64 protein-coding genes and 3 pseudogenes (2 of these 67 running past the window's edge) are annotated in these 57671 nt (G+C 42.5%); 55 read left to right on the top strand and 12 right to left on the bottom strand.

From position 1 onward, the window contains the following. The 16 genes and pseudogenes from NYR53_RS18105 to NYR53_RS18030 form a co-directional block, all read left to right on the top strand. Positions 1-487 carry the end of an acetaldehyde dehydrogenase (acetylating) gene (locus NYR53_RS18105; RefSeq protein ID WP_261300647.1) on the top strand. Its footprint begins 1052 nt before the window's first position, so only the last 487 of its 1539 coding nucleotides appear in the window; the start codon falls outside the window, past its left edge; it ends in the stop codon at positions 485-487. A 28-nt stretch (positions 488-515) separates the two neighbouring features. Then, entirely contained in the window at positions 516-809 is a 294-nt protein-coding gene (locus NYR53_RS18100; RefSeq protein WP_056837355.1) for a BMC domain-containing protein, read from the top strand. 36 nt (positions 810-845) lie between these two features. Then, on the top strand, positions 846-1508 hold the full coding sequence (gene pduL, locus NYR53_RS18095; RefSeq protein ID WP_261300646.1) for a phosphate propanoyltransferase: 663 nt from the start codon (positions 846-848) through the stop codon (positions 1506-1508). Continuing rightward, positions 1505-2221, top strand: a complete 717-nt coding sequence (locus tag NYR53_RS18090) for a hypothetical protein (RefSeq protein ID WP_261300645.1) — start codon at positions 1505-1507, stop codon at positions 2219-2221. Before pduL ends, NYR53_RS18090 begins: the two co-directional genes overlap by 4 nt. A gap of 12 nt (positions 2222-2233) precedes the next feature. Continuing rightward, positions 2234-2506, top strand: coding sequence for a EutN/CcmL family microcompartment protein (locus NYR53_RS18085; protein WP_261300644.1), 273 nt, complete (start codon positions 2234-2236; stop codon positions 2504-2506). A gap of 5 nt (positions 2507-2511) precedes the next feature. Next, a complete protein-coding gene (locus NYR53_RS18080; RefSeq protein ID WP_261300643.1) occupies positions 2512-2790 on the top strand; it encodes a BMC domain-containing protein in 279 nt (92 codons plus the stop codon). Further along, positions 2787-3005, top strand: a complete 219-nt coding sequence (locus NYR53_RS18075) for a hypothetical protein (protein ID WP_261300642.1) — start codon at positions 2787-2789, stop codon at positions 3003-3005. Before NYR53_RS18080 ends, NYR53_RS18075 begins: the two co-directional genes overlap by 4 nt. Before the next feature lie 27 nt (positions 3006-3032). Next, positions 3033-4646: an amino acid permease gene (locus NYR53_RS18070; RefSeq protein WP_261300641.1), complete on the top strand. Its 1614-nt coding sequence runs from the start codon at positions 3033-3035 to the stop codon at positions 4644-4646. Positions 4647-4651: 5 nt separating this feature from the next. Beyond that, positions 4652-5590 (top strand): malate dehydrogenase, encoded by a 939-nt coding sequence (gene mdh, locus NYR53_RS18065; RefSeq protein WP_261300640.1) that lies wholly within the window; start codon positions 4652-4654, stop codon positions 5588-5590. Between the two features lie 125 nt (positions 5591-5715). Next, on the top strand, positions 5716-5850 hold the full coding sequence (locus tag NYR53_RS18060; protein ID WP_261300639.1) for a cupin domain-containing protein: 135 nt from the start codon (positions 5716-5718) through the stop codon (positions 5848-5850). Positions 5851-5950: 100 nt separating this feature from the next. Continuing rightward, positions 5951-6019: pseudogene (locus tag NYR53_RS18055) on the top strand (SRPBCC family protein); the annotation flags it as partial. Positions 6020-6171: 152 nt separating this feature from the next. Continuing rightward, positions 6172-8427 (top strand): ATP-binding cassette domain-containing protein, encoded by a 2256-nt coding sequence (locus NYR53_RS18050; protein ID WP_261300638.1) that lies wholly within the window; start codon positions 6172-6174, stop codon positions 8425-8427. Positions 8428-8756: 329 nt separating this feature from the next. After that, the gene (locus tag NYR53_RS18045; protein WP_261300637.1) at positions 8757-8966 is read left to right on the top strand and encodes a hypothetical protein; all 210 of its coding nucleotides are present in this window, start codon (positions 8757-8759) and stop codon (positions 8964-8966) included. Between the two features lie 113 nt (positions 8967-9079). Then, complete coding sequence (locus NYR53_RS18040; protein ID WP_261300636.1) at positions 9080-9304, top strand: hypothetical protein; 225 nt, start codon at positions 9080-9082, stop codon at positions 9302-9304. Between the two features lie 333 nt (positions 9305-9637). Continuing rightward, positions 9638-10690 carry an LLM class flavin-dependent oxidoreductase gene (locus NYR53_RS18035; RefSeq protein ID WP_261300635.1) on the top strand — a complete coding sequence of 351 codons (1053 nt, stop codon included), beginning with the start codon at positions 9638-9640 and terminating at the stop codon, positions 10688-10690. A 160-nt stretch (positions 10691-10850) separates the two neighbouring features. After that, positions 10851-11078 (top strand): annotated as a pseudogene (locus NYR53_RS18030) (ArsR/SmtB family transcription factor); the annotation flags it as partial. A gap of 151 nt (positions 11079-11229) precedes the next feature. Here NYR53_RS18030 and NYR53_RS18025 read toward each other — a convergent pair. From NYR53_RS18025 to NYR53_RS18015, 3 genes are all read right to left on the bottom strand, one after another. Beyond that, entirely contained in the window at positions 11230-12348 is a 1119-nt protein-coding gene (locus NYR53_RS18025) for a mandelate racemase/muconate lactonizing enzyme family protein (RefSeq protein WP_261300634.1), read from the bottom strand. A 61-nt stretch (positions 12349-12409) separates the two neighbouring features. Further along, on the bottom strand, positions 12410-13270 hold the full coding sequence (locus NYR53_RS18020) for an SDR family oxidoreductase (RefSeq protein WP_261306419.1): 861 nt from the start codon (positions 13268-13270) through the stop codon (positions 12410-12412). 63 nt (positions 13271-13333) lie between these two features. After that, the gene (locus NYR53_RS18015; RefSeq protein WP_261300633.1) at positions 13334-14992 is read right to left on the bottom strand and encodes a thiamine pyrophosphate-binding protein; all 1659 of its coding nucleotides are present in this window, start codon (positions 14990-14992) and stop codon (positions 13334-13336) included. Between the two features lie 149 nt (positions 14993-15141). Between NYR53_RS18015 and NYR53_RS18010 the strand changes: the two genes are divergently transcribed. From NYR53_RS18010 to NYR53_RS18000, 3 genes and pseudogenes are all read left to right on the top strand, one after another. After that, positions 15142-15540 (top strand): hypothetical protein, encoded by a 399-nt coding sequence (locus NYR53_RS18010; RefSeq protein ID WP_261300632.1) that lies wholly within the window; start codon positions 15142-15144, stop codon positions 15538-15540. Positions 15541-15668: 128 nt separating this feature from the next. After that, positions 15669-15779, top strand: a pseudogene (locus NYR53_RS34655) (gluconate 2-dehydrogenase subunit 3 family protein); the annotation flags it as partial. Beyond that, positions 15776-17362, top strand: coding sequence for a GMC family oxidoreductase (locus NYR53_RS18000; protein WP_261300630.1), 1587 nt, complete (start codon positions 15776-15778; stop codon positions 17360-17362). The pseudogene NYR53_RS34655 and the gene NYR53_RS18000, both read left to right, overlap by 4 nt. Here NYR53_RS18000 and NYR53_RS17995 read toward each other — a convergent pair. Further along, a complete protein-coding gene (locus NYR53_RS17995; protein ID WP_261300629.1) occupies positions 17359-17847 on the bottom strand; it encodes a hypothetical protein in 489 nt (162 codons plus the stop codon). The two genes, NYR53_RS18000 and NYR53_RS17995, sit on opposite strands and share 4 nt — an antisense overlap. Before the next feature lie 217 nt (positions 17848-18064). Here NYR53_RS17995 and NYR53_RS17990 point away from each other — a divergent pair, with 217 nt between their 5' ends. Both NYR53_RS17990 and NYR53_RS17985 read left to right on the top strand, forming a co-directional pair. Then, a complete protein-coding gene (locus tag NYR53_RS17990; protein ID WP_261300628.1) occupies positions 18065-18454 on the top strand; it encodes a YmaF family protein in 390 nt (129 codons plus the stop codon). A gap of 169 nt (positions 18455-18623) precedes the next feature. Further along, on the top strand, positions 18624-19031 hold the full coding sequence (locus NYR53_RS17985; RefSeq protein ID WP_261300627.1) for a GNAT family N-acetyltransferase: 408 nt from the start codon (positions 18624-18626) through the stop codon (positions 19029-19031). A gap of 34 nt (positions 19032-19065) precedes the next feature. Here NYR53_RS17985 and NYR53_RS17980 read toward each other — a convergent pair whose 3' ends face one another. Genes NYR53_RS17980 through NYR53_RS17970 form a run of 3 tightly spaced genes read right to left on the bottom strand, consistent with a single transcriptional unit; the run spans position 19066 to position 22560 of the window. After that, positions 19066-20133, bottom strand: coding sequence for a Ger(x)C family spore germination protein (locus NYR53_RS17980; RefSeq protein ID WP_261300626.1), 1068 nt, complete (start codon positions 20131-20133; stop codon positions 19066-19068). Further along, a complete protein-coding gene (locus NYR53_RS17975; protein ID WP_261300625.1) occupies positions 20130-21200 on the bottom strand; it encodes a GerAB/ArcD/ProY family transporter in 1071 nt (356 codons plus the stop codon). The genes NYR53_RS17980 and NYR53_RS17975 overlap by 4 nt, the downstream gene beginning before the upstream one ends. 46 nt (positions 21201-21246) lie before the next feature. Beyond that, complete coding sequence (locus NYR53_RS17970) at positions 21247-22560, bottom strand: spore germination protein (protein ID WP_261300624.1); 1314 nt, start codon at positions 22558-22560, stop codon at positions 21247-21249. 371 nt (positions 22561-22931) lie between these two features. Here NYR53_RS17970 and NYR53_RS17965 point away from each other — a divergent pair, with 371 nt between their 5' ends. Next, on the top strand, positions 22932-23246 hold the full coding sequence (locus tag NYR53_RS17965) for a hypothetical protein (RefSeq protein ID WP_261300623.1): 315 nt from the start codon (positions 22932-22934) through the stop codon (positions 23244-23246). A 370-nt stretch (positions 23247-23616) separates the two neighbouring features. Here NYR53_RS17965 and NYR53_RS17960 read toward each other — a convergent pair whose 3' ends face one another. Further along, positions 23617-23772, bottom strand: a complete 156-nt coding sequence (locus NYR53_RS17960; protein ID WP_261306418.1) for a PLDc N-terminal domain-containing protein — start codon at positions 23770-23772, stop codon at positions 23617-23619. Positions 23773-24352: 580 nt separating this feature from the next. Between NYR53_RS17960 and NYR53_RS17955 the strand changes: the two genes are divergently transcribed. The 14 genes from NYR53_RS17955 to NYR53_RS17890 all read left to right on the top strand — a co-directional run bounded on the left by NYR53_RS17955 (position 24353) and on the right by NYR53_RS17890 (position 37009). Continuing rightward, the gene (locus NYR53_RS17955; RefSeq protein WP_261300622.1) at positions 24353-25837 is read left to right on the top strand and encodes an Lsa family ABC-F type ribosomal protection protein; all 1485 of its coding nucleotides are present in this window, start codon (positions 24353-24355) and stop codon (positions 25835-25837) included. 346 nt (positions 25838-26183) lie between these two features. Next, on the top strand, positions 26184-27080 hold the full coding sequence (locus NYR53_RS17950) for an RCC1 domain-containing protein (protein ID WP_261306417.1): 897 nt from the start codon (positions 26184-26186) through the stop codon (positions 27078-27080). 787 nt (positions 27081-27867) lie between these two features. Beyond that, positions 27868-28173: a PadR family transcriptional regulator gene (locus tag NYR53_RS17945; RefSeq protein WP_290429011.1), complete on the top strand. Its 306-nt coding sequence runs from the start codon at positions 27868-27870 to the stop codon at positions 28171-28173. Then, positions 28173-28520, top strand: coding sequence for a DUF1048 domain-containing protein (locus NYR53_RS17940; RefSeq protein WP_261300621.1), 348 nt, complete (start codon positions 28173-28175; stop codon positions 28518-28520). Before NYR53_RS17945 ends, NYR53_RS17940 begins: the two co-directional genes overlap by 1 nt. Positions 28521-28529: 9 nt before the next feature. Continuing rightward, positions 28530-28880 (top strand): DUF1048 domain-containing protein, encoded by a 351-nt coding sequence (locus NYR53_RS17935; protein WP_261300620.1) that lies wholly within the window; start codon positions 28530-28532, stop codon positions 28878-28880. A 299-nt stretch (positions 28881-29179) separates the two neighbouring features. After that, on the top strand, positions 29180-31777 hold the full coding sequence (ppsA, locus tag NYR53_RS17930; protein ID WP_261300619.1) for a phosphoenolpyruvate synthase: 2598 nt from the start codon (positions 29180-29182) through the stop codon (positions 31775-31777). A 352-nt stretch (positions 31778-32129) separates the two neighbouring features. Next, complete coding sequence (locus NYR53_RS17925; RefSeq protein WP_261300618.1) at positions 32130-32858, top strand: NAD(P)-dependent oxidoreductase; 729 nt, start codon at positions 32130-32132, stop codon at positions 32856-32858. A gap of 20 nt (positions 32859-32878) precedes the next feature. After that, complete coding sequence (locus tag NYR53_RS17920) at positions 32879-33031, top strand: hypothetical protein (RefSeq protein WP_261306619.1); 153 nt, start codon at positions 32879-32881, stop codon at positions 33029-33031. Positions 33032-33724: 693 nt separating this feature from the next. After that, positions 33725-34294 (top strand): TetR/AcrR family transcriptional regulator, encoded by a 570-nt coding sequence (locus NYR53_RS17915; protein WP_261300617.1) that lies wholly within the window; start codon positions 33725-33727, stop codon positions 34292-34294. 96 nt (positions 34295-34390) lie between these two features. Next, complete coding sequence (locus NYR53_RS17910; RefSeq protein ID WP_261300616.1) at positions 34391-34714, top strand: NIPSNAP family protein; 324 nt, start codon at positions 34391-34393, stop codon at positions 34712-34714. A gap of 27 nt (positions 34715-34741) precedes the next feature. Further along, positions 34742-35287: an NAD(P)H-dependent oxidoreductase gene (locus NYR53_RS17905; protein ID WP_261300615.1), complete on the top strand. Its 546-nt coding sequence runs from the start codon at positions 34742-34744 to the stop codon at positions 35285-35287. After that, positions 35284-35913 (top strand): DsbA family oxidoreductase, encoded by a 630-nt coding sequence (locus NYR53_RS17900; RefSeq protein WP_261300614.1) that lies wholly within the window; start codon positions 35284-35286, stop codon positions 35911-35913. The genes NYR53_RS17905 and NYR53_RS17900 overlap by 4 nt, the downstream gene beginning before the upstream one ends. A gap of 49 nt (positions 35914-35962) precedes the next feature. Beyond that, positions 35963-36703: an SDR family NAD(P)-dependent oxidoreductase gene (locus NYR53_RS17895; RefSeq protein ID WP_261300613.1), complete on the top strand. Its 741-nt coding sequence runs from the start codon at positions 35963-35965 to the stop codon at positions 36701-36703. Positions 36704-36772: 69 nt separating this feature from the next. Continuing rightward, entirely contained in the window at positions 36773-37009 is a 237-nt protein-coding gene (locus NYR53_RS17890) for a tautomerase family protein (RefSeq protein WP_261300612.1), read from the top strand. A gap of 139 nt (positions 37010-37148) precedes the next feature. Here NYR53_RS17890 and NYR53_RS17885 read toward each other — a convergent pair whose 3' ends face one another. Continuing rightward, entirely contained in the window at positions 37149-38054 is a 906-nt protein-coding gene (locus NYR53_RS17885) for a LysR family transcriptional regulator (RefSeq protein WP_261300611.1), read from the bottom strand. A 190-nt stretch (positions 38055-38244) separates the two neighbouring features. Between NYR53_RS17885 and ilvB the strand changes: the two genes are divergently transcribed. From ilvB to NYR53_RS17820, 13 genes are all read left to right on the top strand, one after another. Continuing rightward, a complete protein-coding gene (gene ilvB / locus NYR53_RS17880; protein WP_261300610.1) occupies positions 38245-39990 on the top strand; it encodes a biosynthetic-type acetolactate synthase large subunit in 1746 nt (581 codons plus the stop codon). Next, positions 39987-40502: an acetolactate synthase small subunit gene (ilvN, locus tag NYR53_RS17875; protein ID WP_261300609.1), complete on the top strand. Its 516-nt coding sequence runs from the start codon at positions 39987-39989 to the stop codon at positions 40500-40502. The genes ilvB and ilvN overlap by 4 nt, the downstream gene beginning before the upstream one ends. 36 nt (positions 40503-40538) lie before the next feature. Then, positions 40539-41234: a DUF7002 family protein gene (locus tag NYR53_RS17870; protein WP_261300608.1), complete on the top strand. Its 696-nt coding sequence runs from the start codon at positions 40539-40541 to the stop codon at positions 41232-41234. A gap of 197 nt (positions 41235-41431) precedes the next feature. After that, on the top strand, positions 41432-42322 hold the full coding sequence (locus tag NYR53_RS17865; protein WP_261300607.1) for a hypothetical protein: 891 nt from the start codon (positions 41432-41434) through the stop codon (positions 42320-42322). 29 nt (positions 42323-42351) lie between these two features. Beyond that, positions 42352-42558, top strand: coding sequence for a hypothetical protein (locus tag NYR53_RS17860; RefSeq protein ID WP_261300606.1), 207 nt, complete (start codon positions 42352-42354; stop codon positions 42556-42558). 67 nt (positions 42559-42625) lie between these two features. Then, the gene (locus NYR53_RS17855) at positions 42626-43591 is read left to right on the top strand and encodes an SLAC1 anion channel family protein (RefSeq protein ID WP_261300605.1); all 966 of its coding nucleotides are present in this window, start codon (positions 42626-42628) and stop codon (positions 43589-43591) included. 187 nt (positions 43592-43778) lie between these two features. Then, a complete protein-coding gene (locus tag NYR53_RS17850; RefSeq protein ID WP_261300604.1) occupies positions 43779-44321 on the top strand; it encodes an NAD(P)H-dependent oxidoreductase in 543 nt (180 codons plus the stop codon). Between the two features lie 258 nt (positions 44322-44579). Next, complete coding sequence (locus tag NYR53_RS17845) at positions 44580-45323, top strand: SDR family NAD(P)-dependent oxidoreductase (protein ID WP_261300603.1); 744 nt, start codon at positions 44580-44582, stop codon at positions 45321-45323. A gap of 57 nt (positions 45324-45380) precedes the next feature. Continuing rightward, positions 45381-45704, top strand: a complete 324-nt coding sequence (locus tag NYR53_RS17840) for an NIPSNAP family protein (RefSeq protein WP_261300602.1) — start codon at positions 45381-45383, stop codon at positions 45702-45704. Positions 45705-45910: 206 nt separating this feature from the next. Then, on the top strand, positions 45911-46162 hold the full coding sequence (locus NYR53_RS17835; RefSeq protein WP_367618541.1) for a hypothetical protein: 252 nt from the start codon (positions 45911-45913) through the stop codon (positions 46160-46162). Between the two features lie 57 nt (positions 46163-46219). Next, entirely contained in the window at positions 46220-46675 is a 456-nt protein-coding gene (locus NYR53_RS17830; RefSeq protein ID WP_261300601.1) for a DinB family protein, read from the top strand. Between the two features lie 152 nt (positions 46676-46827). Continuing rightward, positions 46828-48345, top strand: coding sequence for a spore germination protein (locus tag NYR53_RS17825; protein ID WP_261300600.1), 1518 nt, complete (start codon positions 46828-46830; stop codon positions 48343-48345). Continuing rightward, positions 48342-49505, top strand: a complete 1164-nt coding sequence (locus tag NYR53_RS17820) for a Ger(x)C family spore germination protein (RefSeq protein ID WP_261300599.1) — start codon at positions 48342-48344, stop codon at positions 49503-49505. Before NYR53_RS17825 ends, NYR53_RS17820 begins: the two co-directional genes overlap by 4 nt. A gap of 233 nt (positions 49506-49738) precedes the next feature. On the opposite strand, the gene NYR53_RS17815 is transcribed toward NYR53_RS17820, so the two are convergent. Next, positions 49739-50839 (bottom strand): GerAB/ArcD/ProY family transporter, encoded by a 1101-nt coding sequence (locus NYR53_RS17815; RefSeq protein WP_261300598.1) that lies wholly within the window; start codon positions 50837-50839, stop codon positions 49739-49741. Between the two features lie 161 nt (positions 50840-51000). Beyond that, a complete protein-coding gene (locus NYR53_RS17810) occupies positions 51001-51870 on the bottom strand; it encodes a LysR family transcriptional regulator (protein WP_261300597.1) in 870 nt (289 codons plus the stop codon). Between the two features lie 134 nt (positions 51871-52004). On the opposite strand from NYR53_RS17810, the gene NYR53_RS17805 reads away from it, so the two are divergent. From NYR53_RS17805 to NYR53_RS17790, 4 genes are all read left to right on the top strand, one after another. Further along, the gene (locus NYR53_RS17805; protein ID WP_261300596.1) at positions 52005-53180 is read left to right on the top strand and encodes a YbfB/YjiJ family MFS transporter; all 1176 of its coding nucleotides are present in this window, start codon (positions 52005-52007) and stop codon (positions 53178-53180) included. A gap of 108 nt (positions 53181-53288) precedes the next feature. Then, positions 53289-53858, top strand: coding sequence for a TetR/AcrR family transcriptional regulator (locus NYR53_RS17800; protein ID WP_261300595.1), 570 nt, complete (start codon positions 53289-53291; stop codon positions 53856-53858). A gap of 401 nt (positions 53859-54259) precedes the next feature. Then, positions 54260-54589: a zinc-binding dehydrogenase gene (locus NYR53_RS17795; RefSeq protein ID WP_261300594.1), complete on the top strand. Its 330-nt coding sequence runs from the start codon at positions 54260-54262 to the stop codon at positions 54587-54589. A 231-nt stretch (positions 54590-54820) separates the two neighbouring features. Next, positions 54821-55276, top strand: coding sequence for a DinB family protein (locus tag NYR53_RS17790; protein ID WP_261300593.1), 456 nt, complete (start codon positions 54821-54823; stop codon positions 55274-55276). A 437-nt stretch (positions 55277-55713) separates the two neighbouring features. On the opposite strand, the gene NYR53_RS17785 is transcribed toward NYR53_RS17790, so the two are convergent. Next, positions 55714-56202: a CBO0543 family protein gene (locus tag NYR53_RS17785; protein WP_261300592.1), complete on the bottom strand. Its 489-nt coding sequence runs from the start codon at positions 56200-56202 to the stop codon at positions 55714-55716. Positions 56203-56468: 266 nt separating this feature from the next. Here NYR53_RS17785 and NYR53_RS17780 point away from each other — a divergent pair, with 266 nt between their 5' ends. After that, positions 56469-56876, top strand: coding sequence for a hypothetical protein (locus tag NYR53_RS17780; RefSeq protein ID WP_261300591.1), 408 nt, complete (start codon positions 56469-56471; stop codon positions 56874-56876). Between the two features lie 224 nt (positions 56877-57100). Continuing rightward, positions 57101-57671: the 5' portion of a YjgB family protein gene (locus NYR53_RS17775; protein ID WP_261300590.1), read on the top strand. 119 nt of this gene lie beyond the right edge of the window; the window shows 571 of its 690 coding nt (coding positions 1-571); its start codon is at positions 57101-57103; the stop codon falls past the right edge of the window.

Genomic DNA, 57671 nt, shown 5'->3' with positions numbered 1-57671 from the left:
TGACGGTTGGCAGGAAGCTGCAGTCATCTGTGAACGCCTGCTGGATTTAGGCGGAAGAGGTCATACGTTAGCTATTCATACGACAGATGATGAGATTGCCCGAACCTTTGCTTTTCGTATGCCGGTATCAAGAATTGTTGTAAATACGCCATCCGCGCTTGGTGCAGTTGGTGGAACGACCGGACTTAAACCTTCGTTTACGCTAGGTTGCGGTTCCTTTGGAGGCAATATCACCTCTGATAATTTGACAGCACATCATTTGATGAACGTTAAACGTCTTGCTTACGGCATTAAACATGTGGATGTCCCTAAACCAGGCAGTACGAAAGCGCAGGTAAGTTCAAAACCTGCGGTTGCGGTACAAAGCGCCAAAGAAGAGCAGATTGAAGAAGTGGTAGGCAAAGTTTTGGCCAAGGTTGGCGCGGCAGGGAATATAGACAAGGAAACCATCGTTAAATTAGTTAACCAAGTGATTTCACAAATTTAATCCATTTAAACTCTAGGAGGAATTTAAAATGACAAGAGAACTTACAGCATTGGGAATGATTGAAACTAAAGGGTTGGTAGCTTCTATTGAAGCGGCGGATGCTATGGTCAAAGCGGCGAATGTTCATTTGGTCGGTAAGGTTCATGCAGGCGGAGGACTTGTAACCGTGCTTGTTCGTGGAGATGTTGGCGCTGTGAAGGCGGCTACGGATGCAGGGGCAGCTGCAGCGCAGCGCGTAGGCGAACTATTATCCGTTCATGTCATCGCTCGTCCTCATAATGAGCTGGAAAGCATTTTGCCTAAATTTGATTCGGAAAAATAATAGATTGTTGAGGTCGGAAAGTGAGGTGTACGTATCATGGACCCACAGATGATAAAGTCGATTGTCGATGAAGTGGTGCTTCATCTTAATCAGGAAGAAAAGAGTAAACCATCTGTACCGATTGGCGTCTCCGCGCGGCATGCGCATTTATCAAAGGAACATCTTGCGGCATTATTCGGTAACGGATACGAGTTGACGAAGAAGGCGGATTTATCCCAGCCCGGTCAGTTTGCCGCGAATGAAACGGTACTGATCGTCGGACCAAGAGGAAGTATTGAAAGGGTTAGAATACTCGGGCCGGTAAGGGGAGCTACGCAAGTAGAAGTGAGCATAACTGACTCTGTTAAGCTTGGAGTTCAGGCTCCTCTCCGAGAATCGGGCGATACTCAAGGTTCCGCACCTGTCACGATCGTGGGCCCTAAAGGCAGCATTCATGTTAGCGAAGGGTTAATCATCGCACATGCGCATATTCATATGACACCGGAAGACGCGGCTCAATTTGGTGTTGAGAATGGCGAAGTGGTTCAAGTCAAAACTAAGGGTAAGAGAGCGGTCACTTTCGAAAATGTGCTCATTCGCGTTTCTGAGCGCTACAAGCTTGAAATGCACATCGATACCGATGAAGCGAATGCTGCGCTATTGAAAACTGGGGATAACGGGAATTTAATTAAATTAACGGATACAAAGGGTTTAAGATGACGGCAAACCTTGATAAGTCGGTCGTTGAGCTAATCGTCCGGGAAGTTATTAAAAGTTTACAAGCCGTGAAACAGGAAAAAGTTTACGAGAAACCAAGTTTGCTTCTTGTTCATGAGGAAAACCATGATAAAGAGGAAGTAAATAAGATTGCTGCAGGCTTACAAGCGAAATGGCATGTGATTCCGATGTCATTTCGCTCCCCTGAGCTTTTATCTGTGATGATCGATATCAGGCATGTTGTGTTAATGGACATCAACCAAGATATATTAATCCGTGGAGCCTTAGGGTTCACGGGCTCAGCTCCATGCGAGCTTTTGGCAAGCATTTTACTTAATGGAATACCGGTGACGTTAGTACCTACACGATCCTTAGAGTGGATCCTTCATTCTGAAGACTCGGAAGATCAACTGCCGGAGCCTGCCAGACACTACAGGCAGCACATTCGCAAGCATAAAGATATGCTCGTTTCTTTTGGTGCCACATTTGCCGGGCTGACCGGGTTGCAATTTGCACCAGCTGCGAACGGTAGATCGGATTATGATAACGACATGAACAACAAGACATTGTATTTTGATAATAAAGTACTGACTCAGAGAGATGTGCAGGTTGCCGATGTTTCCACTATTCTTGTTTCTCGGCTGACCCTTGTTACCCCGCTGGCACGTGACACTGCAAAGGATAAAGGGATTACGATCCTTGTTAAAGAATCATGAGGTGGTGAGAACATGCAAGTTGGCACTGTAATCGGGAATGTATGGGCAACACGTAAAGAAGATGATTTAATTGGTTTGAAATTTTTATTTGTTCAGCCTGAAGGGCCTACCGGTTCGCCGATTGATGCTCCTTTTGTCGCTTTGGACCGAATTGGTGCAGGCGTCGGAGATAAAGTGATGATTACAAAAGGGAGTGCAGCCCGATTTGTGCTCAAGGATATAGATTTGCCAATTGATGCCGTCATTATCGGTATAGTAGACTCTATCGATGTAGAAAGCAGGTGATCGACATGTCAAAAGCATTAGGCATGATTGAGACAAGAGGTTTTATAGCCTCTATAGAGGCGGCCGATGCCATGATTAAATCAGCAGATGTCAAACTTATTAAACAAGAACAAGTTGACGCCGGCCTTGTAACGATCTTGGTTGAAGGAGATGTAGGAGCCGTTCAAGCTGCACTTGAAGCAGGGAAAGAAGCGGCTAAACGAGTCGGGGTACTGGTTGCTGCACATATTATTCCACGACCGGATGATGAGCTTGGTACGATTCTAAAAAAAAAAGTGAATTGACCGTTCCAGTTACTCAGCAAACTGAAGGCAGTCAAGTATTGCAGGATCCAATCGTTGAAACTTATGATGTTGCAGAAGAAGCACTTGAGAATGAAGTAACAGAGAATGAAGTAACAACCGGAATTGAAAGTCATGAAGAACAATCAGGTAATGATCACCAAACCGATCCAACAGCAAAATCTAATAGAAGAAGACGCCCGAATAATCACTCTTAAATCCGTAGAAAAACTGGGGGATTGCGTATGACGTTAGGATTGATATTAATTGCAGTTGCACTTTTTGTGATGCTTGCTATATATTTGAAGGCTAAAAACGGAGTGAAATTAGCTCGCCAAAAGGGGCATACAGGCGATGACCTGAATGCATTCGGATACAAACAAGAATTAAGACGGGATATGGGGGGGTTCTCCAATTTCGCTATTTCTTTCTCCGTGATTTCGATTCTAACCGGTGGCGTTACTCTATTCGGCTTCGGTTTTAATCAAGGCGGGCCGGCTATTATGGGCATGGGTTGGCCGATTGTTGTCATCTTTGTCTTATTTTTATCGGCTGCCATCGCGGAATTGACTTCTGCCATTCCGACATCCGGGGCCATCTACCACTGGGCTTCTATTCTTGGAAATCCGGGATACGGATGGTTTTCCGCTTGGTTTAACATGATCGGTCAAGTTACGATTGTCGCGGGTATCGATTACGGATGTGCTGGTTTTGCTTCTTCGTTGTTATTCGAAAATCCGACGAAATCCGAAACTTTGCTAGTCTATGCAATTATTTTGCTCAGTCATGCCAGCTTAAATCATGTTGGTATTCGAATTGTTTCTAAACTCAACGATGTATCTGCCTTTTATCATTTGATCGGGGTAGGTTTGATTATCGGAGCTTTGATATATTTCGGACCTACACAGGACGTTAGTTACTTATTTGATACGAGTTTCTCCACAGTGGCTGACAATTCTACACCTTACTGGTTTGCGTTTATCGTCGGATTGCTGCAAGCTCAGTGGACGATCACGGGATATGATGCTTCCGCCCATACAAGCGAGGAGACGGTTGATGCAAAAGTCCGCGCTCCTTGGGGTGTATTTTCATCTGTTGTCATCTCCGGTATTTTTGGCTTCATCATGCTCGCGTTGGTCACGATGTCCATTAAGGATCCGGCTGCTGTAGCTGCCGCAGGCGGGAATGCCTTTATCGTTGCAATCGAGCAATCCATGGGTGGCGTTTTCGGTAAGGTTATTCTTTGGATGGTGACGTTTGCAATGTGGTTCTGCGGCTTATCCGGAGTGACTTCCGCATCCCGTATGATTTACGCTTTCTCTCGCGACAAAGGGTTGCCGTTATCTAATTTGTGGGGTAAAGTATCGGAGAAATTCCGCACCCCTGCAAATGCGATTTGGATTACGGTACTATTAGCTTTCTTATGCGGTCTTCTTGATAATGTATACGCAGTTGTGACGGCCTTAACTGTAATTGGTTTGCACAGCTCTTATTTAATCCCGCTCTTCCTTAAATTGCGTGCGCAAATGAAAGGCGTATGGACGAAAGAAGATAACGGTCCTTGGTCATTAGGCAATTGGAGCGTTTTCGTAAATGTGGTTGCTATCGCATGGGTTCTCTTTTTAGATGTACTATTCTGCATTGCGCCAAACGATGTCAAAGTTACGGAGCAATTCACGATTCATTATGCAACAGGAAAAGCATTCGCCGTATTATTTGTAATCTTGATCGTCATGTATGCGACTCGGGCACGAAAACACTTTAAAGGTCCACATTTGGGAACCTTCAAAGTGATTAATGATAGAATTAATTCGGGCCACACAAGTGTAGAGAGCAGTGGACAACTCGAGAGGGGCTAATCCATATGGCGTTTAAACGAAAAAAAATTGCCGTGATCGGTGCTGGATTTACAGGAGCAACTGCTGCGCTTATGCTAGCGCAAAAAGAGCTTGGAGACATTGTATTGGTTGATATTCCGAACTTGGAAAACCCAACAAAAGGCAAAGCTCTGGATATGCTTGAAGCCGGGCCTGTGCAGGGATTCAATGCCAATATCACAGGTACATCCAATTATGAGGACATTCAGGATGCAGATCTGGTCATCATTACGGCAGGGATTGCCCGTAAGCCTGGAATGAGCCGCGATGATTTAGTTAATACCAATGCAGGCATCATGAAAGGTGTTTCAGAAAATGTGGCCAAGTACGCACCAAACAGCTACATCTTGATATTGAGCAACCCGGTAGATGCCATGACGTATGTATGCTTTAAAACGACTGGTTTTCCGAAAAATCGCGTCATCGGCCAATCCGGAGTTCTGGATACAGCCCGTTTTAATACGTTTGTTGCACAGGAATTAAACGTATCTGTTGAAGATGTTACGGGATTCGTACTTGGCGGTCACGGGGATGATATGGTTCCGCTTGTTCGGTACTCGAGCGTTGGAGGCATTCCAGTAGATAGACTAATCTCTGGAGAACGTATTGACGCGATTGTTGAGCGCACACGTAAGGGCGGCGGTGAAATCGTAAACCTTCTTGGTAATGGCAGCGCTTACTACGCGCCTGCAGCTTCTTTAGTTCAAATGGCAGAAGCCATTCTTAAGGATAAGAAGCGCGTTCTACCTTCCATTGCCTACTTAGAAGGGGAGTATGGATACCGCGATATATATCTCGGTGTGCCAACGATCATTGGCGGAGATGGTATTGAAAAAATACTAGAATTGCAATTAACAGAGAAAGAGAAAACTGATCTTGATAAATCTGCACAATCCGTTCGAAACGTCATACAAATTATGAATTAAAATAGTGATAGATCAAGTTCTGCAATCAAACGGGACTTGATCTCTTTTTTTATGTTGAAGAGGGATAACATTGTTGTCCAATGTCACTTTAGATTTATGCACGGATTTATTCAGGCTTCTTTCACATGTACCCTGTAAAAACGGGAGACGTTATCATTATTGAGCCGGGAGAGGATCACCAGCTCATTTCAAGCGTAGAAGATCCTATTGTCGTCATTTGGTGCCATGCCGGAGCGACTCGAAACAAAAATCAAATATAAAGATCCAAAGATTCGATGAACATGGTGGTTGAGTGAAATGGGATAAATTGGATAAGGGCTGGACCTCCGATTGGGGTGCCGGTTTAATTTGTTATTATATATACGGACTTTGGATTTTCAGTTCACGACATCGATCGAGAAAGTTTGGTCCGCCTTAACCGATTCAAGCTAGCTTACCAAGTGGGTTATGGAAAATGATATTAAGCCCATCGTAGGAGTCCAGCGTTCAGTTCCCATTAGTATTTGTTCGACTTTCTATGCATGATGAATGGTACAATGTGAATAGAAGTAGAAATTAACACTATCGGAAGGATGGTAAGCATGAGCGAATCTAATCAGGAGTATATCGTAATCTCGGGTGGGAGGGAGAACAATCTCAAGAATGTATCCTTGCGTATTCCCAAGCGGAAGATCACGATCTTCACCGGGGTATCCGGATCCGGCAAGTCATCGATCGTTTTCGATACCATCGCTGCCGAATCCCAGCGTCTGCTGAACGAAAACTTCAGCATGTTCGTCCGCACCTTTCTACCACGTGTTCCGCAACCGGACGCAGACACGATCGAGAACTTGAGTATGGCTGTTATTGTGGATCAAAAGCGGCTTGGCGGCGGTTCCCATTCCACGATGGGCACGATTACCGATATCTCGCCCATTCTGCGTCTTCTCTTCTCCCGCGTGGGTCAACCCTATGTTGGACAAGCGCACATGTTCTCGTTTAACGATCCGCAAGGCATGTGTCCCGAGTGCAATGGGATCGGTCGCAGGCTGGGCATCGACATGAGCAAGGCGGTGGACATGTCAAAGTCGTTGAATGAAGGGGCAATCCTGCTGCCGGGCTATGCGGTGAACAGTTGGGATTGGAACATGGTCACGCAGTCGGGTTCCTTCGATCTTGATAAGAAGCTGAGCGCTTATTCAGAAGAGGAACTGGAGCAACTGCTGTACGCCAAGGCGAGGAAAATGGAGATGGATTTCGCCGGGAAGGCAATGAATATTACCGTAGAAGGCATCATCGAGAAGTTCACCAACAAATATATCAAGCAGGATGTGAAGACGAAGTCCGAACGCACGCAGCAAGCAGTTGCGCCGTACATCTCAGAGGGTCCCTGCTCCAGCTGTCGCGGTGCAAGACTGAGTCAGGCTGCACTGGGCTGTAAGATCAACGGACACAACATTGCGGAACTGTCCTCCATGGAGGTCGGACATCTCATCCGCGTCATTCGGGAGATTGACGACGCGATCGCCGCGCCGGTCGTCAAGTCACTGACGGAGCGACTGCAGCATCTGGTGGATATCGGACTTGACTATTTGACGCTGGACCGTGAGACGGATACATTGTCCGGCGGCGAGTCGCAGCGCGTCAAGATGGTGAAGCACCTGAGCGGCAGTCTAGTGGATGTCACTTACATCTTCGATGAGCCCAGTGTTGGCTTGCACCCCCGTGATGTACATCGGTTGAATGATTTGCTTCAGAAGCTGCGCGACAAGGGCAATACCGTGATTGTCGTCGAGCATGATCCCGATGTGATCAAGCTGGCGGATCATATCGTCGACGTCGGACCTCACGCCGGAAGCCGCGGCGGTACCATCGTGTATGAAGGAAGCTTCCAAGGCCTGCTGGAGGCAAGTACACTGACAGGCACCCATATGAAGCGGCAGCTCCAGCTTAAGCACGATTGCAGGCAGCCATCCGGCAAGCTGTCTATCAAGGATGCCCTACTTCACAACCTGCGGAACGTGAGTGTAGATATTCCAACCGGAGTGCTGACAGCAGTTACGGGTGTCGCCGGCTCGGGCAAGAGTACGCTGATTAACGAAGTATTTCTCAACCAGCATCCGGATGCGATCGTCATCGACCAATCGGCGGTAGGCGTGTCAACACGCTCGAATCCCGCGACCTACACGGGCATTATGGATGATGTACGCAAGGCGTTTGCTTCCGCGAACAAAGTGGGTCAAGGCTTGTTCAGCTTCAACTCCAAGGGGGCTTGCGAGAATTGCCAAGGGCTGGGTGTTGTGTATACAGACCTTGCATTCCTAGACAGCGTGAAGCTGCCGTGCGAAGTATGCGGAGGTAGACGGTTCAAGGAAGAGGTGCTCGCGTATAAGCTGAACGGCAAGTCAATTGCAGAAGTGTTGGAGATGACTGTGGAGCAGGCATTGGATTTTTTTCAGCTAAAAGAGGTTGTACGCAAGCTTCAGGCGATGAGTGATGTGGGGCTGAACTATATTACACTCGGCCAGCCGCTCAGCACGCTCTCGGGCGGGGAATGCCAGCGCATCAAGTTGGCAAGCGAGCTGCATAAGAAGGGCAGCATCTACGTGATGGACGAGCCGACGACCGGCCTACATATGTCAGATATCGGTCACCTTCTGGTGATCATGAACCGCCTCGTGGATGCCGGTAATACGGTGATCGTCATCGAACACAACCTCGATGTAATCAGTCAAGCGGATTGGATCATCGATATGGGACCGGACGGTGGCAGCAAGGGCGGCCAGGTGGTATTCGAGGGCACACCTCCGCAGATCATCCATGCGGAGCAGTCGATCACGGGAAGATACTTGATGTAATGCATTAAATACACTTCAGATCGACTAGGTTTGGCTTTTTTTATGTTTCGTTGGTTTCGTAAAAGTAGATAAGTTAAATACGGTGGAGCATTTGCCACAGCAACTGCTCATTTTTTTTACCGATAGGTAGTGGCTCATTGGTCATCACTTATTTTTTCGCTTGACCTTAACACAGACGTCAGGGTTTAGAATGAGATTATCTCGAGCAGAAGGAGAGTGTGAAATTGAATTTTTGAGGAATTAGTAAAGCGGAACGGAAGCAGCAGCCAAGTGTCCCCAGAGTGTGAAAATTAATGTGTATAATCGAACTGGAAGGGAGAGAATGCTTTTTGGATATTACACCACAAGAAGAATCCATGATTAAGGCTTTCCGTGAGTCTGACTTACCACCTTTATTTGTGCTCATACGAGTCAGAAATGATATTGCAAATGATATTGGAAATGTCAAAGAGAGCCAAAGAGATGTTATTGTTAAAACATTAGAAAAATACATCGGTCCATTATGGGAAGACTACCATGAAGGGAAAAATCACAAGTAAAAGCTTAGGATTCTAAATGAATAAGTTCGCTAAACATAAAACATCGCCAAGTTTGTAGGCGATGTTTTATGTTTAGATGGGATGAAGTTCCTTTCATTTATGACATCAAGTTCTTGTCAATTAGACTTGCATTTAGTGCCATTATCCAAGTATTCAGTATTATCGCTATTGCCATGTTCGACTACAGATTTTTACAAGAGCTGAGAAACTTGAGACAGATTTATGCCCTAATTTTGCGAAATCCGGATTTCTCAATTGCTGAAGGGGCGCATCAAATATGTCCGTACTCCAAAGCTACAAGAGGCAACATCAATGTGAAAATCAATATTGTGGAATAAGAGTTTTCCCAAATAGGGTGGCAGCTCAATTATGGCTGCTGCCCTATTTGCTTGTATTTAAACTTGCAAGCGAGCAGATAAAAGACTCCGAGCCGGAGAATGATCTGACATGAGTTCTCTTCGCAGAGTTTCTTTTACAGGTTGACAGAATTAAATTCTAACATTATATTATCTAATATTAGGATAAATAATCTTAGGTATTTTTTGGTTCAAACGTGATTAAGAAAATCGAGTATGGTATCACGAATCGTGAAGGCAAAGCCAAAAAATGGTGGGTCGGATTCTTTTGAAAGAAGGATTTTAATATAACTTTGTATTTAGGGGGATTTGAAAATGGAAATAGGGATAGATACATTTGTCGAAACGACTCCGGATGTTACAACGGGCAAGACGATAAGTCATGCGGAGCGGTTGCGTGAGGTTGTGGAAGAAATCGTCCTTGCCGATCAGGTTGGGTTGGATATATTTGGGGTCGGTGAGCATCACCGTAAGGAATTTGCGGATTCCGCTACAGTCGTTGTGCTGGCTGCAGCGGCGTCCATGACCAAAAGGATACGCTTAACCAGTTCGGTTACCGTGCTCTCTGCTGTTGATCCAGTACGTTTGTTTCAGCAATTTGCCACGCTCGATGGTATTTCAAATGGTCGTGCTGAGATTATCGCGGGTCGAGGATCTATGGTCGATGCGTTTCCATTGTTTGGTTATGATTTAAAAGACTATGATGAGCTTTACGCGGAAAAATTGGAACTATTATTAAAATTAAGGGACTCGGAGAAGATATCCTGGAAAGGAAAGCATCGACCTGCCCTTACGAATCTGGGTGTTTATCCGCGTCCAGTTCAAAAGCAGTTACCGGTGTGGCTTGGCAGTGGGGGTAATGCACAATCGGTAATACGAGCAGGGGAGCTGGGACTTCCTCTTGTTTTGGCGATCATTGGCGGGAGCCCATTACAATTTGCTCCGCTCGTGCCGCTCTATAAGAACGCTGCTACTCTTGCAGGACATGATGCATCGAAATTAAAGATAGCCGTGCACTCACTCGGGTTCGTTGCGGAGAGTGCCTCGCTTGCGGCCGAAAAGTATTTCCCTCCTACTCAGGCAGTGTTTAATTCAATGAGTAAAGAGCGTGGTTGGGGACATTATAACCGCTCACAATTCGATGCCTCATGCAGCCCAGATGGCGCATTCTACGTAGGCGATCCCGAAACGGTGGCCAACAAAATTATTTATATGCAAAAACATTTAGGCTTTTCACGATTTTTCCTACATTTACCTGCCGGCAGTATGCCACATGAGGATGTTATGAAATCCATTGAACTATTGGGAACAGAAGTCGCACCGCGAGTTCGGGAAGAGGTCGCAAGATGGGAAGCTGACAATGGATAAAAAGGAGAATACATTCATGCAAGAGGCTTAGCCATGTCATATGTCAAAATTAAACAAAGGTAAGCCTGCTTCTGCAGACTTACCTTTTGTTAAAGGATAATATGTTTTTTGGGTTTGGTGAAAGCGAAGCTTACCCCTGTTTAGCATAGTTAGCGACAGACTATTTGAATTAACGGTACAGTTTCAAATTGGCCGTACAGCGGTATCCAAGCATTTGACAATCCTTAAAGAGGCCGGACTGGTACATGACCGAAAAGTCGGCAGAGAAACACGATTTAGGCTGAATGCCTCTCCGCTCCGAGAAGTTCAAGATTGGGCGGCTTTCTACAACAAGTTTTGGAGTACGAATATGTTGCGTTTGAACCAACTATTGGAGGAAGAAGAATGAGTTTAACATTATCCTTGGATTTTCAGTACACGACATTTTGGAGATGGATTATTTAGCTATCCTGGTTAAAGAATTGGGGATTAAATGAGTAATACTTGGAAAATCTACAAGCTAGCGTTCATTAGTTTTTTTGTCAGTACATTCGTAATTTCTACAGATAACTGCTTCCATCCCATTGATAATGGGCAAGTATATCCAAATCTATTTCGACACCAATTCCACACCCCAATGGAATCGATACTTCTCCATTCAAAGGGTGAATAGGGAACAAGTTTAAAAAAGGATTATCCATGACATCCCATTCTACAGGCTCTATTGTGTCCACTCCCATTTTACCCCAAGGCTCCAAATTTGCCTGAGCGAAAATGGCGTACAATCGTGATAACGCTCCATCAAAAGAGTGCGGCGTTGCACGTATGCCAAAATTTCTGGCAAGTCTTAACGTTTCCCTGTAACCGTCTACCCCGGCCATGTGCATAGGATCAGGCGTAATATAATCCAAAGCATGTTTGCTGAGAATAGGAATGAAATCCGTTACGCTTTCTAAATTCTCGCCACCAGCCAAAGGTGTAGTTAAACGGTTTCTTAGTTGAGCATATTCGTTAATGTGCTTGATATCCAACGGCTCTTCAACCCATAGAAGATTGGACCAAGTTGCAAGCAGTGATTGCCATTGTAGTACGGCAGTAAGGTCATAACTTTGGTTCGCATCCAAAGCCATTGAAATCTTTCCTTGTAATAGTTTCTGCACAGAGACGATATGCTGTTGATCCTCAAAGATTGATTTTCCGCCTATTTTCACTTTCAATTTGTCAAATCCTTGGTTGATCGCTTTATCAATCTCGTTCAAGGAATGTTTTTGCCAATCCAACTCTTCAGAGTAGGACTGAAACGAGGCATACACAGGTACTTTTTCACGAAACTTGCCGCCCCACAAGTCGCAAATAGAAACACTGCATGTTTTGGCCATAATCTCGGTTAAAGCCATACTAACGGCCGCAGATGAACGAGGATGCCATTTTTGTAAGGCTCCCACTAATTGGATTCTGTTCAATACAGGCTTACCGATTAAATTGGGAATGATTCGTTCATGAAAACCTTTATGCAAGGTTGGAAGCCAATCGACGCATTCGCCCCAGCCTTCGACACCTGTATCGGTCGTTATCCGGATGAGATAGCAAGTTCGGTATGTTTTCATACCGTTGGCGTCCCCATATGGTTTTGGAAGTCGGTAAAAGAGCGGAAAGGTATCAATTTTTCGAATATACATCAAGCAGAACCTCCAACCTGTTCTAACCACTTCAACGTGGCCTTTTCGTGATTTTACCTGCCTAACTGTTCGTAATTACGCCACCGGTGATATGAAGAAATTGTCCGGAAACGTAAGAGGAATCGTCCGATGCCAAATAAACATAAGCTGGAGCAATCTCATAGGGTTGACCCGCGCGTTTCATCGGAGTTTTAGCGCCCCAATTTGCTACTTGATCCGCTGGGAAAGAAGCGGGAATGAGTGGAGTCCATATCGTTCCAGGGACGACGCCGTTGACTCGAATGCCCTTGCTGATCAGGGACTTGGAAAGGGAACGTGTGAAGGCGACAATGGCTCCTTTGGTCGCTGAATAATCCATCAATTGTTCGTTTCCTTCATAAGCCGTAAGCGATGCCGCATTGATGATCGTACTGCCTGGTTTCATATGTGGTAAAACTGCTTTAGATAAATAGAAAACGGAGAAAAAATTCGTTCGAAACGTTTTTTCCATTTGTTCGGACGTGATATTGTCCAAGCTATTCTGGACATGCTGTTCCGCTGCATTGTTAATGAGAATATCCAGTTTGCCGAATTTCTCAATCGTTTGTTTCACGACTTGATTGCAAAACGCCTCGCTTCCGATATCACCAGCGATAGTCAGACAACGGCGTCCTTTTTGTTCTACAAATTGTTTGGTTTCTTCCGCATCGGCATGCTCGCTCAGGTATATGATGACAACATCCGCGCCTTCTTTCGCATAAGCGCCAGCAATTGCCCGCCCTTGGCCGCTATCGCCACCAGTAATGACCGCCACTTTATCTTTCAGTTTTCCACTGCCTTTGTAGTTGGGATTATCAAAAAGGGGGCGCGGGTTCATTTGCGACTCGATGCCGGGCTGCTGATCCTGATGCTGCAAAGGATAGGGAGGCACTGGCGGTTGCATCTGTGTTTGTAATTCACATGGATTTTGCGTTGTTGTCGATGTCATGATTTGTTCTCCTACTTATTATTGTAATGTGAAATCCGGGTATGGAATCCGGGCTATAGATACATCAAGCAAAACCGGTTTACCGCTGGTTCGCGATTGTTTCAATGCTTCATTTAAATGTTCGTTATTGTTGACACGATATGCATGCCATCCGCAAGCTTCCGCCACCATTGCGAAATCGGGATTTGTCAGTTCGGTTCCTTCAGGTTGTAGCCCCTTTATGAACATTTTATCCCTCTCCATTTGCAGGGTACCGTTATTAAAAACAACTACCGTTATAGGAAGGTTATATCGTATGGCGGTAATCAAGTCGGCCATAACCATCCCTAAGCCGCCATCCCCCGTGATACAAATGACTTGTTTTTCCGGAGAGCATAATTTGGCCGACATGGCCGCAGGCAGACCGAACCCCATGGTTCGCCACCTGTTCGAGAGCAGAATCTGTTGTCGTTTTGCCCGAAAATTTCTTAAAAACCAGAGGGTTGCATCGCCTTCATCTAAAGCAATAATAGCGTCCTCGTCCATATTGTGCTCAATCTGTTGGATAACGCTTGCAGGGTGAAGCGGGGAGGATGAATGATTTCGCTCAACCTCGGTTTGCACCGACCAAGCCTGCTTGCATTGCTGAATCTGGACTAGCCATGCTTGGTTGGGCACATGATCCTTTAATCCCTCAATGAGTGGTGGAATGATGCTCACCGGATCTCCGACGACTCCAATATCAACGGGAACGGCAGCACCGACGTCTGCCTGATGTTTGGCGACTTGAATCACCTGCGCTGCATGGGGAACATAACCATCCGGCCACCAAGACGTTTCAATAGAGAGGACAACATCCGCATGTTGAAACATTTCAGTGAGCAAAGGGTTGCCGCCTTCGCCAAGCCCGCTTAACATCCATGGATTTGCATCAGGGATGATTCCAGTGGCTCCATAACTTAGGGCGATACCACAGCCCCATATTTCCGCTAAAGTCTGAATCCATTCTTGAGCTGCTCGAGCTCCATTGCCTACAAGAATCATAGGTTTTTTAGCGGAACGTAAACGATGCAGGATTTGCTGCAATACTTCTGAACCTGTTAAGGGAAGGGAAATATCAGGACGTTCAAATGGCTGTGCGGTTGTTAACTTAGCAAATAAATCTTCAGGGATGGACAAGTGCGATACGGTTCGATGCAATACAGATGTGTGCACGGCCTGTTTCAATGAGTCGATCACAGCATCCGGATGAACGATAAGTTGACTGTATGGAGATAAAGCATGGACTAACATCTGTTGATTGATATATTGCTTATAATATGTACCGATTTTATTGAGCGGCGCTTGTCCGCTGATGGCCAGCACAGGTGCTTTATCCAAGTAGGCGTCGCCTAAACCATTAATGAGATTGGCCAGTCCTGGGCCCATCTGGGCGATACAAACACCAAGTCGACCAGTTAATTTCGCTTCTGCAGAAGCCATCAAGGCGGCGACGGATTCGTGTCGAACTGCCTTAAATGAAATCGACTCTTGTTTAGCTATGGCATCCATAAGTCCGAAGACAGCATCTCCCACGACACCATAAATCCGTTCAACACCCAAGATTCGAAGCTGCTCTAGAATCAGACCCGCAACAGTGAAGTGTTGAAGGTTCGAAGGAGTTTTATTAGATACATGATTGTCTACAGTGTTTAACATCGCTATCCTTATACTCCTAGTTTCGTTTCCATGTAGTATGTCGAATCTAATTTTCATTTATTACTCGTTATGCTTATATTTGGAATATATTTGTTAAGTTGAGGAAATAATTTGAAACGACATTACTACGATGGAAGCGAGGATCCCTTATGAATTGGTCTATGTGGTCAATTGATCGAGTCCTAATCTTATTTGTCAGCTTAGCCTTTCTCGTGATTGGCATACAGGTAACGATGTTTCATTACCGGCAAAATTTTACTCATAAAGCGATGTGGGTACCCGTCATTTCCTCTCCCATTTTCCTGATAGCAGGTTTGATTCTGACCTGGTATAACGTTCCTTGGTTGCACACCTTGTTTATGGTGCTTATGTGGTTTGGTGCAGTTGCCGGTTTGATTGGATTTTATTTTCATTTTCGAGGAGTCGGTATTCGGGTTGGCGGATGGGCTTTACGAAACTTTCTCATTGGTCCTCCCGTCACACTGCCGTTAATGTTTTCGGCGCTTAGTGTACTAGGATTGATCGCAATCTACTGGAAGGTTGGGTGATCAGATGCACAAAGTAAGCCACTACCCCTCATTCGATGTCATGAACGAACAGGATGAGTGGGATGACCATACGCAATCGATCGTAACCTCACGGCTGTATTCAGAAATTAGCTCTCATTTTCTGACCGCATCCGAAAGTATGGTCCGAAATCGGTTACGCTGGTCCTGCTTATCCAAGGGGATATGTACGTACGGAGCGAGGACAATTGGATCCATGGGAGGCTCAGCCTGAACGATGATGAAACGTAGATACGAAGGAGAAGAAGTAGATGTAGTGATCGTAGGTGCGGGGGCTGCAGGCGGAGTACTGGCCAAAGAATTAAGCGAAGCCGGCATGAGTGTTGTCATTTTGGATGCAGGACCATTTCGGGACCCGCAAAAAGATTTCGCCAGCGATGAACTTTCTATGAAAAATTTGGGTTGGCAGGATACCCGGATTGTAGACGGACATGACCCGCTGCAAATGGGGCACAACAATTCCGGACGGGGAATCGGCGGGGGAACCGTCCACTTTACAGCCGTTTTCTTGCGCTTTCACCAAGCGGATTTTAAAGCAAAATCGATGGATGGCGTTGCGGACGATTGGCCGATCGACTATGAGGATCTGGAACCGTATTATTCAAAAATCGAGAAAGAAATTGCTGTATCAGGCCCGAAGCATTTTCCTTGGGGGGATTATCATGGTCCTTATCCTTATCCGGAAAGGGAACCCCTTAGCCCAAACGCATATATGTTTATGAACGGCTGCGAAAAGCTCGGCATTCGTTCTTCTGTTGCACCTCTTGCGATTCTCTCAGCGCCGTTTGAAGGCCGCCCTCCGTGTATTAATCGAGGCTTTTGCAATCAGGGATGCATGCCGGATGCTAAATTTAGCACATTGATCGTTCATATTCCCAAAGCGATCAAAGCCGGAGCTGAGGTGCTGGCCGACTGTATGGTGACACAGGTAATGATGGGGAAGGATGGCAGAGCTAAAGGAGTCACTTTTGTCCACGATGGCAAAACGTACGAACAAAAAGCAAAGCTTGTGATTTTATCAGCTTTTGTCGTAGAAACGCCTCGTTTGCTTCTCAATTCCGCAAATGCCCAATTTTCAAATGGACTTGCCAACAGCAGCGGCTGGGTCGGAAAATCCGTTATGGTGCACAGCAGTCAAGACGTCTATGCTAAATTCAATGAAGAAATCAGGCTTTACAAAGGGACTCCCGTACTGGCGACGACCCAGGATTTTTACCGCACAGATCCTACTAACAATTTCGTCCGTGGATATACCCTGCACGCGCATGGAGCAAGACCGGTCGGTTTTGCGGGCGGAATTTCGCAAGCAAAGGGCGGACCGATTTGGGGTGAGCGACTCAGGGAGGCATTGCTGAATTACAATTACTACGGAAGGGTTACTTTGGTCGGAGAAGTACTGCCAAGTGCGGATAATCGGGTGACTTTAGCAGATGAAAAAGATGAGTATGGCTTGCCTCGTGCAAAAGTAACGTTCAGCTACGGTGATAATGACAGGAAACTCATCGATCATGCCGTCGGTAACATGAGCGCAATTCTCGAGGCAGCTGGAGGCAAAGTCGAATTCGTCATTCCGGACACCGCTCATATGATGGGGGGCTGCCGGATGGGAAATGATCCAGAGTCCTCAGTCGTTAATTCATATGGACAAACTCACGACATACCTAATCTTTTTGTCTGCGATGCAAGCATTTTTGTCACCTCAGGTGCCGGAAATCCTACGAATACGGTCATGTCGCTAGCGCTAAGGACAGCAGATTATATCAAAGAGAAAGCGAAGAAGCTGGAATTGGCGAGGCCGGTCTAACCGGCCTTTTTTAATTGCTTCACATATTGGTGATAAGCAAAGTCATCCGCGCGCTGTTCAATATCAAGGTTCCGATAGTTCTTTGTCTTCAGAGCGGCTTCTTTCAGAGCGGATTGATACGTGTTCAGGTTCTTGCTTTCATAAGTACGCAAATGATCTAAAGCATCCATAAGATGATAATATTCATGAAAGAAAATAAAATAAGGCAGTGCATTGGTCGTGATTGAATATCGGGATAACACCTGACGTTCATCGGGCGTAACATAGCGATCAAATGGAATATGAATAAAAATTTTGGCTCGTTTATATTGCCGATCGATCATGGCCGAACCGCCATAAAACGGTCCTGACGAAACATGCAGCGTGCAGTGTAAGGCAGGAGTATGCCGGAGCGAAATGAGTTGTAATTGTTGGAGCAGTCTTTTCTCCCAAATGCGAATCCTTAGTTTCCTCCATTTATAGGCTTGAAACAATTTTCGAAACATCAAATAGCCCTCCTTTTAAGTTCACCTTAAACGGAGGACTATTTATTTTCAATATAGAAATATAGGAAACTGCTAAAATAGGGCTAAAAATGCCGGACAGTTTGCTCACAATATGTATATTATTCTTTTTTTCGAAAACATTTCACCTGTGCTTGTGCCTATGTCAAACTCCTTTAATCCTACATAGTGTAAGTAAATTGGGAAAAGGAGAGAATAAATGAATAAGATACCTGTAACAGGGTTTGTATTCCACTCAGATGACTCATTATCCGATCATTCACATGGATTGTATATTACTTCTTGGGATGGCATGCCTTATCTACACAAGCACATGTTTTCAGGCATTACCTCTTTAAACGATGGGCATGCACATGAATATATTGGTATTACTGAACCAGCTCCGACAGGTGTCCCTCACTTTCATCGTTACCATACAGTTACTTCCATGAATGACGGTTACACTCATATTATTGACGGGGTAACAGGTCCAGCAATAGATCTTCCCGCAGGAGGGCATGTTCATTATTTTGAAGGATATTCAACTGTAAATGGCATGCATCCACATTCTCATCATTACAAAGGAACCACAGGGAATGAGGTTTGTTAATTTTACGTTGCTAAGCTATAGAAAGGTAAACAGCAAAAAGCGCCTGCATACGGCGCTTTTTTGCTTAGTCCGATATTTAGCTAAACCGAGGGACGGGCAGTTATCTTAATTCAGTTGTGTTAAAATATGGATATCATTGTTGTTGACGCGATATACAGGGGGGATAGAGATGAAAATCGTTATTGCAAGTAATTTAGACTTTGGATATATTCAGGAGCGTGATCATCATATTTTACAGGGTTTAATATTACAAAAAATTAGCGGAAAAGAGATCTATATCCTGCGGGATGAAAATGAAAATAATATTGGCTTTATGAGGTACGGATATTTCTGGGACAACACGCCATTTATGAATATGATTTGGGTTGAAGGACAATATCGACGCCAAGGTTTAGGTAAGCAAGTCGTCCTTTTTTGGGAAGAAGATATGAAAGCAAAGGGTTTTAAGTTGGTCATGACCTCTACTCTGGCAAATGAAGAGGCACAACACTTCTACAGAAAATTAGGATATCGCGATGCAGGGTGTTTATTACTCGAAGATGAGCCGTTGGAAATCATTCTGACTAAAAAAATATAAAAATTGTTTAATTGACTTTGGTTATATGTGTAATTTATCTGTCTTCGATATCACCTGTATTTGTAATTCGACTATTAATCTCGATCTCTGTTAAAAGCTGAGGATAATAGATTTCACGCCAATCCTTTAACTTATCGAATGTCATCTTATTTCTGAAATATTCACCAGTGCCCAAGGCGTCCGACTTTTTAGTTTGAAGTTGCTTGAATAGATCTTTATACTTTTTCACCATGTCATTCGAAAATGTTGTTTCTAATTGTCGTACGTCCAGGCCACCGTTATTTTCAATGAGATGCAGCGAGATTTGCATTTGCATCTGCAGGACGGGCTCGTGATTCCGCCAAGAGGTATGAATCTTGTTGTTACATTTGACGATGGCTACACTTGCTTGATGAGTCACTTGAACCACAGAGCCTTGAAACAGCTCTTCAAATAAGTTAACCAAAAGTGATTGTTCTCTTGAAATTTCACCTTTCATGCTATCCTTCGACATCACGGCTGAGCCAAGAAATTCGAGCATGGTTGATTTTCCAGAGCGTAGAATCGGGATAGTCACATCTTCCGTATCAGAATGAATAGCTCCAAAGGTATCCCAAAGATAAGCAAGATTAATTTCGGGGCTCCAGCCTGCGTTTTTATTGAAAAAATTGATCAGTGCGCTGAAATCAGTTTGAATGGTTTTTCCTGTATGGTTTAGGATTTTGCCCATATCTTCTGAAGTTATCGCAATAAGAGCCTTAGTAGGCATATGTTGACTTCGCATGATAAAGGCTATTTCCTCTTGAATTCCCTCTTCAGCGACCTTACGATCAAACATAATCAATTGAAGATGCATAAAGTCAATGCCCGCTTCAATGTCCGTGTCAATTTCAGTAAGTGCCTTACTAATTGTATCAGCTTCCTTAAAATATACCTTAGAATTTAAACCACGGCTATACGGTAGGGGAATTTGAATATGCACCCTATATTTCTTCGTTTCACCATAGGAAATCCCCATGACGATTGGGAGTACGCGATGATTGACATCTTTGATATCCCAGCAGCCTGTTAATGTTAGTACACAGGTAAACAATAAAATGATTGTATTGAGCTGACGCGTCATTTTAACAGAACTCGCTTTCTCTCCTGACTTTCAATAAATCTTCCGCGAAAATAAACAGCAACTGGGATAATCATGTAAATCATTAAGCGAAACCAAGTATCCTTAGTAAATATCTCAACGTACTTATTCCAAGAAGGAATAAGTAGGCTGACCACATACACAATCAAAGTAAGACCGGACCTAATATATTTCTCTTGCCATCTCGGTATCATTTTATGAAGCATGAGCGTTGTAGACCAAAGAGAGAAAGTAGAAAGTGTCATGACGAAAGCCAGTAAAGCGACAGCATAGAATAAAGAGATGCGATTGAAAATGGACCAAGTAATATTAACGGTGTCCAAGCTTGTCATCAACGGAAAATTCAAAACTTTCGCTGCATTGACTCCATAAATAAGGATGGGAATATAAACGATACTAATGTACAGCAAAGCAATGGGGAGTAAGGTGAACAAGATGGATTTCATTTGAACCTTACAAATGGGAGGCAGCATACCTAGAAGTAGGAAGGGGCAGATCGAAAACAGTGTTGTTAACATTTTCCCTTCAACCAAAAAATCCATACTGAGATTTACCAGAGGATAAATCTTTACAAACTTGGAATTCGTGAGGCATGCCGATAAGGCGAATAAAAGAATGGGCATATTGATGAGTGTCGTCAATGTGCTGGCCCTCATAATGCCTTGAGGACCAATTGATGATCCAAATAGCATGAGCAAACATAATAATGCCAAAATAGCATATAATGGCGATCTTGAGATGAAGACAATTTGCATCAATTCTGCAAAGAAGCGAACTGATAAGATTGGAATAATCAGGATGTAAATGATAAGAGGCAGTAGCAGTGCTGTACTGATCCATTTTCCGAGAGGCAAGAATAAGTCTGAATAGTCCAAGCTCCCGGCTTTGCGCAGACCCTGAAGTAGAAACAGTAAAAGTACAAGCTCTACCACCATGTTTATACATGCCGGCTCCCAATGGCCATAATCTGTAGTAGCAAGAATGGAGCGAGTATAAGCAGTAAAAATGATGCTGCAATGGGCAGCAATGAAAAAAATAGGAGCTGTCATATTAGAAATCCATCGGTCTATCAATTGTGTCACTTCTTTCCCAGAGTCATTGTCCTAGCTTTTTGGGGGAGAGAAAATTCATAAAAGGAACACCGAAACGCTGTAAGCTGCAAGCGTAATAACATATGCCGAGAAAGGCAGCAAATATGCCAAAAATACCGAAAATACCTGACAACACGACAATGCCCGAACGCAGCATTCTAATCACTAAAGTATTCAAATAATTCGGAAAAGCAAAGTTGGCTGTTACGGAGGCCGATAGTACAATAATGACCAAGCTGCTGACCAGTTTTGCTTCAACAATTGCTTGTCCAAGGATAATTCCTCCGATAAGTGTATTCGCTGCAGCAATACTTTTGGGTAAACGCTGAGTCGCTTCAACTATGATTTCACTGATGATAAGGAGCAGCAGCATTTCTAAAAAAGTAGGCAAAGGTATTCCAATCCGACTTGTAGCGATGGAAAGAGCCAATTCAATACGTAATGTCTCCGGATTTACAGATACTAGAGCCACATAAAGGCCTGGAGTCAAAAGTGCGATTAATAGGCTGAGTAAGCGCAAAGAACGCAACACAATCATAACTAAAACTGGAAATTGTCTATCCCAATCCAAAGCAATAAAATCTCCGAATAGTAAGGGGAGCACATGTGCGGTCGGCTCACCGTCGATTAGTAGAATGACTCTACCATGCATCATGGACGTGACCGCTTGTCCGGGAATTTCCGTTTTATGAAAAGGCGACACTAGATGAAATCGGTTGTATCCGAAAATTCGGATGAGATCTTGTCCGTTCCGGAGGTCTTGCTCGGAAGCATTGTTCAAAGTATGCCTGACATGATTAAGTAAACCTTTATCTACACACTCTGACAAGTAAACTAATGATGCCTCTTTTGTTCCTACGCCATTGAATTGGAAACCTTCGACCTCTAAACAATGTGAATTTATAGATTTACGAAGTATCCCTATATTTGTGGATATTGGCTCCATAAAAACAATAGCAGGTGAAAAGGGCATGGACTCGTTTTCCGCTTTGTCTATTGCTCTGGCAAGTGTCTTGAGTTTACCTTGAAAACTGAACGCTTGTTCAAAATTAGAGTCGATAAAGGCAACTTTCCCTTGTAAAAGCACATCCAAAGCTTCCGGATCCCAATCTTGCCCGAATAAGCGCATATATAATTCTTCGTAGTTGGATTCCGTGGTAATGCCACAGTTCGAAATGTTCGCAATAGTTTCTTGCCATTCGACAATGGATTCATAGCCAACCATCCACACATGGATCGATCCAATATGCAACTGTTCTATTTTCAAGTCATGCTGTGTTTTGGATTTGCTTTTGATCATCTCCACATAGGTTCCCATTTCATACACCTCCAGGAAGTATTATTTTCCAAAAGGTGAAAAATATACAACTGTTAAGTTCAGATAGAAATGGATCTATAGAACCACTTAGAAAGTATAAAATGTGACATGAACTTAGATAAACAGAGCAGAAGTATTCCTAATCGTGAGTTACGAAATTACAGAACAGACAGGAAGTGTAAATATGAGAAAATATAAATTTTTATTAATGGTGAACAAAAAGAGCTTGGACCCATGGATGAAGTAATAAATTATAAAGATTCAGCCTACATCAGACATCTGAAATTGAATCGATTTCAGTAAACTGGATAAACTATCCACGATACCTTGATTTTGAAGTGGATATGAACGATGACGTGGAGGTATAAAGCATGTTAAATTTATCTGAGCTCGAGAATGTCCATGCAGATATTGAATCCGTTCACGAGGTCGTCCAATGTTTAAAAGCAAGAATAGATGGTATATATATTGGAATTAACATTCTTAAAAATCGGGAGGGCAATTACTTCTATGAGCTCAGTCATTATTACAGAGGCGCAGACAATGCCGGACCTATTGTTGCAATGGAAAACCGTTATAATTCACTAGAGGAAGCGGCAAAGGGAGCACTCCAAGCTGCAACGTTGTGTTACCGGAGCACTGATGAAGGTGGGTCTTGGCTTAGAAACGATTCCTTTCTTCAATAAGAGATCAATGCGAGGATAGTCACGTGAAAAGAACATTGTCTCACTAAATACCGCGTAAATCGCGGTATTTCTGATTTTATGGGATAAAGTTGATGTCAGGCCAATTGAAAAAGGAATGTGATTCCATTTCGTTGGAATTGGGAGGACAACTTCCAAAGGGGTCTTTTTAATCCCTCGGAATATTCTGAAATGCTCTGTTGGTCATACCTAAATATAACGCTGTGGCAATACGAATGTTAAATCAAACCGAGCGGAATCCTGCAGCTTAAGTTAACGGATACGATTGTGGAGGAGCTTGCTTGCTGAGCATTAGCTCTTTTTTTTGTATTCTGAGTCTTGGGTGTGGAAATTTCGATGAATTGACCCGGAACTAATCATTACGAATAATGAGATAAACGATCAGACCAATGATTGGGAAAAACAACATTGCTAATAGGATAATTATTGCAAATTCCGTACTTTTACCTCTCCTTATGCTATCTCGGTATGCCCATACGCATAAAACTATGTGTGCCAAAAATAACATAAAGGATATTAAAGCAAATAATAAAATAATACCTGAGCTAAATGCAAAACCAATGTTATTAGACAAGTTTGCCTTCCCCCATTTTCGAGTTATTAATTGGAATGAAATCACGGTAAGTAAGTAAGTAAGTAAGTAAGTAAGTAATTGCTCGTTTATGATCATTTAATATAAGGTGTAGAAGTAGTTTATTCAATTTATTTTCTTAAAGTTATAAATATAACTAGGGAGATAATGGGATAATGAAAATGATAAGACCGATTGGCATGTACATATGTGTTCTTGTGGGCATGACTGTAGCATCCTTAAAAAGAAGTTGCAACAAGGAAAAGAATATGATAAAATATCGCTACATTTAACGATTGGAGTTGAAGAGGATAATGTAATATTTCTTGCCCTTTTTCTAAGAATAGAACAATGCTTGTTTTATTCTTGATTGGCAAGAAAGTTACCTTATTCTTTTCACTCAAAATATATCCTTTTTCATACCCTGGCCCGGGTTGAATTTGTCGTATTTTTTTGAGCTGCAGGAAAGGTAACTTTCTTGCAGCTTATTTTTTTTACGATAAAGGAGGAAATCGGAATGTCTACTATTAACGTATCAAACCTGACGTTTGCCTATGAAGGTAGCTACGACAACATCTTTGAAAACGTCAGTTTTCAGATGGATACTGACTGGAAATTGGGCTTTACAGGGAGAAATGGCCGGGGGAAAACGACGTTTCTCCAACTATTGCTCGGCAAACATGAATACAGTGGCCACATTTCGTCGCAGGCCGGATTTGAATATTTTCCATTCCATGTGGTAAGCAAGGAAAGTCTTACGTATGAAGTAATTGAAGATATTTTCCCGGACTATGAGCATTGGCAATTAATTCGGGAGTTTTCGTTACTAAAAATGTCCGAGGACGTTTTGTACCGCCCTTTCAATTCGTTATCCAACGGCGAACAGACCAAGGTGCTGCTAGCGACCTTGTTCATTAAGGAGAACAACTTCCTGCTCATTGACGAGCCGACAAACCACCTAGATATGGATGCAAGGAAGCTTGTCAGCCAATATTTGAGATCAAAGAGCGGGTTCATTCTTGTATCTCATGATAGAGCGTTTCTCGATCATTGCGTCGATCACATTCTCTCCATCAACAAAACCAATATTGAGATACAGAAAGGCAATTTTTCGAGCTGGTGGGAAAATAAGCGAAGGCAGGATCAGTTCGAACTTGCGACTGACGAAAAACTCCGTAAGGACATCAAACGGTTGTCCGATTCGGCCAGACGTACGGGGAATTGGGCGCATGCCGTAGAAAAAAGCAAAAACGGCACAAGAAATTCCGGCTCCAAAATCGACAAAGGCTATGTAGGCCACAAAGCCGCCAAAATGATGAAGCGCTCGAAATCGATTGAACAAAGGCAGCAATCGGCCATCGATGAGAAATCCAAGCTTCTGAAAAATATTGAAAGCTCAGAAAACCTGGAGATTACGCAACTCTCTTATCATAAGCCTCAACTCGTGGAGCTGGATGCGGTCTCGATTTATTATGGGGAAAGACAGGTTTGCGAGAATGTAAACTTTACGATTGAACCAGGCGAACGCATTGCCCTAATGGGCCCGAACGGTTCGGGAAAATCCTCGATTATCAAGCTGATATGTGATGAGAGGCTAAGCTACACCGGAAGCTTGCGGAAGGATAGCCAGCTTCGAATATCGTACGTATCGCAGGATACTTCCCACCTTCGTGGAAATTTGTCGGACTATGCTAGGGAGCATGGAATTGACGAAAGTTTGTTTAAATCGATTCTGAGAAAACTTGATTTCTCCAGAACCCAGTTTGAAAAGGATATGTTGTCGTTTAGCGGCGGCCAGAAGAAAAAGGTGCTGATCGCTAAAAGCCTGAGCGAGCAAGTACATGTGCATATTTGGGACGAACCGCTTAACTTTATTGACGTCATTTCGCGTATGCAAATCGAAGAGCTGCTGCTTGAGCATACCCCAACCATTCTGTTCGTGGAGCATGACGGCGAGTTTTGCAAGAATATCGCAACAAAGATTGTAGAACTGACAAACTAAACCTTTTTTGGAGGATGAGGGCAATGATGATTGAGGTTGAAGTTGAGGTTGTAGATGATTTTGTGAACCTGTTCATTTCGAATGAGAAGGTTCACGAAAATATACTGTCGGAGACTTACCAGTTTATCGACAAAGGCACATAGCGATTCTCCTGAAAAAGCATCGTGGAAAGTCAGTTTTGATTTACAATGATTTTTCGCAGGTGAGGGACGGGAGAACTTTTAAATTGAAAATGGAATATAATGAGAGGACGTAGCCCAAGCGAAGGCGCGGGAGCGTCCTTCTTATTGAACGGGCAGATTAGTGAAATATGTAATCAAAAATAGAAGGTGATAATCAAGTGAACATTGAAGGTGATTGGCTCGGACAGGCGTCGTTAAAGGTGAAACGCTGGACTAAAGATACTATATCGGCGGGTCGTCGTCATACCGTTGGGATTAAATCTGACGGAATGGTGATGGCTGTGGGTGATAATAAATATGGCCAATGTGATGTAAGCGGCTGGCGCGATATTGTGTCGGTCGCGGCTGGTAATGTTCATATGGCGACGAACACAGGTAATGCTCATACAATTGGTCTTAAATCTGACAGTACTGTGGCAGCTGTGGGTTGGAATAAGCATGACCAATGCGATGTAAACGACTGGTGCGATATTGTAGCGGTTGCGGCGGGTTGGCGTCGTACCATTGGGCTTAAATCGGATGGCACGGTGGTTGCTGTGGGCCGAAATCATGAAGGTGAATGCAATGTAAGCGGCTGGCATGATATTGTGGCGGTCGCGGCGGGTGACTGGCATACCATCGGTCTTAAATTGGACGGCACGGTGACGGCTGTGGGTAATAATCGGTATAGCCAATGCAATGTAAGCGGCTGGTGCGATATTGTGGCGGTTGCGGCGGGTTATCTTCATACAATCGGTCTTAAATCGGACGGTACGGTGACGGCTGTGGGTTTGAATAACCATGGCCAATGTGATGTAAGCGGCTGGCGAGGTATTGTGGCGATAGCGGTGGGTAGTAATCATACCATTGGCCTGAAATCAGACGGTACTGTGGCGGCTGTGGGTTGGAATGAGTATGGCCAATGTAATGTAAGTGATTGGCGCGATATTGTGGCGATTGCGGCGGGTTGTGCCCATACCGTCGGTCTTAAATCGGACGGCACGGTGGTTGCTGTGGGTGATAATGGATTTGGCCAATGCGATGTAAGCGGCTGGCGCGGCATCCGACTACCCGGCAATTAGTTTTCAATATTAATAAACAATAGTTATAAGTGTCTACATAAACCTTCGCGAAAAAGCTTGAGAAATCAAGCTTTTATTTTTTTATTTAGAGAAATTTGTGTAAGAGAAAAATGCACAAATTTCCCTACGTTGTAGTCCTGTGAACAAAACCACCTACATTGTAGGCTTCCGGATCTTGGCAAGATCCAAGGTCAGGTTCTGAGACATAATCAAAGGCGTTGCGGCACTGGATTATTATTATGGAATTATTCTGTTTATGAAGGAACAGAGGGACGGGCAGAAATAAGCAATTACCATCACTTTCTAACTCCAATATCAGGAATGACTTGTTGTTATATTTCCCCCAAAAAAAGAACCCGGACAAGTAAACCGGGTTTGTTGATTCTTTGAAAGTATTTGACCGGGTACGTAACAGCTTTACTTCGATTTCTTTTGTTCGCCAGTTTTATTTGATGACGTGGTATGCTTTGGGTTGTTATTGTCTTTAGTTCTGCTCATTTTATTGTTCACCTCCTGTCTTATTCCTAAAAAGTATTTCTCCAAACTGCAATCCTTATTAGAAAATAGTTATATTTCGGATTATTTTTTTGCCCCTAAGCTGATTTGAAAAAACAGGGCAAACTCTCGCTCACATATCGGTCAGGATAGTGAAAATGTAAAATCCGTGTCGGAGCAAACGCTATTGACAAAAACCCTACTGCGTGATACTTTATAGTTGTAGTAAGTAATACTTCATACCGGTCATACAGAATAGCAAGGAGTGATTGTGCTGGAAAACCTAACGGAAATGCTCAAAGGCGTGCTTGAAGGCTGCGTCCTTGAAATTATAAGCCGCAATGAAACCTATGGCTACGAAATCACACGACGGCTGAACGCCCTCGGTTTCTCAGATGTTGTGGAGGGAACGGTATACACCATCCTGATCCGACTTGAAAAAAATAAGTTGGTGGAGATCACCAAGAAGCCCTCTGACATGGGACCGCCGCGAAAGTTTTTCGCGATCAACGACGCGGGGCGCGAGGAGCTGCGGAGGTTCTGGGAAAAATGGGAGTTCGTATCATCAAAAATTAACGAGTTAAAGGAGAAAAAATAATGAATTTTTGGGAAAAAATCACCGGCAGTGACATGACGAAACAAATGAAATCTTTTGAATCGCGAGCCAAAAAGCTGCCGGCTGATTATCAAGCTGCATGGGAAAAAATTAATGCCAATCTTTGGCCGCGCTCAGATTTCACCGGTCGCAACCTCATGCCAATTCTTGACGGTGTACTTGGCCTGCTCGAAGAAACGGCGGCGGACGGTCAGCGTGTTCAAGAGGTTCTGGGGGACGATATCAAAGGCTTCTGTTCAGCGTTAGCCGGCGAAGAAGGGGCAAAGTCTTTTCGCGACAAGTGGCGCGAGCAACTCAACAAAAATATCGCTAAAAAATTAGGTAAATAGGAGGATAAAATGAGAATAAAAGATATCATCGAAGGCAAAAAAGAATGGCGAGCGCATGTGGCGCGTGTCAAAGCGCTCCCGCAAGATTATCAGATTGTATATAAAGAGATTCAAAAATATTTCTTTAAGGTCGGTCCTGTTGAGTTAACCGACGGGACGGGTTTGCTCTCGGGGATTATCGATCTTTTTGAAGAGGGCGCGGCCTTGGGGAAAGGCGTGCTCGAAGTGACGGGCAGTGACGTAGCGGCTTTCTGCGATGATCTAATCAAAGATTCAAAAACTTACGCTGACATCTATCAAGAATCTGTTGACCAAGAAGGTTACAACACCTTGAAAAAGTTTAAGGATAAAAAAAAGTAAAAGGGGATATCGGGATGGAATAACCAGGGAGAAGATCGCCGCGGCCGGCAGTTGCTCCCTTTTTCTTTGAAGTAACGGTTAATATAGGAACATCAGATGTTAACGGGAAACCAGAAAAGAACCTGGACAGCTGTCCAGGTTCTTTATATATTGCACTTAAACAAACACGATGTTATAATCAGATCACGAGTATCTTAAGTCATATGTGCACAGTAATTTCATGTTACACTTTAATTGTACCATGCCGGTAAGCTCTTGTCAATTGTTTTTCTGAATTTAATGGTGAGGAGAGATGTTGAATGAGTACTTTGGTTCTCGATTTTCAGGAAATGGAAAAAACGCAGCTTTGGCTCGTTGGCGGAAAAGGGTTAAATTTAGGGGAGTTATCTAAAATTCGAGGGATACAAGTACCGGAAGGATTTTGTGTTACAACAGTGGGGTACCAAAAAGCCATCGAGCAAAACGAAACGTATCATGTTTTGCTCAATCGACTAACCATGCTAAAAGTAGTGGATCGAGACCAAATTGGTGAAATCAGCAGGAAGATTCGACAAATCATTACGGAAGTAGAAATTCCATCCGATGTTGTGAAAGCAGTTACTCACTATCTCTCCCAATTTGGTGAGGAACATGCTTATGCAGTGCGTTCTAGCGCGACTGCTGAAGATTTGCCGCATGCTTCTTTTGCCGGTCAGCATGATACCTATTTAAATATCATCGGCAAAAATGCGATCTTGCAGCATATAAGCAAATGTTGGGCTTCACTGTTCACAGAGCGCGCGGTAATCTACCGTATGCAGAATGGATTCGATCACAGGCAAGTTTATTTATCTGTTATCGTTCAAAAGATGGTTTTCCCACAGGCTTCGGGGATTTTATTTACCGCTGATCCCATTACTTCTAATCGAAAGTTGTTATCCATCGATGCCAGTTTTGGACTCGGAGAAGCTCTGGTCTCCGGCTTGGTATCTGCCGATTGTTATAAAGTGCGGGAAGAGGAAATCGTCGAGAAGAGGATCGCAACCAAAAAATTGGCTATCTATGGACGGAAAGAAGGCGGAACAGAGACAAAGCAGATCGATCCTGATCAGCAAAAGACTCAAACACTTAGTGAAGAACAAATTTTACAATTAGCACACATCGGAAGACAGATCGAAGCTTATTTTGGTTGCCCGCAAGATATCGAATGGTGTTTGGATAAAGATACATTTTTTATTGTCCAGAGCCGGCCGATCACGACTTTATACCCTATCCCTGAAGCAAATGATCAAGAAAATCACGTCTATCTATCAGTTGGTCATCAACAAATGATGACCGATCCCATAAAACCATTGGGATTGTCTTTTTACCTGTTAATTACTCCCGCACCTATGCGTAAAGCCGGTGGGAGGTTGTTTATTGATGTTGCACCTAGGCTGGCTACACCTGTCAACCGGGAAACTTTATTAAATACCGTGGGATACGATCCGCTCATAAAAGGCGCACTCATGACCATAATAGAGCGAGATTTTATTAAATTGGTACCAAATGATCAAACAGCACCGATTCCGGGCAGAAGTAATACAGATATGCTGGCACAATTCGAGAACGATCCGACAATCGTTACTGATTTGATTAAGAGTAGTCAAACATCGATAGAAGAGTTAAAACAAAAAATCCAAGCGAAATCGGGATCGGATTTGTTTGATTTTATTCTGGAAGATATCCAGCAATTAAAGAAGATCTTATTTGACCCACGAAGTACGGCTGTTTTTATGTCTGCCATCAATGCTTCAACATGGATCAATGATAAGATGAACGAGTGGTTAGGTGAAAAAAACGCAGCAGATACGCTCTCTCAATCTGTACCTAACAATATTACTTCGGAAATGGGTCTGGCGCTAATGGAAGTTGCAGACGTGATTCGCCCTTATCCAGAAGTCATTGATTATTTACAGCATATAAAAGATGAGAACTTTTTGGATGAACTGGTAAAATTGGATGGTGGACAGGAAATTAGGGACGCAATCTATGCCTTTCTCAATAAATACGGAATGCGATGCGCTGGAGAAATCGACATTTCGAAAACTCGTTGGAGTGAAAAACCAATTACACTTGTCCCTATGATTCTGGGTAACATCAAACAATTTGAGCCTAATGCTGGCATTCGGAAATTTGAACAAGGGCGTCAGGAAGCTTTGGAAAAAGAACAAGAGTTATTAGCTCGATTGAAGCAATTGCCGGATGGTGAACATAAAGCAAACGAGACAAAACGAATGATCAGCCTAATCCGGAATTTTATCGGTTACCGTGAATACCCAAAATATGGCTGGATAAATCGCTACTTCGTTTATAAGCAGGCTTTACTTAAAGAAGCCGAACTACTTGTAAAAGCTAGCGTTATTCATGAAAAAGAAGATATATTTTATCTCACTTTTGAAGAACTTCATGAAGTCGTACGCACAAACCAACTTGATGATCAAATCATCAAGAAACGAAAGGAGGATTACAAATTTTTTGAAAAACTGACGCCCCCACGTGTAATTACATCTGATGGTGAAATCATTGCAGGTGAGTACAAACGAGAAAATTTGCCGGCTAATGCGATTGTAGGTCTACCTGTTTCTTCCGGAGTGATAGAAGGAAGAGCGCGTGTCATTTTAAACATGGAAAATGCGCATCTGGAAGATGGAGATATATTAGTCACCTCCTTTACTGACCCTGGCTGGACACCATTATTTGTATCCATAAAAGGTCTAGTCACCGAAGTTGGCGGACTGATGACCCATGGAGCCGTTATCGCGCGTGAATATGGCTTGCCAGCAGTTGTTGGAGTGGAAAATGCTACCAGACTGATCAAAGACGGGCAACGAATTCGCGTGAATGGAACAGAAGGGTACATTGAAATATTGTTATGACTGAATCTGTCATACAAGAATCTCTGATTCGTTGATTCTCTGAGCTTGTTGTCGGGTGACAAGAACATTATCTCGTTAAAGGCCGCGAAAATCGCGGCTTTTTTGTTGTTTTAGGTGGCAAATGGAAGCTAATGATTTTAATAAAAACTCCTTATCGTGTAGAATTGTCGCCAATCTGTCTTTAGAATTCCCCTGTCCGCCCGGCCTCCGCGTATAGTTATGGTATCCCTTTCTGTCATGCTTACTTTTAAGTAAGTACCCTACTTTAAAGTGGGTTCTTAACATAATTTTGAAGCGATGCTAAGCTTGAGTTAACCAAATATTGGGGTCCATTAAAGAGGAGGAAAGAACAATGAAAATTATTGTTTTTGGAGCGACGGGGAATACAGGGAGAAGAGTGTTGGTACAAGGGATAAAAATGGGGCATGAAATGACCGCATTTGTGCGAAATCCTGAGAAGCTTTATGATCAACTAGGTGAGCATTCCGCAAAGCATGTGAAGGTGATCGTGGACGATATGATGGACCCAGTGAGCGTCGGTGAGGCGCTCGCGCATCAAGACGCCGCTATTATCGCAGCTGGCCATGCGGGCCAGGGAGAAGAGTTTGTTCGTATCGTCGATAACATTATAAGCCAATGTGAATTGCAACCTAGTTTCTCTGGGCGGGTATGGATAATGGGAGGAGCCGGCCTGCTGGATATTCCACATACTGAGCTTATCGGCAACAATTTACCCGGTTTCCCACCTGAGTTTAGAAATCACAACCGGAATTTCGAAAGGCTACAACAGACTGGGCTCGATTGGTCCATTATGTGTCCGGGAACAATGATTGATTCAAGAGAGCATCCAGATCCGGTTCATCTGCATGTAACAACGGAAATCTTGCCCGTTCCGATTCCGGAGACGATCAAGGACTATTCCGAGGCAGAAATAGCCGGTCATTTGTTCAGCCGACTTCAAGAGCTAAATGTTGCTTATGACGATGTCGCCATATGTATGTTGGACCATATTGAGCTCGGAGGAGCGTTTAAAAGAAAAAGGGTCGGTCTAGCTTATCAAAGCAATATTTCAGTGCGCTGAGAAGAAGGGGGATAATGGGTTTGTTTGGATTACTGCTCGTTTTGCATTTATTGGCTTCGCTCACCATGATTGGCCCCGTTTTCGTGATGACCATCATTCGAAGTTCCGTTAGAACCGTCCGGCCAGCTGCACTTTGCTTTTGGTATAACGACCTAGCTTGCCATAATGCCTAAAATTGGCGGAGTCGTACTTATTTTAACCGGATCGAGCCGCATCGTATGATATCGTCTGATTGGGAATTACGGAGCATTTCCCATGGGACGCTTATTTCCTGCAGAATATGCTGTCTCGCTTACCTCTAATGACGATATTCAAAATAATGAGAGTCCGGCTTTCAACAAGCAATAACTCATTTCCACTACACAAAAGAACCATATATGTTCTTTTCGAATAGGAACTCCCGATAAACAGATAAAAATTTGGAACCAGATTGTCCATTCAACGGGCAACGATAGCTTCATAACAAGATCTAGCAGGCAGCCGGTCATGACGATCGGCTGCCGCTTTCACGCTAACGGCAGCATTCCTAATATTAAAAAGCTCCCTTGTAAGATGTTGATTGGTTCAAGATGCTGGCCAGCGAACGGATCTATAACGGGTCACTGCTGATATTTGAAACATCTCATTCAAAACGAATTAATGAAGAAGCAATCCTCAGGGTGCTTTTTTTCATATATCCATCATGAATATGATTCGCAGTGTGGCATTCACCTATGCGCTGTACACTCAGATATCTGAAATTGAGATATTCAGTATCACGATTCTGTATTATGCATGATGACGCGATCATAGTATGATGAGTGGGCGGTTGAATATCAGAGAAAGAAAGGAGATGACACTCTATCTACTAAAAGGTAGAATGTGTAATGAGCATTCATAAGAATACTGCAGAGATTATTTTAGATACTGCTCAGATCATCGTGCAAGAAGTCGGATTTAACGGATTCAGCTATGCACATATTGCAGAAATAGTCGGGATACGCACGGCCAGCATTCATTACCATTTCCCTAACAAAGAGGATTTAGGAGAAGCGTTGATAGCACGTTATCACAAACAATCTTTGACTGCAATTGCTCAAATCGACGTCGAAGCACAGAACAACTTAGAGAAACTGCGCAAATTCATCTTAATATTCGATGGCCCTGTTCAGGATTACTGCACGTGTTTGAGTGTCATGCTTTCTACTGAATTGCCTACTTTATCAGAGAAAGTTCGTGTCAGGTTATCACAGTTTTTAACCGCTAACTTAACATGGTTGGAACGAGTATTGAATCAGGGGCGTCGAGAAGGGCATATCAAATTTGAAGGTGCTGCGGATGTGCAAGCCCATAAATTTTTGGCTTCTCTTCAAGGAGCGCAATTGCTTGCAAGAAGCTTTCGGGATAAAAGTAGGTTCGAAGTGATTGCTGAAGGATTAATTGCCGGCCTAACCTAAAAAGAAGGCCAGTCTTTTTTTTAATACGCGCCTACCTTTTAATAGGTAAATTGAATGGATGAATGAAAAAACACTTTCTACTAGGAGACGTAAAGGATGATATATGAACTGCGGATTTATGATATTAATCCTGGCAAGATGAAGGTTATTTTAGATAGATTCAGGGATCATGTTATTCAATTATTTAACAAACATCATATGAAAATAACGCTTTTTTGGGAAGATTTAGATGAATCAAGTAACCGTCTCTATTATATTGTCGAACATGCCTCCATGGAGGAACGTAACCTGAACTATGATAGATTCCGCAACGACCCTGAATGGATGGAAGTAAGACGACTATCAGAACTTAATGGACCGTTAGTTAAGAAACAAGAAAGTATTTTTATGAAAGATGTCCCATTTTTCGAAAACAAATAAATCTATTATGAATAGGAGCAAATAAAAATGAAAATTTTAGTTATCGTAACTCACCCGAACATCGAGGCATCCAATTGGAACAAATCATGGGTAAACGAGCTGCAAAAGCATGACGATATCACGATCCATGAATTATACAAAGAGTACCCAGACGAAAATATCGATGTTGCTAGAGAGCAGCAGTTGATCGAGGCGCACGATCGGATTATTTTTCAATACCCGTTATATTGGTACAGCACACCGCCATTACTGAAAAAGTGGTTTGACTCCGTCTTGCTATACAATTGGGCATATGGACCAGAAGCTACTAAAACAGTTGGTAAGGAAATCGGCGTTGCGATTTCGGCTTATGGTACAGAAGAGTCTTATCAAGCAAACGGATCCAACCGTTTTACAATGGAAGAAATTTTACGACCAATTCAAGCGCTCACTCGCTTTATTAGTGCCATATATCTGCCTCACTTCGTTCTAAACGATACTTCTGACGTGACGGATGAAAGATTAACTCAAAGTAGTATCGATTTTGTAAATCATATTAAAACTGTGCGGTCAGCTGAGGTGGTAAGTAAATGAATGAATTGTTGATTGACGTTTATATGGATACTAGTTGCCCTTGGTGCCGTATGGGAACGACTAGTCTGTTGACCGCTCTGAAGCAATTGCCAGCAGGTAAAAAGGCAACCGTACGTTGGAATGCCTTTCAGATTAACCCTGGAATTCATACGGAGGGAGAAGATTATCGGCAGGTGATGATTGGCCGCTTAGGCGGAGTTCCTCAATTCGAAGCAAGGAAGAAGCAATATAACGAAAACGGGAAACACTTTGGTCTTAAATATAATATGGATATCGTCAAATATACGCCTAATACAACGTTATCTCATCAGTTAATATCAATGACCCCTGAGCACCTAAAAGTGCAATTGATAGAGAAAATATATACGGCTTATTTTGAAGAGGGTGTAAATATCGGGGATGTGGATGAACTTGTGAAAATAGGATCATCCATCGGGGTTAGTGACGCCGCGGATCTAAAGGAGCGGCTTACTCAAGGTGAAGGGCTAGAAAAAGTAGAACTAGGACAACGAAGCGCGCAAAAACTCGGTGTCAGAGGGGTTCCATTCTTTGTTATTAATGAAGAAATTAGCTTATCTGGGCTGCAATCACCTGCTGACTTTGTTAAATTGTTTGAACAAATGTAAACCCACTTGAAACGATCAACATCTAGAAAATCATAAAGGAGAATAACCAATGACTATACAAGGAAAAGTAGTAGTGATTACTGGTGGAAGCAGCGGTCTAGGGAAAGCAATGGCGATTGAGATGGTGAATCGGGGAGCGAATGTTGTCATTAATGGGCGCCGCGAAGAGGCATTGGCTGAGGTTGCCAAAGAAATCGATCCTACAGGAAGAAAAGTGCGTTTCGTAGCTGGTAATATCGCCGATCCTAAGGTCGCGCAGCGCTTAATTGAAGAAGGGCTGGTTCACTTCGGACGCATTGATACGCTAGTTAATAATGCAGGTATCTTTATGTCTAAACCATTTACAGAGTATACCGAAGAGGATTTTGTAACGTATTTATCCACGAATGTCGTTGGCTTCTTCCACGTTACCCAACGTGCGGTGACTGAAATGCTGAAACAAGGGTCAGGACACATTGTAAATATTACGACAAGTCTGGTTGATCAACCGTCAGTGAACGTTCCTTCTGTACTTGCCTCATTGACGAAGGGCGGTCTAAAGTCGGCTACAAAATCATTGGCAATTGAGTATGCGTCGAGCGGTATTCGCGTGAACGCCGTTTCGCCGGGAGTCATCAAAACACCTATGCATGCTGTTGAAACACATGAGGCACTAGCTAGTTTACATCCTATGGGACGCATGGGCGAATCTCAGGATATCGTCGATGCCGTCCTTTACTTGGATTCTGCCAACTTTGTTACAGGTGAGATCCTCTATGTTGATGGTGGGCAAAACGCTGGAACTAAGTAAACCTAGTAAATCGGGCAAAGCTAATAGCAAGTTAGAGATCAAATTTTAATAGGAATGGGGAGAATATCTATGCCGATCGTAAATATCCAAGTAACCCGTGAAGGCACCACACCAGATCGTCTGTCAATCACAGCTGAAGAGAAGGCCGCGCTTATTAAAGGGATCAGCGAGGTTTTGCTCAATGTTTTGAATAAACCGTTAGAATCTACTTTCGTTGTTATTGAAGAAGTTGACACCGATAATTGGGGTTGGGGTGGACTGCCTGCCTTGGAATATCGCAAGAAGCTTGCCGAGAAGATGAAATAATTGCAGGAATAATAATGAATAGCGAAGAGCCGAAAAAATGAGTAAATGAAAACAACCAACTTTGGCTTGGAAGATGTCAACGTTGGTTGTTTTATTTTCAAAGAAGTTGTACTCCTGAGAAGGTTTTCGAAGCACAATTTCAATCCATATCGTCCGGCATGGAGTATGTATCCAATACGAATGCTTTGAACATTTGAGCTGGAAAGTTTAGTGCCCTGTCTTTATTTACAATCATTCCATGGGTGGAGAAAATCCTTGTGCTTAAAGACAACGATCTGACTTCCCCATCATTCAATTCTTTTTCCGCTGCTACTTTAGGAATTAATGCGAAACCTATGCCGCATTTTACAGCTTTTTTGATCATTTCAATGCTTGGATATTGAATAGCACTACTAGCTTCTACTCCAGCCTCCACTAATACTTTGACAGCATGAGTGTAGTACAAACAACTGTTACCAAAGCTGAGAACGGATTCACCGTTTAACACTTTCAGACCATCCACTTCAACTTTTCTCGTCAACTCATCAGAGGCGATAAAAATTAACTCTTCTTGTAACATGGGGAAAAAGTAAAGGTCATCTCGTTGGGGATTTCGCGGAACAAATCCAAAATCAACGACATGCTGCAAAACATCGTCAATAACATCCTGGTGATAGCCAGTTTCTAACTTAAACTTAACCTTCGGATAATCATACTGAAACTGTTCTATAAGCGAAAACATTCTCGTCACAAAAAAAGATTCATGCATGCTTAGGTGAATAGTTCCTTTTAGTTGATTCGATTCATCCATAGCTTTTTCTAAAGACAGCCCTAAATGTACAAACTGATGGGCAAATTTAGCAAGTTTTAGGCCAGCTTCAGTTGGTTTTACTCCTTTTGATAAACGGTGAAATAGTTTTTGACCACATGCTCGTTCCAATAATTGAATATGATTTGTAACTGTTGATTGGACATATCCCAATTTTTCTGACGCACGATTAAAGCTTTTTTCCTCCATTACTGCAATGAAAGTCTTGAAAAATCTTCCTTCTAACAACTCAATCATTATGAAGTCGTCTCCTTAGTTATCTAATTTCGAAATAACGGTTATTGAATCATTTCATAACATGAATAGCTAACTTCATGATAACATAACCAACAAGCAAACAAGAAACTTGCTTTAAATTAACTAATTTTAAATTACAACGCATTAGAATATAAGTAGTTTTAGCTTTGGGAAATCGGGAGGGGAAATAATGAAAGAGATTGAGGGACAGTATTCTAAGGATGAATGGCTTAATAGATTTAAGCAGAGTGATATGGTAACTGGATCAGAAGCACTTTTAAGAAGCCTGCTAATTGAAGGTGTGGATAGTGTTTTTGGGATTCCAGGAGGAAGTATCTTAAATATTTACGACGCTATTCAAGAGATTCCAGAATTTAAACATATTTTAGCTCGACATGAGCAGGGGGCTATTCACGCTGCAGATGGATATGCGCGGGCTACAGGAAAAGTTGGGGTTTGCTTTGCAACATCAGGACCTGGAGCAACTAATTTAGTTACAGGTATTGCCACAGCGAATATGGACTCTGTTCCTTTAGTTGTGATTACCGGAAATGTGTCGAGAGCCTTACTCGGTAGCGATGCATTTCAGGAAGCAGATATCACCGGGATCACGATGCCTATCTCAAAGCACAATTATTTAGTACGTGATGTTAATGAGTTACCAAAGATCATTCATGAAGCATTTTATATTGCTTCGACCGGACGAAAGGGGCCAGTGCTGATTGACATCCCAAAGGATATATCGAGTCAAACGATGATCTTTCAATATCCTGTAGATGAACCTAAGATTCGGGGATATCACCCAGACATTCAACCCAATTTAACACAAATCGAAAAAATAATTATGGCTATCAAAGAAGCCGAACGTCCTGTTATTCTGGCAGGAGGGGGCGTTATTTATTCGGATGCTTCCAAGGAGTTACTTGAATTTGTAGATAAAACCCGGATACCAGTTACAACGACTTTGCTTGGTTTAGGCGCATTTCCAAGTGCACATGAATTATGGATGGGCATGCCTGGGATGCATGGCACATATACAGCAAACAAAGCCTTACAAAATTGCGATCTTCTCATCAGTATTGGAGCACGGTTTGACGACAGAGTAACGATGAAAGCCAGCGGTTTTGCCCCTAGGGCGAAAACAATCGCGCATATTGATATCGATCCAGCAGAAATTGCTAAAATCGTTCAAACAGCGATCCCTTGTATTGGTGATGTGAAATCTGTGCTTCAACGAGCTAACCTTCTTGCAAAACCAGCAAATTCAGAGCTGTGGTTGAAAGAAATTCAAGAAAACAAAAAAAGATATCCTCTTCATTACACGGATTCGGATATAACTTTAAAGCCACAATTCGTTATAGAGATGATCAGCGAAACAACCAATGGTGAGGCGGTCATCACTACAGACGTGGGCCAACATCAAATGTGGGCAGCTCAGTTTTATAAATTTAAGAATCCGCGTTCGTTAATTACCTCGGGTGGACTTGGAACGATGGGCTTTGGTTTACCTTCGGCGATCGGAGCACAGGTAGGGCTAGGTGACCGACTTGTGGTGTCCATCAATGGAGACGGCGGGATTCAAATGTGTGCACAAGAGCTAGCGATTTGTGCAATCCATAACATTCCCTTGAAAATCGTCATTTTAAATAATCAGGTTCTTGGCATGATACGGCAATGGCAAGAAATCATTTACGATAATCGCTTTAGTCATATGGAACTCTCTGGTAGTCCAGATTTCGTAAAACTGGCAGAAGCTTATGGTGTTGTAGGTCTCAGGGCAACAAATAAAGAAGAGGCTCGAAAGGTGTGGGATAAAGCCTTGGAAATACAAGGGCCTGTAGTTATCGATTTTGTTGTCAGCCAGCAAGAGAATGTTTATCCAATGGTTATGCCGGGTTCCACGATAGATGAAATGCTTATGGGGGATGAAAGATGAAACGTCAGACGCTATCTGTTCTTGTTAACAACCACCCGGGGGTTTTGCAGAGGGTTGCAGGATTATTTGGACGCCGCGGTTTCAATATTGACAGCATAACTGTAGGGCAATCAGAGGAACCAGAGTTGTCCCGCATGATCATCGTGACATCTGGAGACGATAAAATGCTGGAACAAGTGCATAAGCAGCTTAACAAGCTAATTGATGTTATTCAAATTATTGAATTAACTGCGTTTCCGATTATAGACCGCGAGCTTGGGCTTATCAAGGTAAATGCAGCAGCTAAAGTGAAACCGGCTATTTTTAGTATTGTTGAATCCTTCCGAGCTTCTATAGTGGACATCGCATTGGATAGTCTGATTATTGAAATTATAGGTGATCAGAATAAAATTGATTCATTAATAAAGCTGGTGAGACCCTACGGCATCTTGGAATTAACTAGAACAGGTCTAACTGCAATGACTCGTGGAGTAGTCGCAGATGATATTCTACCTATTCCTGTAATGAATTGATTGAGCAAAATACAGATCTACAAGAGGTATCCTCGTATGAACGATTCAATTATCCAAAAAATAACAAAGAGTTCAAAAAGGAAGTCTTTATTTCATTTTACCAGAGCCCGAAACATGCCATCAATTGCGCATCTCGATGCTTTGTATTCATGTGTTAAGGTTGATCCTGCATTATCAAATGAAAGACGGATAGTGAGTCGAGAAGTGTCTTTTCACGGAAATGTTTTTGTAGCAAACGCTCATCTACGAATTGCAGATCAAGTTATGGATCCTAAAATAACTCAACTACAATTTTATAATTATCTTGATCAGCATGTATTTTTCTGGCCAACGCAGAGAGAATGTCGGAAAATGCTAGAGATTTATTCAAGAAGAGAGCCGTATGAAGATTTTGCGATCCTTCAATTGGAAGCACATCCGTTACTTTATAATTTCTACGACAGAGTAGAATTGTCTAAGTACGACTCTGGGAGCTCGCCTCGTTTCCCGTCACGTTGCTCTTATAAAAAAAGTATTGAAATGTTTTTGGCACTAGACCAGTTTGAGAATGTTCAAAAAAATGATGTGCCTTCAAAACCTTCCGAGATCCACGAGGTTCTTGTACAAGAGAAAGTAACAAATCTGTCTAGTTATTTACAGGCTGTTTATTGCAAGGACATTGCCAAGGTTCCCGAAAGATGGAGGAGTTATGCAAAATCTTTTCAAGATTTTGAGAATGGTGTAAACAAGTAAATTCATTAGTGAAAAGTCCAAAGTACACGGCTATCAAGCGTATAAAATCCATTCGTCAACGGAAAATAAAGAAAGATTGAAACTTAAAAGTTTTTGAACAAGCCTGCCTATTAGTTGAACTGAATCTCAAAAAATAGAGGATACAGTTCATTATAGTCATAAATAATGAAGTGGACATAATAAGGAGAGTATTCGAAATGATTTGGCATAATCTAAAATCGAAAAGTTTTTTTTCGGCTTACATTTTAGTAATTTTGATGCTTGTAGTTGCTGTAGTTACAGGTCAAAAAGATGTCCTTTTCCCTGAAATTGCTGGTATGGCAATGGGAGTTATGGTATTTTCGGTTCCGAATTGGATAAAGAAGCCGGTCCACTTATGGCTTTCCCCAACGTTAGCTGCATTCATGGGTACTTCTTTGAATGTTTTATCGCTAACGCCTCTGCTGAAAATTTGGTTAGGCTTTGTAATTATTGTCATTCTAATGCATATATTTCGTGTTAATTTTGGACCAACGATTCCTGCAGGGTTGCTTCCCATCTTTTTAGGTCTTCATGATTATGTTTTTGCGATCTCAACTGGTATCTTTACGTTTGTCATTATGTTGGCGGCTTTTAAAGTGAGAAATCCTGAAAAGTTGCCTAATGGTCCGGCGAATTTTCGAAAGAAAACAGATACGATTATCATAGGCATTGTTTTATGTCTTTGGATTTGGTTGGCCTTTACGACAAGACTTGAAGTGTTAGTGGTTCCGCCTGTTTTTGCACTCATTTTCGAGATTTTTCATTCTGAAAAGTTTCCTTGGAAATTGATTCCATCGCGTCTGGCTGTATTGACGATAACGGCTATTCTTTCAGTGGGTGTGTATCACATGTTGGACGGCTCAATCATATGGGTGGGTGTTATAAATGTTTTGATTACACTATTTCTATGTAATTTCTTTAAAACTCCAGTTCCTGTGGCGTTTGGAGTCTCATTAATGCCACTTATTTATCCAGCTTGGGGGAGTTGGGGTTTTCCTATTGGGGTCTTTATTACAACAGGATTTTTAATGTGTATTTCTGCAGCATACCGCCAATTTAGAAACTAACAATATTATGAAAAGAAGGTAGAGATACTATGAAAACACTTCAATACGATAACGAGTTAGATAATGCAATCTTTTTCAGCAACTATGTAACGGTCATGAAGGATGGGAGAATGGTTGGGGGAGGCATTATCGAAGCTTATGATGAAACCGAGGTTAAAGTGGGAGATAGACACTACTCTCGTAAAAAATCAACCTTCATTGTGTCACCAGCCCCTGAAGCCTGTATTCAGTTTTGATATTTTAGATTATATAATAATTACTTAATATAGAAAGTAGTGACCATACATGCAGACCCTAACTATCGTGCAGAAACAAAAAAATATCGGTTCTATTCAATTCTTACCTGTCAATCTATTCGCGTCGGTTATGGGTATTTCGGGCTTATCGTTGGCTTGGAGACAAGCAAGTAAACTGCTCGGAACTCCACTCATAATCGCTGATATTATTGGAATTATTGGAGTCCTAATGTTTGTCGCTTTAAGCATAGGTTATATTTCAAAATGCATTCTATATCCACATAAAGTCAAAGATGAATTTATGCATCCCATCTCAGGGAATTTTTTCGGTACGATCACAATTGCTATTTTATTACTATCCTCTGTAATTGGATCCTATAGTAAAGTATCTGGCCAAGTAATTTGGATAATCGGTACAGTAACCACATTGGCGCTTAGTTATGTTGTCGTTACACGTCTTTTGAATGGCAACATTGATCCAGCTCATGCAGTTCCAGCTTGGCTTATTCCTGGAGTAGGGACTATGGATATTACAGTTGCCGGAGGAAGCATGCCTTTCCCATGGGCACATGAAATTAATCTGTTATCTCTAGCGATTGGTGGAATTGTTGCTTTAGTTTTTCTCACCATGATCTTATCTCGATTGATTCATCATGATCCATTGCATGCAAGATTAACGCCGTCCATGATTATTATGATCGCACCTTTTGAGGTTGGTTTTCTAGGCTACGTAAACTTTGAGCAACGAATTGATCAGTTTGCTTCCATCCTGTTTTATTTTGGTTTGTTCCTGTTCATTGTATTATTCTTCAAAGTATTTAAAAAATCCATCCCGTTTGGTGCTTCCTGGTGGGGTGTTAGCTTTCCAATGGCTGCTCTCAGCAATGCAGCATTGATATACGCTATGTTCGTGCATTCTTGGCTATTAATTGCCATCTCCGCAGTCATTCTAGCTTTGCTAAACATTGTTTTGGCCGTTCTCTTTATTAGAACAATAAGGACGCTATTTAATGGAAGTCTTCTTAAAGGATGATAATAAATCATCGCATCTGTGGATTTTTGCTTTCAATTAAATAGCAGGTGATAAGGAATAAATAAATAGTACCAAAGGCATTATAGATATGGGTAGTAGAAGATACTTTATCGTAAATGATTAAGTAGAACCATACCTTCTGATTTATGGAATTATAGTTAAATTATAACGAAACGGAGCAGACAAAATGAAAACTTTAGTAATCGTAACTCACCCGAACATCGAAACATCTAACTGGAATAAAGCATGGTTAGAGGAATTTCGAAAGCATAATGATATCACTGTACAAGAATTATATAAGACATACCCTGACGAAAAAATAGACGTTTTTAAAGAGCAGCAATTGATTGAGTCACATGATCGAATTATTTTTCAATATCCGCTCTACTGGTACAGTACACCGCCATTACTCAAAAAGTGGTTTGACGAAGTTTTGCTTTACGGTTGGGCTTATGGACCGGATGCTGCAAATACAAAAGGTAAAGAAATAGGCGTAGCCATTTCAACATATGGCACTGAAGCATCATATCAAGCAAGTGGCTCTAACCGCTTTACACTTCAAGAAATTTTGCGACCAGTAGAAGCTCTTGTTCATTTTATTCATGCAACTTATCTACCTCATTTTTCACTCAATGACGCTTCAAATATTACTGAAGAGCGATTAGCAAAGAGCAGTAAAGACTATATTCATCATATTAGAACTGTGAAACCAGCAGTGGCGCATTCATAAGTAAAAACTTGAACGAAAAAATGCTGAATCACGGACATTTCACTAATAGGCCGCGTAATTCGCGGCTTATTTGGCATTATATTGAATGTCCTAAGTATATTTAGATTTAGATATCTGATTTTGAGATGCTCAATATCATTATTCTGTATTATGCAGGATAACAGAATCATTGTATGATGAATGAGCGGATCAGAAGATCTGATATTTTTTCAAAAATAAACTACCTTTTAATAGGTAGATAACAAAGGAGAATAAAAAATGAGTATTCAAGGTAAAGTAGCAGTCATTACTGGTGGAAGCAGCGGTATTGGAAAAGCAGCAGCAATTGAATTAGTGAAGCGAGGAGCCAATGTAGTCATCAATGGACGCCGTGAACAAGCTTTGGTTGAGGCTGCAAATGAAATCGATCCGACAGGTGCGCATGTTGCATATGTTGCTGGCGACATTTCAGATCCCCAAATAGCTGAACGCTTAATCGGCGAAGCACTTTCGCGCTTTGGACGTATTGATACACTGGTGAACAATGCTGGCATTTTTATAGCAAAACCATTCACGGACTACACGGAAGAGGATTTTGAATCGGTACTGTCGATCAATGTGACAGGATTCTTCCAAGTTACTCAACGTGCGTTGACCGAGATGCTGAAGTCGGGTTCCGGCCACATCGTCAACATCACGGCAAGCGGAACCACAGAGCAGCCCCTTAAAGCCGTGCCATCCGTTCTTGCCGCACTGACCAAAGGAGGCTTGAACGCGGCAACGAAATCGCTGGCGATTGAGTATGCGGACAAGGGCATTCGCGTGAATGCAGTCGCGCCTGGGATCACGAAGACTCCGATGCATTCAGTTGAGACACATGATTATTTGGCTCAATTGCACCCATTGGGCCGAATGGGCGAGGCTCAGGATATTGTTGACGCCATTGTGTATCTGGAATCCGCACAATTCGTGACCGGAGAGATTCTTCATGTCGATGGCGGTCAAAATGCCGGACAGTGGTAAGCCGTAAATATCTTATGAATACCAACAAATGCTGATTTTGAAAAGGGGATGACGTTCATGCTGTACGAACTGCGGATTTACCAAGTGGTTCCTGGCCGTATGCAAGCGATACTAGATCGGTTTCGGGATGATACGATAAGAATTTTTACTAAACATGATATGAAGGTAACGAATTTTTGGGTGGATGCGGACGAAACAAAGGATCGGTTGTATTACGTGCTTGAGCATCTGGACGAGGCATCTCGAGAACGGAACTTCCAAGCCTTTCTGGAAGATCCAGAATGGCTGGAGCTTAAGGAAAGAACCGAACAAAACGGTCCCCTACATGAGAACATCGATATTGTTTATATGAAAAAAGCAATGTTTTTCCAAATGGATTAAAAGCATGCAACGAACCCAGTGCCAACACGGCACTGGGTTTGATTTTTATAAGGGGCGTCTTTATTCATTCGTATATGTCTTACTCTATTTGGAATAATAGCAGGGACTGTGTCAACAGGAGGAGTTCTCATGAGATGGTTTATAAGAGGTAAAGATACATAGAAGGTAAGCATAACCTTCAATGGCTCATTGTTTACATAGATAACTTGATTGATACAAAAATGCTTGAAGAGCATGTAATTAAACCAATGCTAACGAGCGTAACCAGAGAGACGTTTTCGAAGGAACTAGGAGATCTTAAAAGTGAGATGATCTCCATTGGAACCACGGATAGCTCTACAAAAGTATACGAAACCATTCGTAACCTATTATCTGGATTTCATTCGATGTCTACTGAGGTTAGGAGCCGCAACAAAAGAGGATATCGCGTTTATGCCAAGCTTTTTGACTGGCAGTAAGGTTGGATATGATTTAATTTTTTCATTATGATTCAAAAAATTAGGGAGGCTGGAAACATGAGAGAAGATTTTGTATTCCAATTATTTGATAAACAACAAGACGCATTTCTTGAATTGGTAAAGAAATGTCCGGAGAACAAACGCATAGTTGTGCCTGAGGGGTTTGAGACTAACCTTCATTGGCATGTTGGGCATGTTCTTACTGTTACAGAGTTTCATGTGTTTGGTCTTTCAGAGCAACCTCTGGTTCTTCCGGAGAACTACCAAGCCTTATTCGCTTACCGTACGAGAACAGCGGATTGGAAAGAAGAACCACCAGCGTGGGATTTATTGATCGCCCAGCTAAAAGAACAACGTAACCTGATTCATAAGTCGTTGAAAGGCAAGCTGGAAGTGCCCGTGAAAGAGAACTTTCTGAAAGCCGAGAATTTTGGAGAGTTAATTGTCTCAACTACTGCACATTTAGCTACTCATATTGGCGTCGTCTCTGCTATGCTGCAAATGCTGAAATAATCAAAAGAGTAAAATATTTCCCAGGCTCGCCATAACTCCGGATTTGAAGACGCTCCTGTCCACACATGGACTTGGGCGTTTTTATTTCATTCGAATATGTTTTACGCTTTTTGTAATAATAACATTGACTTGGTTAACCTGGAGGAGTTTTCATGAGATGGTTTATAAGAGGTAAAGATATATTCAATAATTATGAAAAACTTCCTAAATTGAAAATCAATAACCTGGAGGAAGACAATCATAATGAATTTACATCGGATATCGAACAAAACGAAAAGATTTTAAAAGAAACATTTCAGGATTGTTCTGACTTGGAATACCGAAGGATAGAAGGTAACCATAACCTTCAATGGCTCATTGTTTACATAGATAACTTGATTGATACAAAAATGCTTGAAGAGCATGTAATTAAACCAATGCTAACGAGCGTAACCAGAGATACGTATTCGAAGGATGTAGGAGATCTTAAAAGTGAGATGATCTCCATTGGAACCACGAATAGCTCTACAAAAGTATCGCAAATCATTCATAACCTATTAGAGGGTCATGCCGCCATTCTAATGACAGGCAGCAGCAATGTGATAACGGTCTCAATTCCCGGTTCATCCAAAAGAAGTATTGAAGAAGCGTCATCCGAGCCTGTTATTCGTGGCCCAAGGGATGGCTTCATTGAACATATTTCAACAAACATAAGTCTGATACGTACCAGACTCAAAACATCCAAATTAAAGGTAGAATATATTACCCTAGGAGAGCTTTCCAAGACTCGAATAGCCATTACATACCTAAAGGGTATTGTGCAGGAAACATTAGTTGACGAAGTTAGAACAAGATTGAATTCCATAAAAGTGGACGGTGTACTTGAATCAGCGTATATCGAAGAATTTATTGAGGATCAACCGTATTCACCATTTCCCCAAGTCCACAGCACAGAACGTCCGGATGTGGTGGCTGCTGAATTGCTTGAAGGAAAAGTAGCCATTCTTGTGGATACTACCCCATTTGTCCTTATTGCTCCGATGACGTTCTGGACAGGACTTCAGGCAAGTGAAGATTACTATACTCGTTGGCCAGTCGCTACTTTTGTTCGATGGATTCGATATCTCATTATCAATTTAGCAATATTTGCACCTCCACTGTATGTAGCTATTACGACCTTCCATCAGGAAATGATACCCACTAATCTTGTGCTGAGTATTGCTGCCTCGAGGGAACCTGTTCCCTTTCCTGCGCTGATTGAAGCTTTACTAATGGAAGTCATATTTGAAGCCCTGCGGGAAGCCGGAAATCGCCTGCCTAAACAGATAGGCCCAACCATAAGCATCGTTGGAGGTTTAGTCATTGGCCAGTCATCGGTTCAAGCGGGATTAATATCTGCTCCAGTCGTCATTATCGTGTCCATCACTGGCATTTCGGCGTTTACGATTCCTCGATATAGTTTTGGAAATGGGATTCGATTACTTCGTTTTCCAATGTTATTCTTAGCGGGGACACTGGGCCTCTATGGTATTGTTCTAGGATTGATAGGCATCATATTACATGTGACCTCCCTTCGTTCCTTCGGGGTACTTTATTTTTCTCCAGTCTCTCCACTTAATTTGACCGGCTTGAAGGATGTTTTGATAAGAATACCGATTTGGGCGAAATTTCGATCGGGGGTTAAGAGATGAGAAGATTAAAATATATGATTCTTCTCGTATTTGTTTTTATTAGCGGATGTTGGGATCGTATGGAAATGAATGATCTTGCATTTGTTATGGGTACTGCCATGGACCTGTCGGACGACGGCAACCTGCTATGTTCCCTTCAAATCGCAACGCCATCTTCGGAAGGAGGAATGAGTGGCGGAGGGAGCGGCAGCAAAGATAAATTTTTCGTTATATCCGTAGAAGGAAAGAGTGGAAATGAAATTCACCAAAAACTTCAGAAGAAAAGCTCACGTATGTTGTTCTACTCTCATCGCAGCATTGTTTTTATTAGTGAACGTTTAGCTAAGCATGGCATTCAAGGTGTACTGGATATCTTTACTCATGACCCAAGAAATCGCTTAAAGACCTATGTCATGGTTGTTAAAGGGGAAGCAGGGAAGAATATTTTGCAAATGAATTATCCTTTAAAGCAAGTGCCCATCGAAGCGGTGAGGGAAATGGAAAATTCGGGAGATGATTTAGCCGTAACATTGAAGGATTTTTTTATTTCGGTACAAAGTGAGGGTGTACAGCCCGTTGTAGGGGTAATTGAATCCGATATTGACTCCAAAGATCCACATAAGCAACTATTTAGGTTAACGGGCGCCGGCGTTTTTAAAGATTTAAAACTATCCGGTTTATTAGATATAAATGAAACATTGGGGTTGATGTGGGTAACGGATAAGCTGAAGTTCGGTCGAATCACGGCAAATTTACCCGAAGGTAAGGGGGAAGTTGGGATGTTGATAACCCATGCTGAGCGCAAAATCGTTACTCAGACTGGCCATGATCCTGTACAATTTAAGATTCAATTGGAGGGTCAAGGAAGTTTGACCGAGAATAATTCCGGTCTGGATATCAACGAACCAAAGAATTTGAAGCTAATAACAAAAGCGCTGGAAGATGCAGCCAAGAAACAAGTACAAGATGTTATATTTAAAATCCAAAAGAAATATAAAGTGGATAGCGTGGGCTTTGGCCATGAAATTTATAAGCATAACCCTGAAAAATGGGCAAATTTGAAAAATCAATGGGATACTCGGTTTCCAGAGGCAGATATATCGGTTGAAGTTAACCTGATCATAAAAGGAGAGGAAATGGTACATTCTTCCTTCGAATCGAAAGAAAAGGAGTCCGAATAATGATCCTGCAAATATCAATTTTTGTTATTTTCACGTTGGGTTGGTCTTACTATAAAGTTCAGATGTTTCTAAAGAAAAAACAGCCTAAAGAAGCTGTTGTGTATAGTTGTTTGATGGGTATATGTATGATTCTGGGCTCTTTATTAATTGCCCATGTTCAAATACCAAGTATAACCATTCCTGTGAGATTCATTTTTGAGCCCATCGGAAAAATCATTTTAAAATAATGAAATCTAAACCTCAGACTTATTCCAGCGCCTCTTTATCGTATCAATGCATAGAAGTGTAAGGGGTAAAATAAATTGTGTAAAAAATGCGTAGCTTGGAAAAGAATATCTAAGATAAGTATTCAAATCAGTGGAATAATATTTAAAAACCGAAACAGATCCTATCGCTCCTAAAATCGCTATAGGGAATACAATGTTCCTGTAATTTGTAATGTTAAAGAGATGGCATATACTTAGACATATAATAAAGCAGACGAGAGCATCTTTTACAAAGCAACCCATGACCCATATAGCCACCGCTATAGCTTCCAATCGTTCAAAGCTCCCTGTTATACCTATATACCGAACTACTTCTAATACTGGAAAAGTCAATTTTTCCGCTAACGGCCCAAAGATCATAATCAGAGGTATAACCGTAATGCAGAGAAGACTAGCGATAAGAAACAATGCGATGAACGAAACTTTGATTGCTTTCTTCGGTTGATTCAAATAAGGAAGAAGCCACCCCAAAATAAAAAATTGGCTTAAGTAAGCGGTTGGGTATACGGACGCCTTAAGGATAGGAGTCATTCCTTGGCTCATCACAGGAAGGATCCGCTCCGAATCAGATTCCGCGAGCATGAGAATCAATAGTGGAACCAATAAAACAATGATGAGGATGGAAATGTACTCATTACTTCTTGCGATAGATCCGATACCCATATAGGCTGCTATTCCACATAAGAGTGCCAACGTTAGACTGACAACGATAGCAGGAGTTCTTAGGAGCAGAACGGTATTTATAAACTGTATGTGTTGATTAAGAACGACGAAATCAAAATTAATCCAGTAATAAATTAAATAACATCCTAAGCATTTTGCAGGCCATTTCCCTATGATTTGAGAGCTGTACTGTATAATCGTCTGACCCGGGTAGCGATTCGACAATATGATCATCGTCCACATCGTTAATGACCCGATCAAGGCAGCAGGAAAAATCGTTATCCATGTATCTTGCTTGGAGAACTTCGACTCCACGCCTGGTATGATAAGAATGACGATGGGAGCTATAAAAGAAAAAATTAACAAACATAATTGAGTTCCCGATATTTTTTCAGTGGACTCCATTCGCGTTCTCCTCAGAGCAGATTCTCTCCAAGTATTCCCTTCTTAACATCTTGTATACAGGTGGCAAGTAATCCGGGAATGGTTAAAGTACCCTCTCATGGATAGGAAATAAAAGAGCAGACCCAGTGCCAACACGGCACTGGGTCTGCTCTTATCCTTTTTTAGCTAAAATGGGCTCGTATCTCCAATAAGAAGGCTGACAAAGCGGGCGTGATTAAAGCGTCTTTGCGCCTGATGAACACGGTTGTGACGATGGCATGTTTGCCGGGGATCTCATGGCAGCGGATTCGGCCTTGCTTTTCCGAATCGGTTATGATGGAACGTGGCAGAAGAGCAATGCCGAGGCCAGCGCCTACACAACCTATAATCGTTTCAATTGATCCGAATTCCATCAGCTTAACAGGCAATATGCCTTCATCTTGGAGCAGCTGATTTAATTTTGCCCGGTAGGAACAGCCGTTGTGGAATACGAGAAGCGTAGACAGCTGCACATCATGGATGGAATTAACAGGCGGATGGGTGACCGAGGTGACAAGTACCAGTTCCTCATCAATGACGTTTTCTTGAACCAAATCGGGATGCTCCACGGGACCGGCCACGAATGCTCCGTTCAGCTCATAATGAAGAACGGCATGAATGTGCTGCTCGGAAGTACCGGTAATTAAAGAGAAGTCGACCGCCGGATATTCGGTATGATACTTGGTAAGCAGCGTAGGCAGTCGAACGGCGGCGGTTGTTTCCAGAGACCCGATATGAAGCGGGCCTGCGGGAACGGAGGAGTCTCCGACGGCCAATCTGGCTTCCTGTATGACATGCAATATTTTCTCCGCGTAAGAAACAAGGATTTGACCGGAAGGGGTAAGCGTAATACCCCGATTGTGGCGGTAAAAAAGCTGAGTCTGCAAATCGGTCTCCAGCTGTTGAATCTTATGGGTGACGTTGGATTGGGCAAAGTTTAATTTATGAGCCGCTTTAGAAATGCTGCCTTCGTGCGCCGTGGTAAAAAACACTTTGAGCAACTGAATATCCATATAGACCTCCTATATATTTAGGTTCAGATATCTGAAATTAAGATATTTAATATCACTATTCTGTATTATACATGATAACAGGAATCATTGTATGATGAATGAATAGTCGTAGGTAAAGACAGGAGGGAAAGTGAATGGAGAGAAGGACGTTGATCGTTTTGCTCGGAGGCATAGCCGCATTGATGGTAGCTATGGGAATCGGAAGGTTCGCCTTTACACCCATCCTCCCGATGATGATGGATCACCACCTGTTCTCCGCCGCAGGTGCGGGTTATCTGGCTTCAAGCAATTATTTGGGGTATTTGATTGGTGCGTTTGTCCTGACGTTGGTCCAGGTTAAAAGCCGATCCATGCTGCTGTTCGCCGGGTTAATCGTATGTATTGCTACCACATGGGAAATGGGTGTGTTCCACAGCCTAGAAGCCTGGCTCGTACTCCGGTTTTTGTCGGGCCTTGCCAGCGCAATCGTGTTTGTCATCGCATCCAGCATTGTACTGGATCGTTTATCGGCTCTCCAAGCCGGAATATTCTACGGAGGCGTGGGAGCGGGCATTCTGCTGACTGGACTTTCAGTTCCGCTGCTTGCCCGAAACGGCGATTGGAGTGAAGTATGGAAGGGACTGGGCCTTATCAGTCTGATCTTAGGACTAGCATCCTGGTACTCGTTGTGGGACAGGCATACTGGTACGAAGACGTTAAGCTCATCTCATGACCACGACCATCACCCTTCGGCCGTTCGGCGGGTCTTGATATGTTTAATGATTGCCTATGGCTTGGAAGGTCTGGGCTACATTGTAACTGGGACCTATCTTGTAGCTTTCGCCAAGTCGGTTTCGAGCATCCCCAATATTGCGTCACTCAGTTGGATGCTGGTTGGTATTGCCGCGGCGCCTTCGTGCGTCGGTTGGTCGATGCTTGCTTCTCGATGGGGAAAAAAGTGGACATTGACCGTTGCTATGCTGCTGCAATCCATAGGTATTGCAATTCCGGTTCTTATTCCTTCTTCAACCGCCATAATAGTAGGTGCTCTTATGTTCGGCGTAACCTTTATGGGGATAACGACGCTGTCCGTCGCTTTTGCCAAGGATTTATACCCTCAAAACAACCGAAAGATTATAGGTTTGCTGACCACCTTTTTTGGCTTGGGGCAAATAATCGGACCGCTTATTGCAGGTCTTCTGATATCGGAAAATGGCAGTTACCTCACCGCTTTAATCGGAGCGGCTTTCATCGTCTTCTTGGGGGCGCTTAGCTTGCCTCTGGGAATAGGCCGAACCGACCGGAAGCAGCTCAAACTAACAGAAGGCTAGACTTGCGCTCGCGATTCCTCTTAAGCGAGATGAGCGAACCGGAGAAAGTTACCAATGTCACCTTATTCCGCTTTTGACACGCTATCTTCTAAAAGGTAGAATATTGGCATGACTAAAACTAAAAATACAGCAGAGGCTATTTTGGATACTGCTCAGTTGATTGTTCAAGATGTCGGGTTTAACGGGTTTAGCTATGCACACATTGCAGAAAAAGTAGGGATACGCACTGCCAGTATTCATTACCATTTCCCAAACAAGGAGGATTTAGGAGAAGCGCTGATTTCGCGGTATCACAGAAATTTTATTTCTGCAGTTACTCAAATCGATACCGAGACACAGAACAATTTGGAAAAGCTGCGTAAATTCACTTTACTTTACAGTGGTCCTGTTCAAAATTATTGTACTTGTCTAGGCGTCATGATTTCTACTGACTTGGCTACCTTATCAGGTAAGACACGAGAAGGGCTAGCTCAGCTTTTCACCGCTAATTTAGAATGGCTAGAACGAGTGATGGATCAGGGGCGGCGTGAAGGGCATCTAAACTTTGAAGGTGCCGCGAATGTGCAAGCCCATCAATTCCTTGCTTCGCTTCAAGGCGCGCAATTACTTGCAAGAAGTTTTCGGGATACAAGTAGGTTTGACATGATTGCCGATGGATTATTATCCGCTTTAACTTAAAAAAGAACGCGGATATTTGGGCTCCAGCGTTGAATCCTTGTTAGATTCGGTGTTCAAATCAGTGATAATCTTGTAAGCAAAAAATCCGCCGGACATCAACGACGGTTTTTCTCGTATAACACTAATTAACTGCTGGATCAATATTAACAGAAGCAGGGAATAAGAATGTAACCGAAGCGTCCGGTGAAAAAGTAGCCGTAAGAATACCATAGTTCTTTATTAATACTGCAACTGTCGATGAAATCGAAGGTCCTGCTCCACTAATAAGAGTTGTATCGATTAACCGCATCACATTAGGTGGATTTAAGCTATTAATAGTAATCGCCGATGTGTTGGGTCCTATAGATCGATATAGACCTTTGAACGTATAATCCGCAGAGTTTGCATTAGGAAGGTTATTAATGTTAATTACTTCCATTTCCGACTCCGGTGGCACAGTCTTAAATATTGGTCTTATGTCAGGAGTTCAAATGAATAGGGCTCAGATACATCAACAACATCCTAATATCAGGGTGAAACCATTTTGGCTTAAAAGATGGGTTGAGGATATTTCCAATACTCAGTGGCATAAAACTTTTGGTATTGTTTTTGAATTAGTGAAAAGTGGAAAATTGACTATTCAAGCACCAAGAACGCGTTTTAGCCTACGGGAATATGAGAAAGCAATTAATGAAGCTCAACAAAGTGGTCACATAGGGAAAGTGATTTTTGAACCATTCTTATTAAGATAACGGGACACGATAGCGAAACCAAAACAAAGCTGCAGCCGTATACACGCTGACTTACAGGAGCTGTTTTTGAATAAATAAATGAACCTTGATGACACCTTAGAATTAGTAATATCGGACATCGCTAAAGCTATTGTTAAAGAGTTTTCATGGATAATTGATGAAGACCATGGATTGAACTAACGGTGTACAGTAGGTTCAAGTAATCGATGAGACGAAGAGGGGGAAACCGAAATGAAGACGATCAAGTGCATGATGGACCACCTTTACTGGGCGGACGGACGCATCTTGGACACGCTCGAGGAGAGTGAGACGAAGAACAAGGACCTTCTAAAGCTGGTTCGGCACGTAGCGGTTGCGGAACAAGTCTGGCTGTCCCGATTGCAGGGCAAGGGCAGCGCGCAATATTCGTTGTGGGAGGAAGCGGAAGACCTGACGGCGATCCGGACGATGTTCGAAGAAAACGCCGAGCAATATCGCGTCTATATCGAAGGTCTCGAGGAATCCGAATTGGACGAGATGATCGACTATGCGAACCAGAGCGGGGTTCCATTCCGAACGTCCGTCCGGGACATCCTGTTGCAGGTCGTCTTACATGGGCAATATCACCGGGGACAGATCAACCGGGCACTTCGGATCGAATCGGCAGAGCCGGTCCAAGTCGATTACATCACGTTCGCGAGGCTCTAACAGGGCCTAATAATCACCTTTACTCGGAATGGGATTGGCATTTGCGTCGGTCAACGGGATATCTGTGCAAAACCATGTTGTTTTACTTTTTTTACAAAGCCTTTTACTAAGATCGAATTTACAAGTTAAAATATTGGTCAAGATGGCTGATTATCTTTATAGAAGACTTTATTCCAAAAAATGAAGTGCTAGAGTTTGTGAAAGTATCTTGAATGGTTATGTTATCTGGGAAGATGACTTGAAACAAGCAGAAGCAGTTATGGAAAAGGATGAAGGAACAATTTGGATAAAGGACAGCCGTCCGGACGAGAAAGTGCCGTTTTCATTAAGGGGAATTTAGGATAGCTTAACATAACAAAAGAGGCTCCAATTCAAATGGGAGCCTCTTTTTGTTCTGGTTTTTAAGAAGTGGCTTTGCGAGGTGTGATTGCGGTTGATTAAAAATAATCAAAGATCCACATGAATCCTAGTGTAAAAGGTATCGAAAGCAACAGAGCTACAATCGGTTTTTTGTAATGGAGAAAAAGCATTGGAAACATGATGATGTAGAAAATCACACTCCACCCCATGTTCCATCCCCTAAAATAATCCATGCGGTCGGCCAGGAAAAAAATGTACTCGATGGCAGAAAAGACAATTATCCAAGATGCCCAGTACAGAGATATGCGCTTCCATTGAATAGGGTGGTAGGATAAAAACAAAATGATCATGGAAGTTTCTACGATAAAGATAATAATGATGTCCAGTAGCCCTTTGGGTATGAGCGAGGACTTATACAACCAAAGGGGGTTAGTTTTTACGATAAAGCTGTAAAGAAGGTTGAGCATCACCATATAGAGAATCGTGGGGTAAAACTCTTGCCACTTGGACCACTTTGCGTAACGCAAAGCAAGAACCAAAAGAATTACAGCTAGTGAAAGATTCATGTACACATGACCTCATACCGAGGCTGCACCTCGGTGTAAATTTTCGTTATTACTTTCATTCTTTACATTTTGCTTGATTCTAAACTCGATAATAAATGAATCAGGGACTTTCTCATTTCGTTGAACTGAGGGACGGGCAGTAATGTGAAGTAACTAATCATATGATGCAGTGAATGGTACCTTGATTTACGTAATTACAATGTATTGACATGGTAATTACAAATGAATTAAAATTAGCTTATTCAAATTAAGGAGGAATCAACTAGATGGATACGAATTTACAAATACGTATATCAAAAGACATAAAAGAGAGTTTCCAACAGATCGCTAAGGAAAATAATAAAGACACCTCGTCATTAGTGCGTGACTGGATTTCGACCTATATAGCTGAACATCAGCGAGATGATGAAGAAATAGCTGCTGAACTTTATATGGCAGGGTACCAATTGCAAGAAGCGCTTGGGGGGAGAGAAAACGTAAACAAGGAGTTTGCAAAACAATTGCAGGAATATTCCTTAACGAATCAAAAAGAATTCACACAGCGGATACTAACCACTTACTTGGACCTTGATCTGACAATTCCTTCATGTATATCGAAAACGTACAAAGGGTACGCCTTTTCACAAATGTTTTTGTTGGGCTTAATTGGGGAAAAACCGAAGGAAAGATTTTAGGTTAATAGCTCCGAACACTGTGGCAGCCGGTCAGAATGATCGGCTGCTTCTTCGTTGAACTAAAGGGCAGATTAGCATGCGAGACTTTATGATAAATCATAGGGTTTATGTGTTGTAGCTGTAGAACTTGTTAAGTTTTCCCATGTTTTGATTTTGCAACATTACTTATCAGTTAATCGTTTGAATATTGTAAGCACTCAAACATAGAGGAGAGAAAGAATATTATGAAAAATGTTAGTAAAAAAGCATCGGTATATCCAATGTTAATTGCGAGTATGCTTATGTTCACAGCATGTACATCAACTGAAAAACCGGCAGCGAGCGCTGCTGCTCCAATAGCTAGTAACACACCTAGTTCAGTAGTAGAACCTTCATCAACGCCTTCATCTGCACCTAGTTCAGCTCCAACAACTTCATCAAAGCCGGCATCAACGTCTAGTGGCAACATCAATGTAATACCAATATCATCAGAAACAACGTCCGTTTCTAAGCAAATTAAAGATATGCTTGAACTAGCGAAGTTAGGTAAGGTGGCTGGCATTGAGTTTGCTGCAGAAACAAAATTTTTCGAAGATGTGGAGAAAGCATGGGGGAATGCGGATCATAAAGAAGCGGTAGGAAGTGGAATATATGCGACCTACACCAAGAAAAATGCAGTCATTGGCTTCAATAAGGGTGATCAAATCATTGACATTCGTTCCAGCGATCCAAAGCTGCAATCACTAACATTGAATCAAATTGAACAAGCGTTAGGAAAACCAGTGGATACGAAGGTAAACGGGGATGACATGATAT

The sequence above is a fragment of the Paenibacillus andongensis genome, assembly GCF_025369935.1.
GTDB lineage: Bacteria > Bacillota > Bacilli > Paenibacillales > NBRC-103111 > Paenibacillus_E > Paenibacillus_E andongensis.
The sequence above is the reverse complement of the archived record's forward strand: the minus strand, read 5'-3'. Positions and strand labels throughout refer to the sequence as shown.

Bases quoted from the DNA above. Each gene is read 5' to 3' on its own strand.
- NYR53_RS17965 (WP_261300623.1), top strand. From the start codon at position 22,932: ATGTTAAATTTATCTGAGCTCGAGAATGTCCATGCAGATATTGAATCC.
- NYR53_RS17780 (WP_261300591.1), top strand. From the start codon at position 56,469: ATGGATACGAATTTACAAATACGTATATCAAAAGACATAAAAGAGAGT.
- NYR53_RS17980 (WP_261300626.1), bottom strand. From the start codon at position 20,133: ATGACGCGTCAGCTCAATACAATCATTTTATTGTTTACCTGTGTACTA.
- NYR53_RS18090 (WP_261300645.1), top strand. From the start codon at position 1,505: ATGACGGCAAACCTTGATAAGTCGGTCGTTGAGCTAATCGTCCGGGAA.
- NYR53_RS17900 (WP_261300614.1), top strand. From the start codon at position 35,284: ATGAATGAATTGTTGATTGACGTTTATATGGATACTAGTTGCCCTTGG.
- NYR53_RS18100 (WP_056837355.1), top strand. From the start codon at position 516: ATGACAAGAGAACTTACAGCATTGGGAATGATTGAAACTAAAGGGTTG.
- NYR53_RS17895 (WP_261300613.1), top strand. From the start codon at position 35,963: ATGACTATACAAGGAAAAGTAGTAGTGATTACTGGTGGAAGCAGCGGT.
- NYR53_RS17825 (WP_261300600.1), top strand. From the start codon at position 46,828: ATGAGATGGTTTATAAGAGGTAAAGATATATTCAATAATTATGAAAAA.
- NYR53_RS18085 (WP_261300644.1), top strand. From the start codon at position 2,234: ATGCAAGTTGGCACTGTAATCGGGAATGTATGGGCAACACGTAAAGAA.
- NYR53_RS17925 (WP_261300618.1), top strand. From the start codon at position 32,130: ATGAAAATTATTGTTTTTGGAGCGACGGGGAATACAGGGAGAAGAGTG.
- NYR53_RS17845 (WP_261300603.1), top strand. From the start codon at position 44,580: ATGAGTATTCAAGGTAAAGTAGCAGTCATTACTGGTGGAAGCAGCGGT.
- ilvB (WP_261300610.1), top strand. From the start codon at position 38,245: ATGAAAGAGATTGAGGGACAGTATTCTAAGGATGAATGGCTTAATAGA.
- NYR53_RS17865 (WP_261300607.1), top strand. From the start codon at position 41,432: ATGATTTGGCATAATCTAAAATCGAAAAGTTTTTTTTCGGCTTACATT.
- ppsA (WP_261300619.1), top strand. From the start codon at position 29,180: ATGAGTACTTTGGTTCTCGATTTTCAGGAAATGGAAAAAACGCAGCTT.
- NYR53_RS18015 (WP_261300633.1), bottom strand. From the start codon at position 14,992: ATGTTAAACACTGTAGACAATCATGTATCTAATAAAACTCCTTCGAAC.
- NYR53_RS17960 (WP_261306418.1), bottom strand. From the start codon at position 23,772: ATGTTATTTTTGGCACACATAGTTTTATGCGTATGGGCATACCGAGAT.
- NYR53_RS17870 (WP_261300608.1), top strand. From the start codon at position 40,539: ATGAACGATTCAATTATCCAAAAAATAACAAAGAGTTCAAAAAGGAAG.
- NYR53_RS17840 (WP_261300602.1), top strand. From the start codon at position 45,381: ATGCTGTACGAACTGCGGATTTACCAAGTGGTTCCTGGCCGTATGCAA.
- NYR53_RS17945 (WP_290429011.1), top strand. From the start codon at position 27,868: ATGCTCAAAGGCGTGCTTGAAGGCTGCGTCCTTGAAATTATAAGCCGC.
- NYR53_RS17935 (WP_261300620.1), top strand. From the start codon at position 28,530: ATGAGAATAAAAGATATCATCGAAGGCAAAAAAGAATGGCGAGCGCAT.
- NYR53_RS17830 (WP_261300601.1), top strand. From the start codon at position 46,220: ATGAGAGAAGATTTTGTATTCCAATTATTTGATAAACAACAAGACGCA.
- NYR53_RS17985 (WP_261300627.1), top strand. From the start codon at position 18,624: ATGAAAATCGTTATTGCAAGTAATTTAGACTTTGGATATATTCAGGAG.
- NYR53_RS17975 (WP_261300625.1), bottom strand. From the start codon at position 21,200: ATGACAGCTCCTATTTTTTTCATTGCTGCCCATTGCAGCATCATTTTT.
- NYR53_RS18020 (WP_261306419.1), bottom strand. From the start codon at position 13,270: ATGCAACCGCCAGTGCCTCCCTATCCTTTGCAGCATCAGGATCAGCAG.
- NYR53_RS17915 (WP_261300617.1), top strand. From the start codon at position 33,725: ATGAGCATTCATAAGAATACTGCAGAGATTATTTTAGATACTGCTCAG.
- NYR53_RS17795 (WP_261300594.1), top strand. From the start codon at position 54,260: ATGTTAATTACTTCCATTTCCGACTCCGGTGGCACAGTCTTAAATATT.
- NYR53_RS17785 (WP_261300592.1), bottom strand. From the start codon at position 56,202: ATGAATCTTTCACTAGCTGTAATTCTTTTGGTTCTTGCTTTGCGTTAC.
- NYR53_RS17810 (WP_261300597.1), bottom strand. From the start codon at position 51,870: ATGGATATTCAGTTGCTCAAAGTGTTTTTTACCACGGCGCACGAAGGC.
- NYR53_RS17860 (WP_261300606.1), top strand. From the start codon at position 42,352: ATGAAAACACTTCAATACGATAACGAGTTAGATAATGCAATCTTTTTC.
- NYR53_RS18010 (WP_261300632.1), top strand. From the start codon at position 15,142: ATGAATTGGTCTATGTGGTCAATTGATCGAGTCCTAATCTTATTTGTC.
- NYR53_RS17805 (WP_261300596.1), top strand. From the start codon at position 52,005: ATGGAGAGAAGGACGTTGATCGTTTTGCTCGGAGGCATAGCCGCATTG.
- NYR53_RS18035 (WP_261300635.1), top strand. From the start codon at position 9,638: ATGGAAATAGGGATAGATACATTTGTCGAAACGACTCCGGATGTTACA.
- NYR53_RS17905 (WP_261300615.1), top strand. From the start codon at position 34,742: ATGAAAATTTTAGTTATCGTAACTCACCCGAACATCGAGGCATCCAAT.
- NYR53_RS17970 (WP_261300624.1), bottom strand. From the start codon at position 22,560: ATGGGAACCTATGTGGAGATGATCAAAAGCAAATCCAAAACACAGCAT.
- NYR53_RS18000 (WP_261300630.1), top strand. From the start codon at position 15,776: ATGATGAAACGTAGATACGAAGGAGAAGAAGTAGATGTAGTGATCGTA.
- NYR53_RS18050 (WP_261300638.1), top strand. From the start codon at position 6,172: ATGAGCGAATCTAATCAGGAGTATATCGTAATCTCGGGTGGGAGGGAG.
- NYR53_RS17890 (WP_261300612.1), top strand. From the start codon at position 36,773: ATGCCGATCGTAAATATCCAAGTAACCCGTGAAGGCACCACACCAGAT.
- NYR53_RS17990 (WP_261300628.1), top strand. From the start codon at position 18,065: ATGAATAAGATACCTGTAACAGGGTTTGTATTCCACTCAGATGACTCA.
- NYR53_RS17885 (WP_261300611.1), bottom strand. From the start codon at position 38,054: ATGATTGAGTTGTTAGAAGGAAGATTTTTCAAGACTTTCATTGCAGTA.
- NYR53_RS18025 (WP_261300634.1), bottom strand. From the start codon at position 12,348: ATGTATATTCGAAAAATTGATACCTTTCCGCTCTTTTACCGACTTCCA.
- NYR53_RS17820 (WP_261300599.1), top strand. From the start codon at position 48,342: ATGAGAAGATTAAAATATATGATTCTTCTCGTATTTGTTTTTATTAGC.
- NYR53_RS17790 (WP_261300593.1), top strand. From the start codon at position 54,821: ATGAAGACGATCAAGTGCATGATGGACCACCTTTACTGGGCGGACGGA.
- NYR53_RS17955 (WP_261300622.1), top strand. From the start codon at position 24,353: ATGTCTACTATTAACGTATCAAACCTGACGTTTGCCTATGAAGGTAGC.
- NYR53_RS18080 (WP_261300643.1), top strand. From the start codon at position 2,512: ATGTCAAAAGCATTAGGCATGATTGAGACAAGAGGTTTTATAGCCTCT.
- mdh (WP_261300640.1), top strand. From the start codon at position 4,652: ATGGCGTTTAAACGAAAAAAAATTGCCGTGATCGGTGCTGGATTTACA.
- NYR53_RS17815 (WP_261300598.1), bottom strand. From the start codon at position 50,839: ATGGAGTCCACTGAAAAAATATCGGGAACTCAATTATGTTTGTTAATT.
- NYR53_RS18060 (WP_261300639.1), top strand. From the start codon at position 5,716: ATGTACCCTGTAAAAACGGGAGACGTTATCATTATTGAGCCGGGAGAG.
- NYR53_RS17940 (WP_261300621.1), top strand. From the start codon at position 28,173: ATGAATTTTTGGGAAAAAATCACCGGCAGTGACATGACGAAACAAATG.
- NYR53_RS17995 (WP_261300629.1), bottom strand. From the start codon at position 17,847: ATGTTTCGAAAATTGTTTCAAGCCTATAAATGGAGGAAACTAAGGATT.
- NYR53_RS17800 (WP_261300595.1), top strand. From the start codon at position 53,289: ATGACTAAAACTAAAAATACAGCAGAGGCTATTTTGGATACTGCTCAG.
- ilvN (WP_261300609.1), top strand. From the start codon at position 39,987: ATGAAACGTCAGACGCTATCTGTTCTTGTTAACAACCACCCGGGGGTT.
- NYR53_RS17850 (WP_261300604.1), top strand. From the start codon at position 43,779: ATGAAAACTTTAGTAATCGTAACTCACCCGAACATCGAAACATCTAAC.
- pduL (WP_261300646.1), top strand. From the start codon at position 846: ATGGACCCACAGATGATAAAGTCGATTGTCGATGAAGTGGTGCTTCAT.
- NYR53_RS18070 (WP_261300641.1), top strand. From the start codon at position 3,033: ATGACGTTAGGATTGATATTAATTGCAGTTGCACTTTTTGTGATGCTT.
- NYR53_RS17910 (WP_261300616.1), top strand. From the start codon at position 34,391: ATGATATATGAACTGCGGATTTATGATATTAATCCTGGCAAGATGAAG.